Here is a 49,054-nt window from a genome sequence, read left to right as displayed (position 1 = left end):
ACACCCCCCCCCCCTCACCCCCCCCGCCCCTCCGGCGGACGCTCGCTCCCACCCCCGCCGGGGCGGCGCGCGGGGGCCCCCCCCCCCCCGTGGGGGGGGGCCCCGCCCACCGCCCGGGGCCATCACCTGCCCTTCGGACTGGCGGGATTCGGCGGTGGGACTTCCTTGCGGCTACTGCTACTTACTTCTTCGAGGTGTCGACACCGAGCGAGACGTAGTCGTAACGGCCGCTGTAGGCAGCGGACGAGTAGACGTTGGTCGCCCGCGAAGAGCGCCAGCTGATGTTCTTCTCGTAGATGAAGGGCATCCAGTACGCCTTGTCGACGATCTCGTGGGCCAGGTCGGTGTAGATCTCACCGGCCTTGTTCGCGTCCACGGTGCCGATCGCGTCGTCGAAGTACTTGTCGATCTTCGGCTCGTCGATCTGCGACTCGTTGTAGTTGCCGTTCTCGTTGATGAAACGGCTGTCGAACAGCGGCTGGGCGTAGCCCTGGCCGGTCGGGAAGTCAGGACCCCAGCCCGCCATCGTCATGCCGATGCCGCGCTTCTTCACCACCGAGGGAGAGCCGGTGATGCTGGAGGAGTCGGCGCCGTCGATCGCGTCGACCTCGGCCTTGATGCCGACCTTGGCCAGCTGCTCCTGGAGCGCCGTGGCGGCGTCCACCTCGCCCGGCTGGTTGTTACGGGCCGAGACCTTGGTCGAGAAGCCGCTCGGCTTGCCGCACTTCTTCAGCTCGGCCTTGGCCTTGGTGACGTCCGGCTTGCCCTTGCGCTCGAGGATGCCGTACGGGTCGTAGTCGTCGTTGCCCTTGATGGACTTCGGGAAGACGCTGGTGGCGATCTCACCGGCGGCGACCTCGCCGCCACGGGTCTTCTGCAGGCCCGCGAAGTCCGTGGCGTAGAAGACGGCCTTGCGGCAGGCCTCGTTGTCGAACGGCTTCGTCTTGGTCACCAGGGCGACGTAGCGGACGAAGTCCGTCTGCATGTTGTCGACATTGGCCTTGTGGTCCTGAATGGCGGTGGTACGACCCGACTGGGTCATGCCGGTGCCATTCATGTCGATGTCGTAGTCGCCTTCCATCAGGCGCTTGTCGTTCTCTTCGAGGTTCGCCGAGATGGTGACCGAGATCTTGTCCGGCAGGGCGGGACGGACCGGGTCGGACGACTTCTTCCAGTTCTTGTTGCGGACCAGCGTGATGCTCTTGCCGGCGCTGTAGTTCTGGAACTTGTACGGGCCGGAGGAGAACGGGCGCTGGGTGTACTTGGCGCCGGTGTCCTCGGACTGCTTGACCGGGGTGCCCGACGGCATCGCGAGCATCTGCTCGAAGTCGCCGTTCTTCTTGGGCAGCTTGAAGATGATGGTGTTGTCGTCCGGCGTCTCGATCGCCTTCAGACCCAGCTTGTCCTTCGACTTGTCCTCGTAGGGGCCCTTGTACTCGCCCTTGGGGTCAAGCGTGGACTTCAGGTAGCCGGGGCCACCGGTGATGACCTTGGTCGCCCAGATGCGCTCGATGCCGTACTTGATGTCCTTGGAGGTCAGCTTCGAGCCGTCCTCCCAGGTCAGACCATCACGCAGCTTGTACGTGTAGGTCTTGCCGTCGTCGCTGATCTTCGCCGTGGACTCGGCGAGGTCGGGGACGAGCTTGTTGGACGCGGCACCCGGCTTGGTGTCGTACGTGATCAGCGTGCGGGTGTAGTACCGCATGAAGTCCCACGTCATGCCGTAGTAGGCACGCTGCGGGTCGGCCGAGTCCAGGTCCTGCTTGGCGATGAACTTGAGCGTTCCGCCCTTCTTCGCCGACTTGTTCGCGACCTTGCCGATCGCCGCGTTGTAACCGGCGCCCTTGCTGTCGTCGTCGTCGCTGCCGCCGCCGCACGCCGTGGTGGTCACCAGCGCCGCCACGACGAGGGCCGCGCCTGCGGTCAACCGTCGTTTAGAGGAACCTGTGGGCATTTCTCGCATCCTCCGAGATTCGCGGTCCTTGGCGTTTGACTGCCTTAAGAACCATGGGAAGAGCCACCTGACGCTGCGGCAGGGGCAAGCCAGTTGGAGCTGTTTACCGAGTTCCCTTGGGGTCCAGGGCGTCGCGCAGCCCGTCACCGAAGAGGTTGAAGGCAAGCACGGTCACGAAGATCGCCAGGCCGGGGAAGACCATGAACATCGGGTCGTGCTCGTACGTCGCGAGCGCGTCCCGGAGCATGCCGCCCCAGGAGGCCGTCGGCGGACGCACACCCGCGCCGAGGAAGCTGAGGGCCGCTTCGGTGAGGATGTTGGTGGGGATCATGAGCGTGGCGTACACGGTGATCGGCGCGACCAGGTTCGGCAGCAACTCACGGAAGAGGATGTGCCGTTGACCGCCGCCGAGGCTGCGGGCCGCTTCCACGTACTCGCGTTCGCGCAGGGAGAGGGTCTGACCGCGGACGATACGGCCGACGTAGGGCCAGCCGAAGAAGCCGATCACCAGGATCAGTACGGCGATGCGTACGCCGCTGCCGGTCAGGCCGAGCAGGTCGTCGGGCAGGACCGAGACCAGGGAGATCACGAAGAGCAGCTGCGGGAAGGAGAGCAGCACGTCCATGACCCGGCTGATCAGCGCGTCGACCCAGCCGCCGAAGTAACCGGCGATGATGCCGAAGAAGGTGCCGAGCACCACGGCCACCACCGCGGCGAGGAAGGCCACGAGGAGCGAGATCCGGGCGCCGTAGACGACCCGGCTGAAGATGTCGCGGCCCTTGTTCGGCTCGACGCCGAAGAGGAAGTCCCAACTCATGCCGCCGAACGCGCCCTTGGGCAGGTTCGTCAGGTCTTCCAGCTCTTCCTGATGGAACTCGTTGGGCGGGTGGCCCAGCAGGGAGACGATCAGGGGAGCGAAGACGGCGACAAGAACCAGGACAATCACGGTGATGCCACCGGCCAGGGCGACCCTGTCCCGCTTCAGGCGGTTCCAGGCGATCTGCTTGAGGGACCGCCCCTCGACCTTCTTCACCCCTGCATCAACTGCGGGAGCGACGTCCGCCGTCGGGTCCGCGTCCGCAGGTGTGTCATGCAATGGTGCCGTCATCGTGGCAGGGACCCCTCTCAACCGGTGGTGACCGGCCCGCACTTGCCGCTGTAGCGACGTGATCAGTCCGTCGTACACAGGGGCGAAGCGCCCCACTTGCGGGAGTCTTCATCGGGGTTGCGATCTGTTACCAGCCTTGACGGGGAAAGGATGCTCAACCGTGATGCTGTTTGAGGTGTTCCGTTATCCGGACGCAGGTGAACGAGGGGCGAACACGGGGCAGTTGCGTCGCAAGGTGCCACGGGGGGCCATAGACCCCCTCAGCCATCAGAACGGGACATCCTGACGGTCAGGGCAGGTATACGAGCCGCGGTGGCCGGTTCAGGACCTTTCCGCGCAGGGGCGCGGCACCGGTTCAGTACTGCGCGGGGTAGCCGTAGCCGCCCGCGGGGGCCGGGGCGGGCTGGGCCTCGCGGTCGTAGAAGGGCCTGGCGTTGGCGCGCAGCCACAGGGCGACGGGGTCGTACCCGTCGGACATCGCGACCGTCGAGACGGGCAGCCCGTCGGGGACGGCGGCGATCGACTGCTGCATCATCGTGCGTACCCCGTCCACCGACGACGGCGACGTGTCGTACACATCGAGGCCGATGGCCAGATACGGCGCGCCGAGCGCGGGCTGCACCCAGGCGCGGCGCAGCGAGCGGACCGCGGGGGTGCGGTGGGCGTTCTGCGTGAGCAGGGCGTAGAACTGGGGGATCTCGATGGCCGGCTCGGTGAGCCGCAGCGGGCCCGCGGGCTGCAGGTCGAGGCCCGACGCGATGCGCCGCAGGTCGAGCCAGGGGATGCCGACGCCGCCGCCGGGGGCGTGCGGGTTGAGCCAGAGGCCGTAATGGTCGGGGTAGAGGGTGCGGGCGATGTCGAGCCCGCTCACCACCTCGTACGAGCGGTTCCAGCCACTGGCGGAGAGCTCCTGGGCGGAGGTCACGCACGGTGCGTAACCGAGACCTTCGACTTCCATGTTCCCGTACTGGGCGTCGGGGGATCCGGCCTGGCCGTGCCAGAGCAGCATCCACACCTGGTCGGCGGCGAGGGCCCGCAGGAGCGCCTCATAGGCGTCATAACGCCCGGGCGTCACCTGGCGCAGCATGTGCTCGACCTGCCCGGCCGCAGCCGTGCCCGACGCACTCACCCTTAACCGCCCCTTCGCGATGACCCGCTGACCCGGCGACCCGATGGCCCCGGGTCATGAAACCAGCTTAAGCGGCGATCCTGACACCGACTTGACGTACGGCACCCTCGCACGCGTACCTGCACAAGTCCTTACGCATGTCCGTGCTCGTGTCCCCGGGTCTGACCGAAGAAGGGCCTCACCCGCTCGCGCATCCAGTCACCGACCGGGTCCCGGGCCACGTCGAGCAGCACGAGGTTCACCGCCCAGGGCACCGGCACCGCGCCCAGGGCCCGGCCCACGGCTTCCATCGGCAGCTCGCGCGCGTCGCCCTCCCAGGAGCTCAGTTCGACGCCGACGAACAGCGTGGGGTCCTCGCCCTCGACGCTCGCCAGACAGCGGCGGGCGCTCAGGACGACCCCGGTGGCCTCGAACTCGCGGGCGGCGGCGGACAGGAAGTCCACCGGGTCCTCCTGCCAGTCCGGTTCGAAGAGGCGTACGCGGCCGCCGGTCGTCGGGCCGTCGAGCGGGGTGCGCCCGGACCGGCAGAGCTCGGCGACGGCGGGCGGCGGCAGCGGGACCCCGACGGTGCCGTCCGGGTTGACCGCGATGCCAAGCTGCGGGGGCAGGCCGCGCGCGAACTCCACGGCGGGTGCCACGGTGCAGCCCATGCGGCCGCCGGTGGCCTGCCGGAACTGCTGCTCGGAGCTGAAGACGGGGACGTAGGCCTGGCCCTCGATCTCCAGCGTGGGCAGATCGAGGGTGCCGCTCTCCGGCGCCCCGCCGTTCGGCAGCGGGACCCATACGTGGCTGCGGCCGAGCACCTCGACGATGCGGGCGCCCGCGGAGGCCTGCGGCGCCCCCGGCGTGCCCAGGGATGCCGCGAGCACCTCTTCGAGTTCGTTGCCCGGCCATCCCGCGTACGGATGGGGGTGCGCCTGCGCCGGAATGTCCATCTGTCTGTCCAACCCCTGCTCTGTCCCGCTCTGCCTGCGGCACGACCCTAACGCGGCGGGCGGCTCAGTCCTCGAAGCCGATCCCGCGCAGGACGTCCGCCGCCGTCCGGTCGAGCAGGATCGCGGAACCGCAGCCGCGCGGCAGATCGCCCCGCTCGGCGGCGCCGACCAGGCGGCCGATGGTCCTGCGGTGCCGCGCGAAGGCGTACCTCGACACGCCGCGCCCGCGCGAGAGCTGGCCCTCTATGGCAGTGGCCGGCTCCACGTCGAGCAGCAGCAGGTGCAGCGTCGTGCCGCGCCGCGCGGCCTCCCTGGCCAGCCAGCGGCGCACCCACGCCTGGGTGCCGCAGTCGTGCACCACGACGCCCTCGCCGGAGCGCAGGGCGGTGCGCAGGCCCGCGTAGTGCGCGAGGCGGACCAGGGGGCGGTAGACCGCGTACGGCAGCAGGTCCGGCATGCGCAGGGCCCAGCGGTCGCGGGTGTCCTGCGAGTCGATGCGGGGCCCCGCGACGGCTCTGCTCATCAGCGTGGACTTGCCGCTGCCCGGCAGACCGGAGACGACGATCAGGTCGCCCGCGCCGAACGTCAGCCGGTGCGGGCTGTGGCCCGTCCGCTGCCGCAGGTCGCGGACGACGGCCGCGGGCAGGGGGCCGCAGCTCTCCCTGGTGGGGGCGGCGGCCTGTTTGGGCAGGGCCACCCCCGTGCTGGTCGCGTAGACACTCGTCCTGCGCACCGTGATCGGCCTCCCCTAAGCGGTCACGTAACTGCTTCCCGCAGCTTCCCCGGCAAGTGTAAAGAGAAGGTAATGCGGCACAAGGGCATTACTCGATCGGCACTGCCCTGTGACAGGGGCGCGTGCAATGATGTGCGCGCAAACTCCATACAGGCCGTTTGAATCCGCGCGGGAGAGTTCCCGGACGCCGTCGAAAGACGCTCCGGGGCGCCGAAGGAGCAAGTCCCTCCCTTGAATCTCTCAGGCCCCGTACCGCGCGGGCGAGGCACATCTGAAAAGCGGGCCGCCCCGGCGGCTCCACCCAAGGTGCAAGTCATGACCCCCTTTACGGACGGTCGTGGTGAACCTCTCAGGTTCCGATGACAGATGGGGAGGATCGACCTCGCCCGTCATGCCCTGGGAGTTCCCCCTATGAGTACCGTCCCCCGTCTGACCGCCCTCGATGCCGTGCATCGTGCGCTCGGCGCGACCATGACCGACTTCGCGGGCTGGGACATGCCGCTGCGCTACGGCAGCGAGCGCGACGAGCACGTCGCCGTGCGCACCAAGGCCGGTCTCTTCGATCTCTCCCACATGGGCGAGATCACGGTCACGGGCCCCGAGGCCGTCGACTTCCTGAACTTCTCGCTGGTGGGCAACATCGGCTCCATCGGTGTCGGCCGCGCCCGCTACACGATGATCTGTGCCGAGGACGGCGGGATCCTGGACGACCTGATCGTCTACCGGCTCGGCGAGCCCGACGCCCCCGAGTACATGATCGTCGCCAATGCCTCGAACGCCCAGAACGTCCTGAACGAGCTGAGCAATCGCGCCGAGGAGTTCGACGTCGAGGTCCGCGACGACCGCGACGCGTACGCGCTGCTCGCCGTCCAGGGCCCCGAGTCCCCCGGCATCCTGAAGTCACTCACGGACGCGGACCTGGACGGCCTGAAGTACTACGCGGGCCTGCCCGGCACGGTCGCGGGCGTGCCCGCGCTGATCGCCCGCACGGGTTACACCGGCGAGGACGGCTTCGAGCTCTTCGTGGCCCCCGGTGACGCCGAGAAGCTCTGGGGCGCGCTGATGGAGGCGGGCACGCCCGTCGGCATGGTCCCGGCCGGGCTCTCCTGCCGCGACACGCTCCGCCTGGAGGCGGGCATGCCGCTGTACGGGCACGAGCTGACCGCCGGGCTGACGCCCTTCGACGCGGGCCTGGGCCGGGTCGTGAAGTTCGAGAAGACCTCGATGTCCGAGAACTTCGTGGGCCGCGCCGCGCTCGCGGCCGCCGCCGAGCGCGCCGAGACCGCTCCCCCGCGCAAGCTGGTGGGCCTGATCGCCGAAGGCCGCCGCATCCCGCGCGCGGGCTTCGCCGTGGTCGCCGACGGCAAGGTCATCGGCGAGGTCACCTCCGGCGCGCCGTCCCCGACGCTGGGCAAGCCGATCGCCATCGCGTACGTCGACGCGGCGCACGCGGCCCCCGGCGCCGCGTCTTCATCGGGTGTCGGCGTGGACATCCGTGGCACCCACGAGCCCTACGAGGTCGTGGCGCTGCCCTTCTACAAGCGCCAGAAGTGACACGTCCGGCCCTGTGGTAAGCCGGAAGTGACCCCACGCACATCATCCCCGTTCCGCAGCACCCACCCGCGTACAGGAGAATTCAGGTCATGAGCAACCCCCAGCAGCTGCGTTACAGCAAGGAGCACGAGTGGCTCTCGGCCGCCGAGGACGGTGTGGCGACGGTCGGTATCACGGAGCACGCCGCCAACGCGCTCGGTGACGTCGTCTTCGCCCAGCTCCCCGAGGTCGGTGACACGGTGACCGCGGGCGAGACGTGCGGCGAGCTGGAGTCGACCAAGTCGGTCAGCGACCTGTACTCGCCGGTGACCGGTGAGGTCGTCGAGTCGAACCAGGACGTCGTGGACGACCCCTCACTCGTCAACTCCGCCCCGTTCGAGGGTGGTTGGCTCTTCAAGGTGCGCGTCTCGGAGGAGCCGAAGGACCTGCTCTCCGCAGACGAGTACACCGAGTTCTCCGGCAGCTGAAGCCCCCCGAAGACCCCTAGGGACCACCTGATGTCGCTTCTCAACACCCCTCTCCACGAGCTGGACCCGGACGTCGCCGCCGCCGTCGACGCCGAGCTCCACCGTCAGCAGTCCACCCTGGAAATGATCGCTTCGGAGAACTTCGCTCCCGTCGCGGTCATGGAGGCCCAGGGCACGGTCCTCACCAACAAGTACGCCGAGGGCTACCCCGGCCGCCGCTACTACGGCGGCTGCGAGCACGTCGACGTCGCCGAGCAGATCGCGATCGACCGGCTCAAGGACCTGTTCGGCGCCGAGTACGCCAACGTCCAGCCGCACTCGGGCGCCTCCGCCAACCAGGCCGCCCTCTTCGCCATCGCCAAGCCCGGCGACACGATCCTCGGCCTTGACCTGGCGCACGGCGGCCACCTCACCCACGGCATGCGCCTGAACTTCTCCGGCAAGCAGTTCAACGTGGTCCCGTACCACGTCGACGAGGCCGGTCTGATCGACATGGCCGAGGTCGAGCGCCTGGCCAAGGAGAGCAGCCCCAAGGTCATCATCGCGGGCTGGTCCGCCTACCCGCGTCAGCTGGACTTCGCCGAGTTCCGCCGGATCGCCGACGAGGTCGGCGCGTACCTGTGGGTCGACATGGCGCACTTCGCCGGGCTCGTCGCCGCGGGGCTGCACCCCAACCCGGTGCCCTTCGCGGACGTGGTGACCTCCACCACGCACAAGACGCTGGGCGGCCCGCGCGGCGGCATCATCCTGGCCCGCAGCAAGGAGTTCGCCAAGAAGCTGAACTCCGCGGTCTTCCCGGGCTTCCAGGGCGGCCCCCTGGAGCACGTGATCGCGGCCAAGGCCGTCTCCTTCAAGGTCGCGGCCTCCGAGGAGTTCAAGGAGCGCCAGCAGCGCACCCTGGACGGCGCCCGCATCCTGGCCGAGCGCCTGGTACAGGACGACGCGAAGGCCGTCGGCGTCGACGTCCTGTCCGGCGGCACGGACGTGCACCTGGTCCTGGTGGACCTGCGCAACTCCGAGCTCGACGGGCAGCAGGCCGAGGACCGCCTCCACGAGGTCGGCATCACGGTCAACCGCAACGCGATCCCGAACGACCCGCGCCCCCCGATGGTCACCTCGGGCCTGCGGATCGGTACGCCCGCGCTCGCGACCCGCGGCTTCGACCAGGACGACTTCCGTGAGGTCGCCGACATCATCGCCGAGGCGCTGAAGCCGGGCTTCGACACGGAGTCCCTCAAGGCCCGCGTCTCCGCCTTGGCAGCGAAGCACCCGCTGTACCCCAACCTGTAGCAGTTTCGTACGCTTTCTGTCGTACGAATCTCCGGGGCACCGCGCACACTGGAACCGAACAGTGAGTGCGGTGCCCCGGCCCATGCCCCGCCCTTGAACCATCTGCACTACCCCGGCAGACAACGGCGTCTACCAACCACCATTGGAGTTTCTCGTGGCCCTCTCGGTCTTCGACCTGTTCTCGATCGGCATCGGCCCGTCCAGCTCCCACACGGTCGGTCCCATGCGCGCCGCCCGCATCTTCGCGAGCCGCCTCAAGAACGAGGGCCTGATGGCCCACACCACCTCCATACGGGCCGAGCTCTACGGCTCCCTCGGGGCTACGGGCCACGGCCACGGCACCCCGAAGGCGGTGCTCCTCGGCCTGGAGGGCGAGTCCCCGCGCTCGGTCGACGTCGAGTTCGCCGACGAACGCGTCGAGCAGATCAAGAGCACCGACCGCCTCAGCCTCCTCGGCATGCACGAGATCGACTTCGACTTCGACGAGGACCTGATCCTGCACCGCCGCAAGGCCCTGCCGTACCACGCCAACGGCATGACGATCTTCGCGTACGACCGTGAGGGCACCCTCCTCCTGGAGAAGACGTACTACTCCGTGGGCGGCGGCTTCGTGGTCGACGACGACGCGGTGGCCGGCGAGAACCCGATCGTGCCGGACGACACGGTCCTCAAGCACCCCTTCCGCACCGGCGACGAGCTGCTTCGCCTGGCCCGCGAGACGGGCCTGTCGATCTCCGCGCTGATGCTGGAGAACGAGAAGGCGTGGCGCACCGAGGAGGAGATCCGCGCGGGTCTGCTCGACATCTGGGGCGTCATGCAGTCCTGCGTCTCGCGCGGCATGTCCCGCGAGGGCATCCTGCCGGGCGGTCTCAAGGTCCGCCGCCGCGCCGCGCACTCCGCACGGCAGCTGCGCGCCGAGGGCGATCCGCTGGCCCGCGCCATGGAGTGGATCACGCTGTACGCGATGGCCGTGAACGAGGAGAACGCCGCGGGCGGCCGCGTCGTGACCGCCCCGACGAACGGCGCCGCGGGCATCATCCCGGCGGTCCTGCACTACTACATGAACTTCGTGGCCAACGGGTCCTCGCAGGAGGAGAGGGAAGACGGCGTGGTCCGCTTCCTGCTCGCGGCCGGTGCCATCGGCATGCTCTTCAAGGAGAACGCCTCCATCTCCGGCGCCGAGGTCGGCTGCCAGGGCGAGGTCGGCTCCGCCTGCTCGATGGCGGCGGGCGCCCTCGCCGAGGTGCTCGGCGGCAGCCCCGAGCAGGTCGAGAACGCCGCGGAGATCGGCATGGAGCACAACCTCGGCCTGACCTGCGACCCGGTCGGCGGCCTCGTCCAGATCCCGTGCATCGAGCGCAACGGCATGGCGGCGGTGAAGGCCGTGACCGCGGCGAAGATGGCGATGCGCGGCGACGGCAGCCACAAGGTGTCCCTCGACAAGGTCATCAAGACCATGAAGGACACGGGCGCCGACATGAGCGTGAAGTACAAGGAGACGGCGCGGGGCGGGCTCGCGGTGAACATCATCGAGTGCTGAAACGGTCGTCGGGTGCCGAGCCCGCGTCCCCGGCGTCACCCGGACGGCGGATACGCTGAGCCCCGTCAGCAGTGCACGAAGAAGGGGTGGATCCGGTGGCGGACATCGAGGAAGCGCGTAAGACGTTCGAGCAGTTCGACGCGGACGGCGACGGCTTCATCACAGCGGCGGAGTGGAAGTCGGCCATGGCCAAGATGGGGGACTTCTACGTCACCGAGACGGTGGCCGAGGCCGTGATCGGCGCGAAGGACACCGACAAGGACAAGCGTCTCTCCTTCGACGAGTTCTGGGCGAGCCTGAACAAGTAGCGGGATACGCGCGAGGGGCCCGGCACACATGCGTGCCGGGCCCCTCGCGCGTGCTCAGCGTGCGCGCCGCGCGGCCCGCACGCTCCACCGTCCCTCCGTGCGCGTGAGCCGCACCGGATGGTCGAAGCACTTGCTGATCTGGTCGCCGGTCAATACGTCGTCCACGGGTCCCGAGGCCAGCGCGCGCCCGTCGCGAAGGAGCAGCGCGTGCGTCGTACCGGCCGGGAGCTCCTCCAGGTGGTGCGTGACCAGGACCGTGGCGAGCTCGGGGTGGGTCTCGCGCAAGGTGTCGAGGCTGTCGAGGAGGCGTTCGCGGCCCGCGAGGTCGAGCCCGGTGGCGGGTTCGTCGAGCAGGACGAGCCGGGGCCTCGGCATCAGCGAGCGCGCGATCAGGGCCCGCCCGCGCTCGCCCTGGGAGAGCGTGGGCCAGCGCGCGTCCGTGCGGTGCGCGAGGCCGAGCATGGCGATCAGGCGGTCGGCCTGCTCCTCCTGCTCGGGCGTGGGGCGCCAGCGGGGCAGGATTTCCACGCTGTTGGTGAGCCCGGTCAGGACGACGTCGCGCACGCGCAGCGGCGAGCGGAGCGGATGGCGGGGGTTCACATGGCCTACGTAGGCGCGCAGTTCGCGCAGGTCGACGCTGCCCAGGCGGCGGCCGAGCACCTCCACCGTGCCGTGCGTGGGGTGGGTGACGGCGCCGCAGAGGCTGAGCAGGGTCGACTTGCCCGCGCCGTTCGCGCCGAGCAGCGCCCAGTGTTCGCCGGGGCGGACGGTGAGGGTGACCTCTTCGAGGATGGGGCGCCCTTCGCGGACGACGGTGACGTCGTCGGCGTGCAGGACGGGCGGCGCGGGGTGCGGGGCCGGGGTCTGCGGGTGCGGGGCCGAGGTCATCGGGCGGCTCCCGCGCGGTTCACTGCCGCGAGCACGGCCCGTACGGAAGCGGTCAGGACCGAGGTGTCCACGCCCGCGCCCCAGCGAACGACACCGCCCACCCTGCACTCCGCGTAGGCGACGGCCTCGCTGGTGCCGCCCTCCCCCGTGGCGTGTTCGGAGTAGTCGAGGATCTCGACGGCGATCCCGGCCGCGGCGAGCGCTTCGGTGAACGCGGACAGCGGTCCGTTGCCCACGCCCTCGAAGTCCCCGATGCGGTCGCCCACATGGAGCGTGCAGACGAAACGGTGGGCGCCGTCCGGGGCCCGGTCGGTGGTCCAGGAGCTCAGCTCCACGTCCCCGCCCTTCACGTCCCCGCCCTGCTCCCCCGGCGCGACATAGGCGGCGCGGAACAGCTCGTACAGCTCCTTGGCGCTCGCCTCCTGACCGCTGTCGTCGGTGGCCGCCTGCACCACGCGCGAGAACTCGGGCCGCAGGCGCCGCGGCAGGTCGATGCCGTGCCGGGTCTGCAGCAGATACGCCATGCCGCCCTTGCCCGACTGGGAGTTGACGCGGATGACGGCTTCGTAGCTGCGGCCGATGTCGGCGGGGTCGATCGGCAGGTACGGCACGTCCCACGGCGCCTCGCTCTCCGGGACCCCGAGCTCGGCCGCCCGGCGGGCGTGGTGGGCGAAGCCCTTGCTGATGGCGTCCTGGTGGGTGCCGGAGAAGGCGGTGTGGACGAGGTCGCCCGCGTAGGGGTGGCGGGGGTGCACGGGCAGCCGGTTGCAGTGCTCGACGACCTCGCGCACGGCGTCGATGTCGGAGAAGTCGACCATGGGGTCCACGCCCTGGGCGTACAGGTTCAGGGCGAGGGTCACCAGGTCGACGTTGCCCGTCCGCTCGCCGTTGCCGAAGAGGCAGCCCTCGACGCGCTGGGCCCCGGCCAGGACGGCCAGTTCGGCGCAGGCGACGCCGGTGCCGCGGTCGTTGTGGGGGTGCACGGAGAGGATGACGGAGTCGCGGCGGGCGAGGTGGCGGTGCAGGTACTCGATCTGGTCCGCGTACACGTTCGGGGTGGCGATCTCGACGGTCGCGGGGAGGTTGTGGGTGACGGGCCGGTCGGGGCTCGCGTCCCACAGCCGGGTCAGGCCGTCGCAGACTTCGAGTACGTAGTCGGGCTCGGTCAGGTTGAAGGTCTCCGGCGAGAACTGGTACCGGATGTCCGCGCCGGGCCGGGCGTCCGCCAGGCGGGCCATGCGGGTGGCGGCTTCGGTGACGACCTCGCGCACCTGCGCGCGCGACCGGCCGAGCACCACGTCGCGCCAGACCTGCGAGGTGGGGATGTAGAGGTGCACGACGGCGCGGGGCAGGCCCTCGATCGACTCGAAGGTGCGGTCGATCAGGTCCGGCTTGGCGGGCGTGAAGACGACGATGCTGACGTCGTCGGGGATGCCGCCGCTCGCGCTCAGCGCGGCGAGGTCGCGCACGAAGTCGAAGTCGGCGCGGCTGGCGGACGGATAGCCGACCTCGATCTCCTTGAACCCCATGGAGACGAGCAGATCGAAGAAGCGCCGCTTGCGGCCGGTGTCCATCGGCTCGGCGAGCGCCTGATTGCCGTCACGCAGGTCGACGGGGACCCAGAGGGGGGCGCGCTCGATACGGGCGGAGGGCCAGGTGCGGTCCTGTGCGGGGACGTGGACGCGGTCCTGGTAGGGGCGGTAGCGGTGGTGCGGCATGGGGCTGGGGCGCTGGGGATTCCACGGGTACGCGGGGGATGTCATCGCGGCCTCTCGGCTCGGTCGGTGAGGTGGCCGACCGGCAGCACGGCACCCCGCGGCGGGGTGCCGGTCGCTTCAGGCCCCGCCGCGGCAGCCGAGAAGAAGGAGACCGCAGAAGATCATGGCGCTAGACTAGCCACACCTCAGCTCCTCAGACAAGTACTCCTCAGACAAGTGGGCCCGCCCCGGCCCTCCCCCACCCCCTGAAAGGTCCCCGGATGCCGCTCGGCTCCCTGCGCCCCAGCCCCCTGGTCGAACAGGCCATCACGCGCCTGCGCGAGCAGATCGCCGGCGGCCACTGGCCCGTCGGCAGCAAACTCCCCGGCGAGACGACCCTGGCCAAGGAGCTCGGCATCGGCCGCTCCACCGTCCGCGAGGCCCTGCGCGCCCTCGCCGGGGCCGGGCTCGTCAAGGCCCGGCAGGGTGCGGGCGTCTTCGTCATCGCGACGCAGCCGGTGGCGGACTGGCCGACGCGGCTGCGGCGGGCGGCGGTGACGGACGTGTACGAGGTGCGGATGCTGGTGGAGGTGCAGGCCGCGCGGCTCGCCGCCCTGCGGCGCACCGAGGACGACATCACGGCGATGCGCGCCGCACTCGAAGGGCGCAGGGCCGCGTCTTCGGCGAGCGACGCCGCTTTCATCGACGCCGACATCGCCCTGCACGCGGCGGTCGTGGCGGCGGCCCGCAACCCCGTACTCACGGACCTGTTCGCGGAGTTCGCGCCCGTACTGCGCGAAGGCCTGCTCGGCCTCCTCGACCTAGTCGACGTCCGCACACAGGAGCCGAACCACGGCGGCGCCGCCCACGCGGCACTCGTAGCGGCCGTCGAGGCGATGGACGCGGAGGAGGCGGCACGCGTGGCACAGACCGAACTCCAGGAAACCCTCGGTCAACTGCTGTCCCGCACCTAGCAACAGGCGAGCGAGGCGGGGACTCCTGCTCGTCAGGGGAACTGGCCGACGACTGCTCAGCCGCGCACGCCCGTAGGTTCGGGCTCCATGCCCTTCTGATCGACGACCGCACGCTCCAGGACCGCGTCGCTTCCGTAGAGAACCTCGGGGTTGCCCGCCTTGCCCGGCTTGCCTCCCGGCTTGTGGTTCTTCGTCATGTAGCCGCGCGAGCCGAGGTATTCGAAGGACTTCTTGTCGAAGATCCACACCTCGCGCGTCGCCCACGACGACTCATCGAGGGTGATGCCGATGCCGTGGCGGCCCGCCGCGTCCACCGCGTCGGGCACCTCGGTCACACCGGGAAGCTTCGCGACGACCTTGTAGAACGCCGCGGCATTCTCCGACGGCATGATCGTCGAACCGAGCAGATCGCCGATCTTGTCGAAGACGGCCTGCGCCTTCGTCTCCTCCCCTTCGACCACCCGCGTCTCGGCGTACAGCTTCTTCAGCAGGGCGTCGGGGTCGGTGGGCAGCGAGGCGAGCCAGTTGTACGTGGGCCGGTCGGGCCCCTCCGGGATGGCTCCCGAGTCATCGGAACCGTCCACGGCGGACGCCTCGATGGGCACATCCTGGCCGGGCATCGACGCCCCCTTCCCGCTCTCACGGCTCATGCCGATGTTCGTGACGGGGGCGGGGTCCTGCGACATCCACATCTGCTGCTTGTACGGGGCACTGAGCTTCACCGGGCCGTCCAGCTCACCCTCGTTGCTCTGGACGACGCTCCGTATGTAGACGAACTGGCTGGCCTTCACCCGCGGAGTATCGGCCTTCAGGGAGGCGTTCGCGATCCGGCCGAGGGTGACGGCCGCACCGGCGGTGGCGCCCTTGCCCGCGCCCATGTCCCGGACGCCGTCGGCGTCGTCGGAGGGGATCGCGGCGATCAGGATCCCGGCGGCCGCGAGCGCGGCGGTGGCCGGCATCAGGACCGCGGGGCGCAGGAAGCGGCGGCGGGGCGATACGGCGGGGGCTGGGGCGGGGGCGGCAGCCTGCGGCGCCCGGCTCCGCTCCGTGTCGTGGCCGCGGTCGTGGCCGTGGCTGCGGTCGTGGCCGTGGCTGCGGTCGCGGTCGTGGTCGATCTGCTGCATCAGGACGTCCTTGTGGTGAAGGTGACGCCCCGGCGGAAGCTGCCATTCGTTTTCGTCCGACTCCGGCAGCAGGCGGGCCAGTTCGGCGGCCTCGGCCTCTCCCGGCGGCGGGGTGGCGGCGTTCATCGGAATTCCTCCCGCAGGGGCAGGGCCGCGAACGCGGCCTCACTCTCTACCTCTCCGCGACCCCGGAGCGGTTCCGTCACGTTCTTCACTTCCTCCGGACCGGCCCCGTCGGCCCCGTCCTCGCTGAGCCGCCGCAGCCGGGCGCGAGCCCGCGAGAGCCGCGACCGCACCGTGCCGACCGGAATACCGAGCGCCTCGGCGGCCTGCGCGTAGTCGAGCCCGGACCACACGCAGAGCACGAGCACCTCACGCTCCGGGCGGCGCAACTGCCGCAACGCGCCGTGCACCGCGGCGAGCCGCCGCGCATCGTCCAGCCGCCCCGCGGACTCCTCCGAGAAGTCGGCCACGTCGGGCGGGGGCGGCTGGCGGTGCAGAAAGGCGAGCCGTCTGCGCAGGCCGCGGTTGGCGTTCTGCGCCTTGTGCGTGGCGATGCCGAGCAGCCACGGCTTGAGCGAACCGCCGTCCGGTTCGAGCCGCTCCCGGGTACGCCAGGCCGCCAGGAAGGTCTCGGACATGACCTCCTCGGCGGTCGACCAGTTGCCGGTCAGCCGCAGCGCATGGTTGTAGACCGTCCGCGCATACGCCTCGTACAACTCCCCGAACGCCTCGCGCTCACCTGCCCGGATACGTGCATGGATGCCATCTCCCAGTTCAGTAGGCCTCACACCACGTATCTCTCCGCACCCGCAAACAAGTTCCTGTGCCCCGCGTCACACCCCGGGCGCCTCGCCGAAAGCGCACCCGTACAGGAATACCTCACCCGTTCCGGAGGTTGGCTCCGTTACGACACTGGCGAACGAACCCCGGAAGGGCGACGAGTCATGAAGATCGGCATCATCGGCGCGGGCAACATCGGCGGCAACCTCACCCGGCGCCTCACCGCCCTCGGCCACGACGTTTCCGTGGCGAACTCCAGGGGCCCGCACACGCTCACGGCCCTCGTCGAAGAGACCGGCGCGACGGCCGTGACGGTCGAAGAGGCCGCGCGGGGTGCCCAGGTCGTCGTCGTGACGATCCCCCTGAAGGCCGTACCGAACCTGCCGTCGGGCTTCCTCGACGGCGCGGCGGACGGCCTCGCCGTCATCGACACCGGCAACTACTACCCGCAGCAGCGCGACGGGAAGATCGCCGAGATCGAGGACGGCCTGACCGAGAGCCGCTGGACCGAGCAGCAGATCGGCCACCCGGTGATCAAGGCCTTCAACGGCACGTACTCCGGGGACATCCTCGACAAGCCGCAGCCCAAGGGCACACCCGGCCGCGTCGCGCTCCCGGTCTCCGGCGACGACGAGGCCGCCAAGAAGGTCGTACGCGACCTCATCGACGAAATCGGCTTCGACACCGTCGACAACGGCGGCCAGGACGACTCCTGGCGCCAGCAGCCGGGCACCCCGGTCTACGGCCTGGCGAAGGACACCGAAGCGGTCACCAAGGCCCTGTCCGAAGCGTCCCCGGAGCGCACGGCGGAGTGGCGCGCCTGAGACCGTGAGCGCGGGGCGCGCGCGGGACGGCTACGGCTATGGCTATGGCTATGGCTTGGCCCAGTCCCGCAGCGCTTCCTCGCTCGCGAAGTCCGCGACGTTCTTGTCCAGCGGGGTCGACGTGTACTGGTGGATACGCCACTTCGCCTTGATGCGCGGCTTGCCCGCCGTGACGTAATCGGCGATCCAGAGAGCGTCGCCCGCGTATGACGTGGTGTCGTGGTTCAACCAGAAATCGCGATTCGTGTACAGCATCACCTGGTGATTCGGGCGGAGGCGCTTCACCTCCTTGATGAAGCGGTCCTTTTCCGCGTTGCTCGCGCGGGTGTGTTCGCCCGTCCACTCCCAGTCCACCGCCAGCAAGTCCCCCGCCTTCTCGGGGGCCTTGCTGACGAAATACTCCGCCTGGGCCTTGATGTTCCCCGGCCACAGGAAGTGATAGAAGCCGACCACGCAGCCGCCGTCCCGCGCCCGCTTCACCTGTGCGGTCAGCCTTGGATTGACGTACGAACGGCCCTCTGTCGCCTTGATGATGACGAAAGATATGCCGTCCGTGTCGAAGGTGGACTGGTACGAGCTGACGTCGATGCCTTTGAGCACGGGCGGCCTCCTGGGCGGCGGGCAGTGGGGGGGGGAAGGCGGGTCGATCTACCCCTGTGGTGCCCGGTGGCCGTGATGGTCAACCGTTGTATTACTCAGCTGTATTACTCAGCGGAAGATGCCGGTGTGCCCGAGCGAGTAGCGGCCCGGCTGCGGGTACACCGCGAGGCCGTGCGGGCCGCCGCCGACGGGGATGCGGGCGGTCTGGACTCCGGTGCGGGTGTCGATGGCGTACACCTCGGAGTCGTAACGCCCCGAAAGCCAGAGGGTGTTGCCGTCCGCCGACACCCCGCCCATGTCGGGGCTGCCGCCCTGGGGAAGCTTCCATTTCTTGGTGAGTCTGTTCTTGGGGAAGTCGAAGACGGAGATGGTGCCCTCGCCCCGGTTGGACACGTACATCTCGCGTGAGTCGCGGCTGACGTAAAGACCGTGGGTGCCCTTGCCGGTGTGCAGGAGCTTCGGTTTGTCGAACTTGTCGCCGCTCAGGACCCACATGCCGTCGGCCATCATGTCGGCGACGTAGAAGGTCTTGCCGTCGGGCGAGATCTTCACGTCCTGCGGCATGGCGCCCTTGAAGGGCAGTTTCTGCTGGCCGACGACTTTCATCTTCTCCGTGTCGACCTTGAGGAGTTCGCCGGAGAACTCGCAGGAGACGATGAAGTAGCGGCCGTCCGCCGAGAAGTCGGCGTGGTTGACGCCGTAGCAGCTGACCGGTTCGGTCTTGACCTCCTTCATGGTGTGCGGGTCGCGGAAGACGAGTTCGCGGTCCATCGAGGCCATCACGATCGCGTACTTGCCGTTGGGCGTGAAGTAGAGGTTGTACGGGTCGTGCACGGGGACCGGCTTTCCCGCCTTGCCGGTCCTGGGGTCGATGGGTGTGAGCGAGTGGCCGCGGTTGTTGTTGACCCAGAGCGTCTTCATGTCCCAGGAGGGGACGACGTGCTGGGGCTGGATCCCGACGTCGATCGTGTCGATCACTTCGTACGTCTTGGGGTCGATGACCGAGACGGTGTTGGTGTTGGTGTTGGGGACGTAGATCCGGGAGGGGAAGTCCTTGACCACCGGCGAGAGCTTGCCGGGGCGGTCGGCCGCGTAGACGTCCTTGGGGTCGAGGACGGGCGGCATGCCGGGGAGGCCGGGCGGTGCCTTCGGTTTGGCGGTCTTCTGGATGCCTTGCGTGCCGAGGGCTTCGTTCGCGCGGTCGTCGCTACCGCTCCCGCAGCCGGCGAGCGCGGCGGCGACGACCGCGCCGACGGCGATGACCGCTCCGGTGCGCCGGGTGAGGTTCAGGTGCAGGGTCATCAGGTCAGCAGCTCCGTGGTCGTCACCGCGCGCAGGCCGCGGCGGTCGAGGTCTTCCAGGACGGCGGGGAGCGCGGCGACCGTGTCCGCGTACCCGAAGTGCAGGCTCACGACGGAGCCCGCGCGCACCTCTGAGGCGATCTTGCGGGTGACGGCCGGGGCGCCGGGCGAGGTGAAGTCGAGGGAGTCCACGTCGTACGAGAGGACGTGGGGGTAGCCCGCGCGGTGAGCGAGGCGGGCGACGAGGGGGGTCGCGGTCTCGGCGCGCGAGGGACGGAACCAGGTGCCGATGGAGCCGGTGAGGCGGCGCAGTCGGTCGGCGCAGCCGGTGATCTCCGCGTAGGCCTCGGCCTCGGGCAGTTCGTTGATCGTGACGTGGTGGTGGGTGTGGTTGCCGAGGTCGTGGCCGCCGTCGAGGATGCGGCGGGCGAGTCCGGGGTGTGCGTCGAGCCAGCTGCCGACGGCGAGGACGGTGATCTTGGCGCCGGCGTTCTCGGCGGTGGAGAGCAGGGCTCGCGCGGTGGCCGGGTCGCCCTGGCCGTGGAAGGTGAGGGCGACGCGGGGGCGGTCGCGGGGCCCGTGCGCGATCTGGTCGGGCAGGCCGGGGAAGCGGCCGGGTGCCGGGGCGGCGTGCGGCGCCTTGCGGGTCGGGGCGGGGCGGTCGCGTGCGGGGGCGGGGCCGGTGGTGCTGTCGTCGGCGCATCCGGCCAGCGCGCTCGCGACGGCCAGTCCGGCGCCCGCACGCAGGGCTCCGCGGCGGTCAGTCTCGATCACCCGACTATTTAATGGGAAAAGCGGGCAAAAGCCGCCGATTTCCCCGCGTACGGGCCCTGCGGGTCGAGGGCGCGGGGGTGGACGACCCCTGCATGACGCCTTACGGAACCCTTGCCACAGCCAGAACTTAACCAGCGTTTACCAGGCAGGTGTCCCAGCTCACCAAGGATTCACCTCTAAACTGTGACGGTTCGCACCACTATGCTCGGATATGAACTTTTGGATCGTCGGCGCCCGTCTGCCATAGTCGGACCCACGACCCCATTGACCCGGGCTCAGGTCGTCACCAGCGGCCGTGGACCACACCCCTTCGTCCACGGCGCTCCGCGAAAGCCCCCGCAACGCCACAACCGGCGACCGGGGGCTTTCGCGTATCAGCACGTCAGCGCATCAGCGCGTCACCTCATCAGCGGTCGGCGACCCGCATCTCGAACCAGGTCGTCTTGCCGCGCGGCAGCAGATCCACGCCCCACCGGTCGGAGAGCTTGTCGACGAGAAAGAGGCCGCGGCCGCTGAGGTCGAGTTCGTGCACGGGCATCAGGCAGGGCAGTCCGCGCGAGGGGTCGCGCACCTCGATCCTGATCCAGCCGCGCCGCCGCATCATCCGCAGCCCGAAGACGCGGGCGCCGGTGTGCCGCACGGCGTTGCCGACGAGTTCCGAAGTGAGCAGGACCGCGTCCTCGGTCAGCTTCGGGGAGAGCCCCCAGTGCCGGAGCACCACCACTTGGGCGAGCCGGCGCGCGATCGCGGCGGACTCCGGGCGCGACGGCAGCGGAACCTCCGCATCCGTCGGATTGCCGAACAACTCGAGCGCTTTCAGCGCGTGTTCGTCCTCGACCGCCGGCGACCAGCGGGCCGCGGTCGCACTCCCGTGTCGCCGCGGCTGTTCGATACCCTCCAGCCCCGCCATGCCCCCATCATGGCCGCACAGAGCGCCTCCCGGGGACGTTCCGTCGGAATAAGCCCCCCGGAACCATCCGTTCCGGGGGGCCGTGTAGGCATATGCCAGTGGCAGTTAAGACCCTCTCGCACCCCTGCTGACCTGCGATGACTACCCGCTTACGAGTGATCACTTACGGCCGCGGACGGGGCAGGCTTAAGGTTCTCTTAAGCCACGCATAAACCGCTCCTTCGGGGGACACTTTGGCTGACGTGCCCTCAACTGATCGCTTCGCAGAGGAATTTCAGAGGAACTTCGCCTTGCCGGGACCCTCCTCGACGAAGCTGCGCATGCCACGTTCACGGTCCTCGGTGGCGAACAGGCCGGCGAACCAGGTGCGTTCAATCGCGAGCCCGGTGTCGATGTCCGTCTCCAGGCCCGCGTCCACCGACTCCTTGGCGGCGCGCAGCGCGAGCGCGGGTCCCTGCGCGAGCCGCGCGGCCCACTGGTGCGCCTGCTCGTACACCTCGGCGGCGGGCACCACGCGGTCCACCAGGCCGATGGTGAGCGCCTCGTCGGCCTTGACCATGCGGCCGGTGAAGATGAGGTCCTTGGCCTTGGAGGGGCCGACCAGACGGGACAGGCGCTGGGTGCCGCCGGCGCCGGGGATCAGGCCGAGCAGGATCTCGGGCTGGCCGAGCTTGGCGTTGTCGGCGGCGATGCGGAAGTCGGCGCAGAGCGCGAGCTCGCAGCCGCCGCCAAGCGCGTAGCCGGTGACGGCGGCGACGACGGGCTTGGGGATGCGGGCGACGGCGGTGAAGGAGTCCTGGAGGGCACGGGACCGTACGACCATCGCCGCGTGGTCCATGGCCTGCATTTCCTTGATGTCCGCGCCCGCCGCGAACACCTTCTCGCCGCCGTAGATGATCACGGCACGGACGTCGTCGCGCCGGGTCGCCTCCTCGGCCAGCTCCTTGAGCCGGTCCTGGAGAGCGATGTCGAGCGCGTTCATCGGGGGGCGGTCGAGGCGGATCGTGCCGACGCCCTCGGCGACTTCGAGATGCACAGATGTCATGCGGGGCACGTTAGCCGTGCCTCGCATGACATCGACATGCGGCCGGGTCATGACCGCACGGGAAGGTCAGGCCTTCCACTTCTCCCAGGACATGTTCCAGCCGTTGTAGCCGTTCTCGGGCTGGATCGTCTTGTCCGCGGAGTTCTTCACGACCACGACGTCCCCGATGAGGGAGTTGCTGAAGAACCATCCGGCGGGCGTCTTCTTGCTGTAGCCGCCGCGCACGTCGCTCAGGCCTATGCAGCCGTGGCTGGCGTTCGTGTTGCCGAAGGCGCCGCCCGACCAGTAGTTGCCGTGGATGAACGTGCCGGACGTGGACAGGCGCATGGCGTGCGGGACGTCCTTGATGTCGTACTCGCCGCCGAAGCCGACGGTCTCGCCGTTCATGCGCGTGACCTGGAGCTTCTCGCTGATGACCATCTGGCCGTTGTACGTCGTCGTGCCGGGTGCGCCCGCGGTGATCGGGATCTTCTTGATCTGCTTGCCGTCCCGGACGACCTTCATCTGGTGCGACTTGGCGTCGACGGTGGAGACCTGGCTGCGGCCGATCTCGAACTTCAGGGTCTTGGCCTGCTTGCCGTAGACCCCGGGCCGGCCCTCGACGCCGTCGAGGTTGAGCTTGACGGTGACCTTCGTGCCCGCCTTCCAGTACTTCTCGGGGCGGAAGTCGATGCGGTCGTTGCCGAACCAGTGCGGCTCGACGTCGACGGCGGGTTCGGTCTTGACCTCGATGGCCTTCTCCACGGCCTCCGGGTCGGTGATGCCCCGCGTGAAGTGGACCGAGAACGGCATTCCGACGCCGACCTTCGAGCCGTCCTCCGGCGTGAACTGGCCGATGAAGGTGTTCTTCGGCGTCAGCGTCGTGAACGTCGTGTCCTTGGCGGACTCACGCCCCTCGGAGTCCTTCGCTATCGCGTGGACCTTGTACTTCGTGGAGGCCGCGAGGTGGTGCGCCGGCGTCCAGGCGGCGCCACCCGAGGTGATCTTGCCCGGCACCGCGTTGCCCTTGCTGTCCTTGACCTCGACCTTCGACAGCTTGCCCTTGTCGGCGGCTATCTTCAGGGCCCCGCTGGTGGCCACCGAGTCGGCGCCGTCCTTGGGCGCTATGGTCACCACCGCGGCCGACGGCGCGTTCTTGTCGGCCTTTTCCTTGCCGTCGCCGCCCGAGTCCGAGCCGCCTCCCCCGCCGCATGCCGTGACCAACAGCAGCGTCACACCCGATGCCACCGCAAAGAGGCCCTTGGCCCCCCGTCGCGGCGCGCGCCCCCGCGCGCCAACCGACGTCCCCGATATCGGTCGCCCGTTCAAGATGTGTCTCCCCTCGCACGGCCTGGTCAGGCCCGCACCCCAGTGCATCGGCGCGCACATACACGCGCCGCCGCTAGATAACCACACGCCATTGACCGATGACTCCTCGCCAATGTCACCGTTCAGTCCCAACTGCGCAGGTGGTGCGGGCGCTGCCTCAGCGCGGGTCCGTGGGCCCCGCTTCCGGCTTGCTGCCGGGCGGTGCCGTCCACTCCTTCCAATCCATGTTCCAGCCACTGAGCCCGTTGTCAGGAGCGACTTTCTTGTCATCGCTATTGACAACTTCCACCACATCGCCAATCAGGCTGCGGTCGAAGAACCACCCCGCCGGGGTCTCTGAGCTGCCGCCCTTCACGTCGCGCAGGCCCACGCAGCCGTGGCTGACATTGGTGTTGCCGGGGGCGTTCGGCGCCCAGTAGTTGCCGTGCAGGAAGGTGCCGGACGTCGTCAGACGCATCGCGTGCGGGACGTCGGGGATGTTGTACTCGCCGCCGAAGCCGACGGTCCGGCTGTTCATCCGGGTCACCTCCAGCATCTCGGTGACCACCATCTTCCCGTTGTACGTGGTGGTCCGCGGGGCGCCCGCGGTGATCGGGACCGTGGAGATCAGCTCGCCGTCGCGGCGTACTTCCATGGTCTTCGCGTCGGCGTCGACCAGGGAGGTCTGGCTGCGGCCGATCGTGAACGAGAAGCTCTTGTCCTGGAGGCCGTAGACGCCGGGGGCGGCCTCCACGTCGCGCAGGCGCAGGCCGACGGTGACCTTGGTGCCGGGCTTCCAGTACTTCTCGGGGCGGAAGTCCAGGCGGGTGTCGCCGAACCAGTGGGGTCGTACGTCGACTTCGGGGTTCGCGCTGACGGTGATGGCCCGCTGGACGGCCTCGCGGTTCTCGACCTCCCGGTTGAACTCCAGGGAGACGATCATGCCGGTGCCGACCGTGGAGCGGTTCTCCGGTCCCACGTAGGCGGTGAACCGCTCGTCGGGGACGTACGTCGTGAACGTCGTGTGCCGGGCCGAGCGGCGGCCGTGGCCGTCGAGGGCGACGGCGTCCACCGCGTACTTCGCGCCCAGTGCCAGCGGGCCCTCGTCGAGCGGCTTCCAGGTCATGCCGTCCTCGTCGATGCGGCCCGGCACCGGTGCCTCCTGTGCGTCCTGCACCCGGACGGCCTTCACCGATTCGAGGCGTCCGTCGGGCACCTCGACCCGGAGCCGCGCGTCGCCCTTGACCGCCTTGCTGCCGTCGTCGGGCGTCACCCGGATAGCGTCTTCGGGCGACCGCGGTTTGCCCATGATCCGGTCGATGCCGTCGCCGTCGGCGGTGCATCCGGCGGCTCCGGCGAGCAGTCCTGCCCATGTCATTACGGCGGCCAGCGCGGCCCCTGCGCGCCGAGCGCGCCTCGCTACCTGTTTCACGCCCGTCCCAACGACCGTCCCCCTCCTGGGGAAACGTGAGTGCGACGCACCCGGTGGGCAGAACAGTGGGGAGGACGGCACGGGCTCTTCGTTCCACGCGCGTCGTCCGGTCTGGTACGCCCCTGCCGCCGGGACGCGGCAGGGGTCGAGCCGCAGGAGGCGGATGGGTGTCCAGCGCAGCCGAACAGGAAGCACTCCGGGGTGGGCGGCGCGGGGCGGACGCGGCCGCCGTGAACGGTCGGGCGGCCGCCGTGAACGGGACGTCGGCGCAGGTGCGCGGCGCGCCGGGCGTACGCGCTCTGCCCGTGTGGCCGGGGGCGCCGACGCCGCTCGGCGCGCGGTTCAGAGTGGGGCCCGACGGCGTCGCGGGCACCAACTTCGCGTTGTGGGCGGGAGGTGCGGAGGCCGTCGAGCTCTGTCTGTTCGACGCCGACGCCGTCGAGACGCGCGCGCCGCTGACCGAGTTGACGCACGAGATCTGGCACGGCTTCGTGCCGGGCGTCCGTCCCGGCCAGCGTTACGGATATCGCGTGCACGGCCGCTGGGACCCGTGGACGGGCGCCCGCTGGAATCCGGCGAAGCTGCTCCTCGATCCGTACGCCCGTGCGGTGGACGGCGACTTCGCCACGTACGGCCTGCCGCCCGAGGTGTACGGACACGTGCGGGACTGGCCGCAGCAGCAGGTGGCCGACACGGTGCGCGACGACCGGGACTCGGCGGCGTACGTCCCCAAGGGTGTGGTCGTGCACGACGACGCGCCGGACGACGAGTGGGCGGACGACCGGCGCCCGAAGACGCCGTGGGCGGACTCGGTGATCTACGAGGTCCATGTGCGCGGCTTCACGAAGCTGCATCCGGGGATTCCCGAGGAGCTGCGCGGTACGTACGCGGGCCTCGCGCATCCCGCGGCGATCGACCATCTCGTACGGCTCGGTGTGACGGCGGTGGAGCTGCTTCCGGTGCACCAGTTCGCCCACGAGGACCACCTCCTCCAGAGGGGTCTGCGCAACTACTGGGGCTACAACTCGATCGGCTACTTCGCACCGCACGCGGCGTACGCGGCGTCCGGGACGAGGGGCGAGCAGGTCGGCGAGTTCAAGCGGATGGTGCGGGCGCTGCACGAGGCCGGGATCGAGGTGATCCTGGACGTGGTCTACAACCACACCGCGGAGGCGGGCGAGCTGGGCCCGACGTTCTCGCTCAAGGGCATCGACAACCGCGGTTACTACCGCCTTCAGCCCTCCGACGCGCGGCGGTACGCGGACTACACGGGCTGCGGGAACACGCTCCAGGTGGTGCAGCCGCACGTCCTTCGCCTGATCACGGACTCCTTGCGCTACTGGGTGACCGAGATGGGCGTGGACGGCTTCCGCTTCGATCTGGCGGCGGCGCTCGCGCGGTCGTTCCACGACGTCGACATGCTCTCCCCCTTCCTCGCGGTGATCGCGCAGGATCCGGTCCTGCGGCGCGTGAAGCTGATCGCCGAGCCGTGGGACGTGGGGTCCGGCGGCTATCAGGTGGGGGCCTTTCCTCCCCTCTGGACGGAGTGGAACGACCACTACCGCGACGCGGTACGGGACTTCTGGCGGGGCGCGCTGCCCGACGTACGGGATCTGGGTTACCGCCTCTCCGGGTCGAGCGACCTGTACGCGTGGGGCGGGCGGCGGCCGTACGCGTCGGTGAACTTCGTGACGGCGCACGACGGGTTCACGCTGCGGGACCTGGTGAGTTACGAGCGCAAGCACAACGAGGCCAACGGCGAGGGGAACAGGGACGGGACCAACGACAACCGGTCCTGGAACTGCGGTGTGGAGGGCGAGAGCGCCGACGAGCGGGTGACGGAGCTGCGGCGGCGGCAGCTGCGCAATCTCCTGACGACGCTGCTGCTCTCGACGGGGGTGCCGATGCTCGTCGCGGGGGACGAGATGGGGCGTACGCAGCGGGGCAGCAACAACGCGTACTGCCAGGACAACGAGGTCAGCTGGGTGGACTGGGGGCTGCTCGATGAGCCGGGGTGGCGGGCGCTGTGCGATCTGACGTCGCGTCTCATCGCGCTGCGGCACCGGCATCCCGTGCTGCGCAGGCGGGCGTTCTTCTCCGGCCGCGCTCAGTCGGCGAACGGCGACGGGCTGCGGGATCTGGCGTGGTTCACGGCGCGGGGCACGGAGATGACGGAGGGCGACTGGTACGCGCCGGCCGCGACGCTCGGCATGTATCTGTCGGGGCGCGACATACCCGGCCGTGACGCGCGGGGCGCGCCGGTCGTCGACGACAGTTTCCTGGCGATCCTGCACGCGGCGGACGGTGCGGGGAGTTTCGTGCTGCCGGGGGCGCCGTGGGCCCGGGCGTACGAGGTGGTGGTGGACACCTCCCTGGAGGAGCAGGGGGCGGCTCCGGGCACCGTGCTGCGGGCCGACTCGACGGTCACGACGGCCGCGCGCTCGGTGCTGCTGTTGCGGGTGCGGGAGGAGGCGGCAGGCGGGGGCGGCTGATACCGGCGGACAGTGGCCCGCATTGGTCCGTACCTGCCCATTGCCGCGCTCCGGGCCACGGGTCAAGCTCGGCCCATGGACCTGGAGTTGCGGCACCTGAAGACGATCCGGGCGATCGCCGACGCGGGCAGCCTGACGAAGGCGGCCACCGCGCTGGGGCTTGCGCAGCCCGCCCTGAGCGCGCAGCTGAAGCGGATCGAGCGCGCTCTCGGCGGGGAGCTTTTCGAGCGGGGGCGGCACGGGGTGCGGGCCACCGCGCTCGGGGAGTTCGTCCTGGCCCGCGCGCGTGTGGTGCTGCCCGCGGTCAGCGGGCTGCGGGAGGAGGCGCTGCGGTTCGGCCGGGAGTGGGCGGGCGGTACGGGGTTCCGGCTCGGCGCGACGCACGGGCCGCTGCTCGGGGGGCTCGTGGACCGGCTCGCCGCCGCGCAGCCGGGGGCCAGGGTGACCACCCACACCTCCTGGTCGGAGCGGGAGATCGCGTCCCGCACGGCCGACGGGCGGCTCGACTTCGCCCTGGTGGGGACGTGCGGGGCGAGTCCGCCGCCGGAGAGCGAGTCGCTCGTGTGGCGTGAGGTCGCCCGTGACCCGGTGTTCGTCATGCTGTCCACCGATCATCCGCTGGCCGCTTCCGCCGAGATCGACCTGGCCAGGCTCGCGGGCGAGGCGTGGACGGACGTGCCGGGCGACGGCTGCTTCGCGGACTGCTTCACCGCGGCGTGCGCCCGCGCGGGGTTCACGCCGTCGTCCGTGTACGAGACGGACGTGGCGTCCTGTGTCCATCTCGTCCAGGTGGGGCGGGCGGTGGGGCTGTGCAGGGCGACGTTCCCGCCGACGCCGGGCCTGGTGACGAGGCCGCTCTCCGGGACGCCGCTGTACTGGCGGCACCTGCTCGGCTGGCACCCGCAGTCCCCGGCCCGCGACACGGCCCCCACGGTCTTCGCCCAGACCCGCGCGGCCCACGCGGAGGCGGCGGCCCGCAGCAAGAGCTACACGGCTTGGCTGGCGGCACCGTCGCGGGGGCTGACCCGGGGCGCTTCTGACGGGTCTCCGCAGCTTCCATAACGTCGGGGGCGGGGGTCGGATGATGGCTGTTGGGGGGCTGTTGAGGCTTCTACGTTGTGGGCGATCCGCTTGCCCCTCGCAACCGAGGAGATGCCCCATGCCCCCCATCCATCACAGACGCGCCGCGGCCGCGTGTGCCGCGTTGGCCGCGGCGGGCGCTCTGGTGCTCGCGGGACTGCCCGGCACCGCGAACGCCCAGGCCGGTCCCGCTCATGTGCCCTCCCCCGCCGAGACCGCCGCCGTCGACAGGACTTCGCCCGAGGTCCTGAAGGCCATGCAGCGGGACCTCGGCCTCACGCCGGCGCAGGCCGAGGCCCGTCTGGTCAACGAGGCCGACGCCGGCGCCGTCGCGGGAGCCCTGCGCAACGCGGTCGGCCGTGACTTCGCGGGCGCCTGGGTGCAGGGCCGGACGTCGGAGCGGCTCACCGTGGCCACCACCGACGCCTCCGACGTGCCCGCGATCGAGGCGCGGGGCGCCCGGGCCGAGGTGGTGCGGAACTCCGTCGCGCGACTGGACGCCGCCAAGGCGCGGTTGGACCGCGCCGCGAAGAAGGCGAGTACGCGCGACGCTCCGGTCTGGTACGTCGACGTACGGTCCAACGCCGTCGTGGTGCGGGCCGTGCACTCCTCCGCGGCGAAGGCGCTGGTGTCCGCCGCGGGGGTCCCGTCCTCCCTCGTACGGATCGAGCGGACCACGGACCGGCCGCGTCCGCTGTACGACCTCGTGGGCGGCGAGGCGTACTACATGGGCGGCCGCTGCTCCATCGGCTTCCCCGTCACCAAGGGCACCCAGCAGGGCTTCGCCACGGCGGGCCACTGCGGGCGCGCGGGCACCGCGACCAGCGGCTACAACCAGGTGGCCCAGGGCACGTTCCAGGCGTCGATCTTCCCCGGCCGGGACATGGCCTGGGTCGCCGTCAACTCCCAGTGGACCGCCACCCCGTACGTGAAGGGCCAGGGCGGCCAGCGGATCGGCGTCGGGGGCTCCACGCAGTCCCCGGTGGGTGCGTCGATCTGCCGTTCCGGCTCCACTACGGGGTGGCACTGCGGCACGATCCAGCAGCACAACACCAGCGTCACGTACCCCGAGGGCACCATCAGCGGCGTGACGCGCACGACGGTCTGCGCGGAGCCCGGCGACTCGGGCGGCTCCTTCATATCCGGGAGCCAGGCGCAGGGCGTCACTTCGGGCGGGTCGGGCAACTGCTCCAGCGGCGGGACGACGTTCCACCAGCCGATCAATCCGCTGCTCCAGCAGTACGGCTTGACGCTGAAGACCACGGGTGGGGGCGACCCCGGTCCCGGCCCGGGCGAGCCGGAGCCCGGCGGCACGTGGGCTGCGGGGAAGGTCTACGCGGCTGGTGACTCCGTCACGTACGGCGGGGCGACTTACCGCTGCTTGCAGGGGCACCAGGCTCAGCCTGGCTGGGAGCCGCCCAATACGCCCGCGTTGTGGCAGCAGGCGTAGGGGCAGCGACTGCCCTCAGCTCAGAATGCCCCTGCTGTACGCCGTGGCCACCGCCGCCGCTCGGTCCTTGGCGCCCAGCTTGCCGTAGATGTGGGTGAGGTGCGTCTTGACCGTGGCCTCGCTGATGAAGAGTTCCGCGGCGATCGCACGGTTCGACGTGCCCTTGGCGACGAGCGCGAGCACCTCCCGTTCACGGGTGCTCAGCGGTTCGTTGCCGGGGGCACGCACGCGTGAGACGAGCCGGGATGCGACGGCGGGCGAGAGGACCGTGCGGCCCTGCGCCGCCGCGCGGACCGCGGTGAACAGTTCGTCGCGCGGCGCGTCCTTGAGGAGATAGCCCGTCGCGCCCGCCTCGATCGCGGGCAGCGTGTCGGAGTCCGTGTCGTACGTGGTGAGGACCAGGACCCTGGCGCGGGCGCCGCGGCGGCCCAGCTCCGCGATCGCGTCGACCCCGCCCCCGCCCGGCATGCGCAGGTCCATCAGGACGACGTCCGGGTCGAGGCGCTCCACCAGGGCGACGGCCTCGACGCCGTCGGCCGCCTCGCCGAGCACCTCGAAGCAGGGGTCGGACAGGAACATGCCGCGCAGGCCGTCCCGTACGACGGGGTGGTCGTCGACGATGAGCAGAGTGATCGGGTCAGCCATGGCGGACCAACGGTACGCGAGCCGAGAGCGCGGTGCCGTGCCCCGGTTCCGATTCGACGGTGAAGGAGCCCGCGATGCGCTCGGCGCGGGCCCGCATGCCGTCGAGCCCGAAGCCTCCGGAGCCGGTGCGCTCCACCGTGGCGAGCGGATCGAAGCCACGGCCGTCGTCGCGTACGTCCAGAGTCACCTCGTCGCCCATGAAGGACAGGGTGACGCCGAGGCGGGTCGCCCGGGCGTGCCGTGCGGTGTTGGACAGGGCCTCCTGGACGATGCGCAGGAGAGTCGCCTCGATCTCCTCGTGCAGTGGCTCGGCGGGCCCTGTGACGGTGAAGTCGGCGCGGACCCCGGTGCGTTCGGCCCACTCCGTGACCGTCTTCTTCAGCGCTTCGGGCAGCGCGTCGTGCTCAAGGGCCGTCGGGGAGAGGTTGTGCACGGAGCGGCGGGCCTCGCCCAGGCTGTGCCGGGCGAGGGCGGCGGCGCGGTCCAGGTGCTCGCGGGCCAGCTTCTCGTCGCGGGCGTTCGTGACGACCTGGAGCTGGGCGATGATGCCGGTCAGGCCCTGCGCGATGGTGTCGTGGATCTCGGCCGCGAGCCGCCGCCGCTCGTCGGCGACGCCCGCTTCCCTTGCCTGGACGAGGAGTTGGGCGTGCAGGGCGGCGTTCTCGTCCATGGCCTGCTGGAGGGCGGTGTTGGCGCGTTCCAGTTCGACGATGGTGGCGGCCGCGTCGCGGGCACGCTGGTCCTCCTGCACGGCCAGGTGGGCGAAGACGGCGAGCAGCGCGACGTTCACCGCGAGCAGACCGCCGAAGACCGCCCAGCCAAGGCCGTCCCGGGGCGGGAGCCCGCCCGACTGGGAGCCCGCCATGATGACGGCGGTGGCGAAGAGCCCGGGCTTGACCAGGCGCGGCGGCAGCAGCCGCTCGGCTCCGAAGTACCCGGCGACGGCGTAGAACGCGAAGAACGGGTTGATCCAGGTGAGGACGAAGGCGATCGCCCAGCGCAGCGCGTAGTAGAGCGTGCCCGCGGGCGAGGGCCCCGGCCGGGACCCGGCGAGGACGCCCCACCACGCCTGGACGGCGAGCGCCGCTACGACCAGCGCCCCCGACACGTACCACTCGCCGGGTCCCATGCCGACGACGCCGCTCGTGGCGACCGACATGAGGACGCCGAACCCGAGCAGGGTGTAGGGGCCCCAGCGGTAGAACGTGCCCCAGCGCTGTTCGATCATCTGCGTGGCGTCCGCCGTGCTCATGCTCACGTTCCCAGTGTCGGTCACCTGTCGCGCCGCCCGCCTGTCACTCCCACCGGAACCAGCGCGCTGCCCCCGCCGAGAGGGCCACCGCCCACACGACGAGCACGCCGAGGTGGGAGAAGGCGGGCCAGTCGCCGCCCGCCGCCTCACCCAGTGCCTGCGCGGCGGCGCCGAGCGGGGTGAGTTCCACGATGTGGGCGAGCGCGTCCGGCATCGCCTGCACCGGCAGCCAGACGCCCGCGCTGAACATCATGGGGAAGAAGACGGCGGAGCCGATCGCGGTCGCGGCCTTCGTGGTGCGCGCGAGCGCCGAGACCAGGGCGCCGAGGGCGAGCCCGCAGGCGATCGCGAGGAGCAGCGCGAGGGCGTAGCCGAAGGCCTGGCGCGGGAGAGCCACGTCGAAGACGAGGCGGCCCACGGTCAGGGAGAGCAGGGAGGAGAAGAGCGCGGCGGCTCCGTGGATGGCCATCTGCGCGCCGAGCACGGCGGAGGGGCGGACCGGCGTGGCCGACATGCGGCGCAGGATGCCGCGTTCGCGGTAGCCGGTGATCAGCGGCGGCATGGCCTGGAGGCCCGCCATGATCAGGGAGAGCAGGACCGTCACGGGGACGTACGCGTCGACGAGGCGGATGCCGCCGAGCGAGGCGTCGGTCTCCCGGAAGGAGGGGATGGAGCCGAGGATCACCAGGAGGACCGTGGGGAACACCATGATCCAGAAGAGGGCGCCGGGCTCGCGGCGGAAGATCCGCAGCTCGGCCTTGAACACGGCGGCCGAGGCCTTGCTCTTCGCGGTGTTCTTCGCGGTGGTGTGGGGTGCGGTGACGGCGGAGGTCATGCCGTGGCTCCCGTGAGGTCGAGGAAGGCGTCGTCCAGCGTGGCGTCGGAGACCCGGAGTTGGTGTGCGGTGATGTGGTGCCGGGCGAGCAGCGTGATGGCTGCGTTGACGGTCTCGTCGGTGCCGTTCAAGGTGTAGCGGCCGTCGCGGTGGTCGACGGAGGTGACCGCGGGCAGGGCCGCCAGGGCGTGCTCGTCCAGCGGTGCGGACGGCGTGAAGGACATGACGGTGGAGCTCGCGGCCCGGCTGATCAGGCCCGCCGGGGTGTCGAGGGCGGCGATCCGGCCCTTGTCGATGACCGCGATGCGGTCGCAGAGGCGCTGGGCCTCCTCCATGAAGTGGGTGACGAGCAGGACGGTGACGCCGCTGTCGCGTACGTCCTCGATGAGCTGCCAGGTGTCGCGGCGGGCGCGCGGGTCGAGCCCGGTGGTCAGCTCGTCGAGCACCACGACCCTCGGGTTGCCGATCAGTGCGAGGGCGATGAACAGGCGCTGCTTCTGGCCGCCGGAGAGCTTGCCGAAGCGGCTGTCCAGCTTGTCGGTCAGGCGCAGGCGTTCGGCGAGGGGGCGCCAGTCGGCGGGGTTCGGGTAGAACGCGGCGTACAGCTCCAGGGCCTCGCGCACGGTGAGCTTCGCCTGGAGCTCGCTCTCCTGGAGCTGGGCGCCGAGGATGCGGGTGACCTCGTCGTGGTCGGCGACGGGGTCGAGACCGGCGACGCGGACGGTGCCGGTGTCGGGCACGCGCAGGCCTTCGACGCATTCCACGGTGGTGGTCTTGCCGGCGCCGTTGGGGCCGAGGACGCCGAAGATCTCGCCCTCTTCGACGGCGAAGGAGACGCCGTCGACGACGGTCCGTCCGCCGTAGGCCTTGCGCAGGTCGTGCACTTCGATGATGGGCATGGTCCGAGCCTCGCCGGTGCACGGGGGCCGGGGCATCGCCCATCGCGCTCGAAGCGGCATCAGCCGATCGGATGATGGCGGGGTACGACTTCGCCGGTGGAGGCCGGTCCCGGCGCCGCGTGGGCCCGGTCGTAGGACCAGCGGACGAGCGGGGACGGGTCAAAACTCGGTGGGCTGTGTCAGTGGTCGTCCGTAGGCTCGCTCCTGATGCCGAAACCAGATGCACCGACCAAGGAACCTGCCGAAGGGCCCGCCGAGGGGCCTGCCCGGAAAGGGTCCGCGGCGCGGACGCTGCTCCGGCTGTGGCCGTATGTCCGTCCCGTGCGAACCCGCCTGTTCAGCGCGGCGTTTGTGGCCATCCTCGCTTCCTGTACGGGGCTTGTCTTCCCCCTCGTACTGAAGTGGATGGTGGACGGGCCGGTGGCGGACCGGGATCTCGGAGGGGTGTGGCTCGGGGCGCTGCTCCTGCTGCTCCTCGGTGTGGCGGAGGCGCTGCTCTTCGGTCTTCGGCGGTGGCTCGTGGCGCGGCCGCTCGCCTCGGTCGAGGCGGCGATGCGGGCGGATCTCTACCGCCATCTGCAGCGGCTTCCGGTGGCCTTCCACGACCGCTGGGCCTCGGGGCAGTTGCTGTCGCGCGGCACGACGGATCTGATGCTGCTGCGGATGTTCCTCGCCTTCCCGCTGACCTTCCTGATCGTGAACGGCACGACGATCGTGGTCGGCATGGCGATCCTGGTGGCGCAGGACTGGGCCCTCGGCCTCGTGCTCCTGACGCCGCTGGTTCCGCTGGTGATCGTCTGCGCGTACTACGAGGGCCGGTACATGGCCGTGGCACGGCGGGCGCAGGACCAGGTCGGCGATCTGACGACGGTCGTCGAGGAGAGCGTGCTCGGCATCCGCATCATCAAGGGCTTCGGCCGCCACCGCAGCCAGGCGCGCGCGTTCCGCGAGCTCTCGCACGAGCTGCGGGGCACGGAGCTGGCCAAGGCGCGGCTGCTCGCGGCGATCTACGCGGTGATCATGGCGCTGCCGGAGATCGCGATCGGTGCGGCGCTCGTCCTGGGGACGGTGCAGGTGGCGGACGGCGGCCTGTCCACGGGCACGCTGGTCGCTTTCCTCTCGACGGCGCTCGCGCTGCGCTGGCCGGTGGAGTCGATCGGGTTCCTGCTCGCGATGAGCCAGGAGTCGGCGACGGCCACGGAGCGGTACTTCGAGGTGATGGACGCGGAGCCGGAGTCCTCCTCTGATGCTTCCGGTGCTTCCGGTGCTTCCGGTACCTCCGGTGCTCCCGGTGCCTCTGGAGATGAGCCTTCCGGCGCTTCCGGCCTGCGCTTCCACGGGGTGGAGTTCCGCTACCCGGACGCGCCCGCCGACGCCCCGCCCGCGCTCGACCGGATCGACCTGCACGTCCGCCACGGCGAGACGCTCGCCCTCGTCGGCGCGACGGGCAGCGGCAAGACGACGCTGACGGCGCTCGTGCCCCGGCTGCACGAGGTGACCGGGGGCCGCATCACGCTGGACGGCGAGGACATCGCCCGGATGGAACGCGAGCGGCTGCGCACGCTGGTGGCCGTCGCCTTCGAGGAGCCGACGCTGTTCTCCGCGTCGGTGGGCGAGAACGTCCTGATGGGGGCCGGGGAGGGCGCGGGCGAGGCCGAGTTGGGGCGCGCCCTCGACGTCGCCCAGGCCGACTTCGCGCACGCGCTGCCGCAGGGCACCGCCACGCAGGTCGGCGAGCAGGGCCTGAGCCTCTCCGGCGGGCAGCGCCAGCGCCTCGCCCTGGCCCGCGCGGTGGTCGGCCGCCCGCGCTTCCTGGTCCTCGACGACCCGCTCTCGGCGCTCGACGTCCACACGGAGGCCCTGGTGGAGGCGGCCCTGCGCCGCGTCCTGCGGGACACGACGGCCCTGGTGGTGGCCCACCGCCCCTCCACGGTCCTCCTCGCGGACCGGGTGGCGCTGCTCTCCGACGGCCGGATCACCGCGGTGGGCACGCACCAGGAACTGCTGCGGGAGAACGCGGAGTACGCGTGGCTGATGTCGGGGACGGCGGGCTCCGGGTTTGCGGATGTACAGACTGAGGCGGGCTTCGTGTCCGCGGAGGGGAAGGACCTGCGATGAGCGCGTCCACACCGGCATCACGGACCACCGGGCCGGACGAGGAGGGCTCCCCCGCGCAGGATGCCGGCCGCCCCGCAGCGCCCTCCGATGCGGATGTCACCTCCGGCAAGGAATCGGGGCCCGAAACTCACGGCAAGGAGTCGGTGTCCGAACCCCCCGGCAAGGCGTCGGTGCCCGAACCCGCCGCCCCCGCCGACGACTTCGACCAGGACACCCTTCCCGCGCCCTCCGGCGCCACGTCCGCCCTGCTGCGGTCGCTGCTCTCGCCGCTGCGGAGGCGGGTCGTCGTCGCGACGGTGCTGCTGCTCCTGCAGCAGGCCGCCGTGCAGGGCGGGCCGTTGCTCGTTGCGTATGCCATCGACAGTGGTGTGCCCGCCGTCCGGGGCGGTGACTACGGACCGCTCGTGGCCGTCGGCATCGGCTATCTGCTCTGCGCGGCCGCGTCCGGCGGATTCCAGTACGCGTTCATCGTGGCCTCCGCCCGCGTCAACCAGGACGTACTGCTCGATCTGCGCGGCCGCATCTTCCGGCACGCGCAGGCCCTCAGCGTGGACTTCCACGAGCGGTACACATCGGGGCGGCTCATCTCCCGGTCCACCACCGACGTGGAGTCCCTGCGGGAACTGCTCAGCGAGGGGCTTCAGGAGCTGATCACGGTCATCCTGTCCTTCGTCTACATCTCGGTGATGCTGCTCTGGCTCGACCTGAGCCTCGGCGCCGTGGCCGTCGCGTCGTTCGTGCCGCTCTACCTCCTCGTGCGCCGCTACCAGCGCCGCGCAGGCCCCCTCTTCGGCAAGCGGTCCACCGCGATCGCCTCCGTCATCGTGAAGTTCGCCGAGACGATGAACGGCATCCGCCCCGTCCGCGCGTTCCGCCGCGAGCGGGCGAACGAGGAGGAGTTCGGCAAGCTCAACCGCCATCACGAGCGGGCCAACGGCGACGCCATGCTGGAGATGGCCCGTTACGTGGTCGGCTCGCGGCTCGTCGCCAACACGGCCGTCGCCGGCATCGTCCTGTGGGGCGCCTACCGCGTCACCGAGGACACCCTCGCCCTCGGCGTCCTCGCCGCGGCCGTGCTGTATCTGCGGCGCCTGTACGACCCGATCGACCGGCTCGGGATGTTCCTGAACTCCTACCAGTCCGCCGCCGCGTCCCTGGAGAAGGTCGCCGGGCTGCTCGCCCAGACCCCCTCCGTGCCCGAGCCGCACCCCGACCGCACCAGGCCGCTGCCCGCCCTCGCCTCCGAACACCCCGGCCGCGAGGTCGACTTCGACGGCGTGCGGTTCGCCTACCGGACCGGCGGCGAGGTCCTGCCCCGCTTCGACCTGACGCTGCCCGCCGGGCAGACCGTCGCCGTGGTCGGCTCCACCGGCGCCGGCAAGTCCACGCTCGCCAAGCTCCTCGCCCGCTTCTACGACCCGACGGAGGGCAGGGTCCTGCTCGACGGCGTCGACCTGCGGGATCTCGCCAACGCCGAGCTCCGGCGCGGGGTCGTCATGGTGACCCAGGAGGCCTTCCTCTTCTCCGGGACCGTCGCCGAGAACATCGCCATCGGCCGCCCGGACGCCACCCGCGAGGACGTCGAGCAGGCGGCGAAAGCCATCGGCGCGCACGACTTCATCGCGTCCCTGCCGGACGGCTACGACACCGACGTACGCAAGAGGGGCGGCCGTATCTCCGCAGGCCAGCGCCAGCTCGTCGCGTTCGCGCGGGCGCTGCTCGCCGATCCGGCGGTGCTGATCCTCGACGAGGCGACCAGCTCGCTCGACATCCCCGGCGAGCGGGCCGTGCAGCGCGCCATGCACACGGTCCTGCGCGGCCGGACCGCGGTCGTGATCGCCCACCGGCTCTCCACGGTGGAGATCGCCGACCGGGTGCTCGTGATGGAGCACGGCCGCGTCGTGGAGGACGGCACTCCGGCCGAACTCATCGCGGGCAGCGGCTCGTTCGCGGATCTGCACCGCGCGTGGCGCGACAGCGTGGTGGGCTAAGCGCGCCCTCGCCACGTCCTTGCCGCGCCCTCGCCGCACTCTCGCCGCGTCCGCCCGTCCGCGCCCGCCCTCGCCCGCTCAAGGAAAGGGGCCGGAATCAGCCACACCGCCCCGCGTGCCCGGTGAGGGGCTCCCGTCGAACAATCGGGAGCCCCTGACCTTGAGCGACCCCTCCGTATATCGAACGTGAGCGACCGGGCAGCGGACCATTTCCGGCCAACTCTTGACGCACTCCTGACAAACAGAGCGCGCCGGTGCCACTCTTCCCCTCGATTCCCGGCACCACCGTGTTGCACCAGTGCTCCACCGTGTTCCCAGCTCCACGTTCTGCCTTGTTCTGCCCGGACGGCACGACCGCGCCGCCCGGTCCCCCTGGCCGCGCACCCCGCGGCCACGCAGAAGGAGTCCGTGTTGAGAAGCACCTCTCACAGACCTGCCTCCCACAGACGCGCCACCGCAGCGGGCGCCCTGACCGCAGTCGCCGCCCTTGTCGCGGTGGCCTTCCAGACGGGCCCGGCATCCGCCGACGACCCCGCGATATCCCGGGCCAAGGCCTCGGCCTCGGCCAAAATAGGCAAGGCCGACCCCGGCTCCCTGCCCGTGAAGCTCTCTCCCGCCCAGCGTGCGGCGCTCCTCGAGGACGCCAACGCCACGAAGGCGGACACGGCCAAGGACCTGGGGCTCGGCGCCAAGGAGAAGCTCGTCGTACGTGACGTCACCAAGGACGCCGACGGCACGACGCACACCCGCTACGAGCGCACCTACGACGGCATGCCCGTCCTGGGCGGCGACCTGGTGGTCGACGAGGCGAAGTCCGGCAAGACCGAGGGCGTCACCAAGGCCGCGAAGGCCCAGCTCAAGGGCGTCGACACCGCTGCCGACGTGAAGGCCGCGACCGCCGAGAAGCAGGCGCTCGGCGCGGCGAAGGCCGAGGGCTCGAAGAAGACCGACGCGGACCGCGCGCCGCGCAAGGTCGTCTGGATGGCCAAGGGCGAGCCGACGCTCGCGTACGAGACGGTGGTCGGCGGGCTTCAGCACGACGGCACGCCGAACGAGCTGCACGTCATCACGGACGCGGCCACCGGCAAGAAGCTCTTCCAGTGGCAGGGCGTCGAGAACGGCACGGGCAACACGCAGTACAGCGGTCAGGTCACCGTGGGCAGTGCTCAGTCGGGGTCGAACTACACCCTGACCGACACCGGTCGCGGCAGCCACAAGACGTACAACCTCAACCGCGGCACGTCGGGCACCGGCACGCTCTTCTCGGGCCCGGACGACGTGTGGGGCAACGGCCAGGCGTCCAACGCGGAGACCGCGGGCGCGGACGCCGCCTACGGCGCCCAGCTCACGTGGGACTACTACAAGAACGTGCACGGCCGCTCCGGCATCCGGGGTGACGGCGTCGGCGCGTACTCGCGGGTCCACTACGGCAACAACTACGTCAACGCGTTCTGGCAGGACTCCTGCTTCTGCATGACGTACGGCGACGGCACCGGCAACTCCAAGCCGCTGACGTCGATCGACGTGGCGGCCCACGAGATGACGCACGGCGTCACCGCGGCCACCGGCAACATGACGTACAGCGGCGAGTCCGGCGGCCTGAACGAGGCGACGTCCGACATCTTCGCGGCGGCCGTGGAGTTCCACGCCAACAACGCGCAGGACAAGGGCGACTACCTCGTCGGCGAGAAGATCGACATCAACGGCGACGGCACCCCGCTGCGCTACATGGACAAGCCCAGCAAGGACGGCGCGTCCAAGGACTCCTGGTACTCGGGCATCGGCAACGTCGACGTGCACTACTCGTCCGGCGTCGCCAACCACTTCTATTACCTCCTGAGCGAGGGCAGCGGCGCCAAGGTGATCAACGGCGTCTCGTACGACTCGCCCACCTCGGACGGTCTGCCTGTGGCCGGAATTGGTCGTGACAAGGCGTCGCTCATCTGGTTCAAGGCGCTGACGACGAAGTTCACCACGACCACCAACTACGCGGCGGCCCGCACCGGGACCCTCGCGGTGGCCGGCGAGCTGTACGGCACCACCAGCGCCGAGTACAAGGCGGTGGGCGATGCCTGGGCCGCGGTCAACGTCGGCACGCGCGGCGGCCCCGGCGGCGGCACCGACTTCGAGAACACGACCGATGTCGCCATCCCGGACCGGGGCGCGGCCGTCACCTCGTCGATCAACGTCACCGGCCGCACGGGCAACGCGCCCGCCGCGCTGAAGGTCGGCGTCGACATCGTCCACACCTGGCGCGGTGACCTGGTCATCGACCTGGTGGCCCCGGACGGGTCGACGTACCGCCTGAAGAACTCCAGTGCGGGCGACTCGGCGGACAACGTCGTGGAGACCTACACGGTCAACGCCTCGTCCGAGGTGGCCAACGGCACCTGGAAGCTGAAGGTCCAGGACGTGGCCGCGCAGGATACCGGCCGCATCAACAGCTGGAAGCTCACCTTCCCGTAAACCGGTAGATACAGACAAAGCCGGTAGGTCAACGCACCGACTTGCGCCGCTCCGGGTGGATCAACTCCCCGGAGCGGCGCAGCCATGTGCGGGACAGGCGCGTAACACGCCGTTCGCATTGCGTACATGGACCATCGCTCAACGGACGATTTCCGGCCAACCTGCGGCCAGGTACCTGACATGCACCTGGCTCAACTGACACTCTTCCCTCGCACGACACAACAGAACATCTGTACACCGCACCGCATCTTTCAGCCCGGACAGCTCCCCAACGCCGCCCGGGCCCCCCACAGAAGGAGCATGCGTGACCCCCCACATATCCCGGAAGCGCTCGACGCTGGCCATCGCCACCGCTGTTGCCGCCGGAGCACTGCTCGCCGGCACTCTGGCCACCGGAGCCTCCGCGCAGCCCGACCAGGCAGCGGCGCCCGCCGGATCGCAGATCGCACTCTCCTCCACCGCCCGCGCCGGCCTGCTCCAGGACGCGAACGCGGAGAAGGCTGCCACCGCCGAGAAGATCGGCCTCGGCGCGAAGGAAAAGCTCGTCGTCCGCGATGTCGTCAAGGACCGTGACGGCACCACGCACACCCGCTACGAGCGCACCTACGACGGTCTTCCCGTCCTCGGCGGCGACCTCGTCGTCCACGCCGCCAAGAGCGGCAAGGTCAAGAGCGTGACCAAGGCGGCCAAGGCCACCATCAAGGTCGCCTCCACCTCCGCGAAGGTCGGCGCCAAGTCGGCGGCGAAGTCCGCCGAGTCGACCGCCGCGAAGTCCGGCGACACCAAGAAGGCCGACGCGCAGGCCCCGCGCAAGGTCATCTGGGCCGCGTCCGGCAAGCCGGTCCTCGCCCACGAGACCGTCGTCACCGGCGTCCAGAAGGACGGCACGCCCAGCAAGCTGCACGTCATCACCGACGCGGCCACGGGCAAGAAGCTCTACCAGTACCAGGCCATCGAGAACGGCGCCGGCCACAGCCAGTACAGCGGCGACGTCGAGATCGGCTCCAAGAAGGGCTCGAACGGCTTCGACCTGACCGACGACTCGCGCGGCGGCCACTCGACGTTCAACCTCGACCACGCCCAGAGCGGCGAGGGCAAGCTCGTCACGGACGACGACGACACGTGGGGCACCGGCAAGGCCGACGACCCGCAGACCGCCGCCGTCGACGCCGCCTACGGAGCCCAGTTGACCTGGGACTACTACAAGACCGTGCACGGTCGCGAGGGCATCAAGGGCGACGGCAAGGGCGCGACATCGCGCGTCCACTACGGCAACTCGTACGTCAACGCCTTCTGGGACGACAGCTGCTTCTGCATGACGTACGGCGACGGCGAGGGCGACAAGGCGCCCCTGACGTCGATCGACGTGGCGGCCCACGAGATGTCGCACGGCGTCACCGCGGCCACCGCCAACCTGGAGTACAGCGGCGAGTCGGGCGGCCTGAACGAGGCCACCTCCGACATCTTCGGCGCCTCCGTCGAGTTCAACGCCAAGAACAAGGAAGACGTCGGCGACTACCTCATCGGCGAAGAGATCGACATCAACGGCGACGGATCGCCGCTGCGCTACATGGACAAGCCCTCCAAGGACGGCCAGTCCCTGGACAACTGGAGCGCGGACGCGGGCAACGTCGACGTGCACTACTCCTCGGGCATCGCCAACCACTTCTTCTACCTGCTGTCCGAGGGCAGCGGCGCGAAGGAGATCAACGGCGTCAAGTACGACTCCCCGACCGCCGACGGCTCCAAGGTCGAGGGCATCGGGCGCGACAAGGCCGAGAAGATCTGGTTCAAGGCCCTGACGTCGTACTTCACGACGACGACGGACTACAAGGCGGCCCGTGAGGGCACCTTGAAGGCCGCGACGGACCTGTACGGCGCGGACTCCGCCGAGGCCAAGGGCGTCGCCGCGGCCTGGACCGGCGTCAACGTCAAGTAGTACATCCCAGAACGCCGGGCGAGCCGAGGTCCTTCGGCCCGCCCGGCGTTCTGGTGTCCGGGTATCCGCCCTACCGCAGCAGCACCCCCGCGGCCTCACCCGTCCCCTCGGACGGCACCGCCACCAGGCCCAGTTCCGCGCCGCTGGCCAGCAGACGGTGCGCGGGCAGAATCCGCACCGTGTAGCCGAAAGGCCCCGTCCGGTCCAGGGCGAGAGGGCCCTCGTAGAGGCGGCGGCCTTCCGCGTCGGGGCCGCCCACGGCCTTCAGCGGCAGCGGCTTCGCGTCGGCGATGACGTCCTCGGGGTCCACGCGGCCCGCGATCGTCTGCACCTCCACGTCGTCCGGGGTCAGCTCGCCGAGCCGCACGCGCACCCGCAACGAGAGCGTGGCGCCGAGTTCCGCGGTGGCGCCGGTCGCCGACGCCTCGACATGGTCGACCGCCACCTGCGGCCAGGCATCACGCACCCGCGTCTTCCACGAGGCCAGCTCCACGGCGGCGTCCGCGCCCAGCGTGCGGTGCGCCCGCGCGGCGGGCACGTACAGCTCCTCCACGTAGTCACGCACCATCCGCCCCGCGAGCACCTTGGGCCCGAGCCGGGTCAGTGTCCGCCGGACCATCTCGATCCACCGGTCGGGCAGTCCTCCCGGCCCCTGCTCGTAGAAGCGGGGCGTGATCCTGCGTTCGAGCAGGTCGTACAGGGCCGCGGCTTCGAGGTCGTCCCTGCGGTCGTCGTCCGTGGCCTCCCCGTCCGCCGTGGGAATCGCCCACCCGAAGTCCGGCTCGAACCACTCGTCCCACCAGCCGTCGAGGACCGAGAGATTGAGGCAGCCGTTCAACGCGGCCTTCATCCCGCTCGTCCCGCAGGCCTCGAGCGGACGGAGGGGGTTGTTCAGCCAGACGTCGCAACCGGGATAGAGCTTCTGCGCCATCGCCATGCCGTAGTCCGGCAGGAACACGATGCGGCCCCGCACCCGCGGATCGTCCGTGAAGCGCACGAGCTCCTGGATGAGCCGCTTACCCCCGTCGTCCGCCGGATGGGCCTTTCCGGCCACGACGATCTGGATCGGCCGCTCCTCGTGCGTAAGGAGCTCCATCAGACGGTCCCTGTCCCGCAGCATCAGCGTCAGACGCTTGTACGAGGGAACGCGGCGCGCGAAGCCGATCGTCAGGACGTCAGGGTGGAGCACGTCCTCGATCCACCCCAACTCGGCGCTTGCTGCGCCCCGTTGGCGCCACGACGCGTACAGCCGCTGCCTGACCTCCGTGACCAGCTGACCGCGCAGTTCACGCCGCAGCTCCCAGATGTCGGCGTCCTGGATCTCGGCGACCGCGTCCCACCGCTCCGAGCCGCCCACGGACAGCGCGTCCTCGGTCCGCTGGGCGCCGATCTGGCGGGCGCCGAGGCGGAACACCTCCGGGGCCACCCAGGTCGGGGCGTGCACGCCGTTCGTGACGGAGGAGATCGGCACCTCCTCGGCGTCGAATCCCGGCCACAGGCCCGCGAACATCTCGCGGCTCACCTTGCCGTGCAGGGTGGAGACGCCGTTGGCACAGCGCCCGAGCCGCAGGCCCATCACCGCCATGTTGAAGCGGTTGGGCTCGCCGCCGGGGTAGGTCTCCATGCCGAGGCGCAGTATGCGTTCGACGTCGATGCGGGGCAGTTCGGCGTGCGGTCCGAAGTGCCGGGCGACCAGCTCGCGGTCGAAGCGGTCGATTCCGGCGGGTACGGGGGTATGGGTGGTGAAGACGGTTCCGGCCCGTACCGCTTCGAGTGCCGCGTCGAAGTCAAGGCCCTGACCGGCGAGTTCGTGGATGCGCTCCAGGCCGAGGAAGCCCGCGTGGCCTTCGTTCGTGTGGAAGACCTCGGGCTCGGGGTGCCCGGTCAGCCGGCAGTACGTCCTTATGGCGCGGATGCCGCCGATGCCGAGCAGCATCTCCTGGAGCAGCCGGTGTTCGCTGCCGCCGCCGTAGAGCCGGTCGGTCACCTCGGCGGCACCGGTGTCGTTCTCCTCGACGTCCGAGTCGAGCATGAGCAGCGGCACGCGTCCGACCGTGGCCTGCCAGACGTGCGCGCGCAGGGAGCGGCCGCCGGGCAGCGCGATCTCGACCAGGCTGGGGGTGCCGTCCGCCTCGCGCAGGAGGGAGAGGGGCAGCTCGTTCGGGTCGAGTACGGGGTAGGTCTCCTGCTGCCAGCCGTCGCGGGAGAGCGACTGGTGGAAGTAGCCGTGCCGGTAGAGCAGGCCGACCCCGATGAGCGGCAGCCCGAGGTCGCTCGCCGCTTTCAGGTGGTCGCCGGCGAGGATGCCGAGCCCGCCCGAGTACTGCGGCAGGGCGTCGGTGATGCCGAACTCCGGCGAGAAGTAGGCGACGGCGCTGGGTAGTTCGCTGCCGCGCTCGGCCGACTGTTCCTGATACCAGCGGGCCCCGGTGACGTACTCCCGGAGTCCGTCCGCGGCCTCGGCGAGGCGGTGCAGGAAGACGTCGTCCGCGGCGAGCTGGGCAAGGCGCGCGGGCGGCACGCTGCCGAGCAGCCGCACGGGGTCGCCGCCCGAAGCGGCCCACTGGCCGGGGTCGACGGACTTGAACAGTTCACGGGTGCCGGTGTGCCAGGACCAGCGCAGGTTGCGGGCTAGCTCCGAGAGCGGGGCGAGTGGGTCGGGCAGGGCGGGTCGTACGGTGAATCGACGGATGGCCTTCATCACGGTGCACCTCTGACAGGGTGTCTGACGGGGCGTATGACGGGGGCGTTCGTAGGTCTCGTATCGACGTGTCGCCCCGACGTTAGCGTTGCACCGCCCCTGTCACCACGGCGCACAGGGCGCACGTTCCGGGTCAGGGGTAACGTGACCCGCTGGTACGGGAGTTGACAGGGATCCCTATGGGGTGGTCGCCGCGACGATCGCCGCCGTGTCCCAGTAGAACGGCCGCACCTGCGAGATCCGTCCGTCCCGCACCGTGATGGTCTGGAGGATCGGAAAGGCGAGTTCACGCCCTGTGGCACGGGCCCGCGCGCGGACATGGGTGTGGACCACCGCCGTCCGGCCCGTGGCCAGGAACTCCTGCTTCCCGATCTCGAAGGTCTCCCAGGTCTCGCTCATGGCGAGGAAGAACCGGGTCAACCCGTCGTGACCGCGCCAGGTGCCGCCGTACGGCAGGGCCCGCGCCTGGTGCAGCACGACGTCGGGGGCGAAACAGGGGGCGAGCAGGTCGAACGTGGCCCTGCCGGGGCCGCCCGCCGCGAGGTAGCGGGACTCCGCCTCGTACATGGCGGTGAGGACGGCCGTCGTGTCCGGCGCGGCTTGGGAAGTCATGCCGTCAGCGTCCCGGATCCGGCGGTCCGCGTCCGGCGGGAAACGGACGCCGACCTGCGACGGTCACGGGGTGGCCGCGCAACCGGCGGAGGAATCCCGAACCCGTCCGAAAATCGGCGCAACCCTCACAGCACCCGCACCGGCGGTATGGCCGATTCCCCCACGTCGTGTGGTCTTGTAGGCCCTCACGCCGCACGAGAGGCTGCCAAGTGGCGCTCGTGGAGGACACGGGGATTCCGGCACGTATCGGTCCAACTCCACGGGCGACACATCAAGTTGGGGAGGGAAAACAGCGTATGACTCTGTCGCGAACGAAGCGTCTGCGGTGGGCCGGAGCCGTCACCGCCGCCACCACGGCCGTGGTTCTTTCGGCCATCACGCTGCCCGCACACGCCGCTCCCGCCGACGCCCCGCTGGGCGAGATACTCGGCGCCGGGGAACCCGGTTCCGTCAGCGGGAGTTACATCGTCACGCTCAAGGGCGGGACGCAGGCCCCGTCGGACGCGGGCCAGGACGTCGCATCGAAGTACGGGGCGAAAATACGCCACACCTACAGCACCGCACTCAACGGCTATGCGGTGAGAGTGGGTTCGGACCAGGCGAAGAAGCTCGCGGGTGACTCGCGGGTCGCCTCCGTCGTCCAGGACAGCACCGTGTCCCTGGACCACACCCAGAAGAGTCCGCCTTCCTGGGGCCTTGACCGCATCGACCAGAAGAATCTGCCGCTGGACAAGTCCTACACCTGGCCAAAGACGGCGGGGAAGGGCGTGACCGCGTACGTCATCGATACCGGAGTCCGCACCACTCACGAGGACTTCGGCGGCCGGGCGAGCAGCGGCTGGGACTTCATCGACAACGACGCCACGGCGCAGGACGGCAACGGCCACGGCACGCATGTGTCCGCGACCGTGGCGGGCAAGAGCCACGGCGTCGCCAAGGGGGCGAAGGTCGTGGGCGTGCGGGTGCTCGACGACGCGGGGTCGGGGACGACCGCCCAGGTCATCGCGGGCATCGACTGGGTGACCAAGAACGCCGAGAAGCCCGCGGTCGCCAACCTCAGCCTCGGCGGCACGGCCAACGCCCAACTGGACGCCGCCGTGCGCAACTCGATCGCCTCCGGCGTCACCTACACGGTCGCCGCGGGCAACGACGGGCTCCCGGCGGTCCTGTTCTCACCGGCCCGCGTGAAGGAGGCCGTCACGGTCGGCGCGACCGACGTGAAGGACGCCAAGGCGAGCTTCTCCAACTGGGGCGGCAGCCTGGACCTGTTCGCGCCGGGCGTCGACATCACCTCCGCGTGGAACACGAACGACGCCGCCACGGACACCATCTCGGGCACGTCGATGGCCTCGCCGCACGCGGCGGGCGCGGCGGCGCTCTACCTCGCCGACCACCCCTCGGCGACTCCGGCCGAAGTGAGCAAGGCACTGGCGGGGCAGGCAGCCACGGGCAAGGTGACCGGCGCCGGACTCGGCTCACCGAACAAGTTGCTGCAGGTCAACAACCCATAGGGCGCGACGCCGCCACGACGCGTCACACGACCGGCCCCGCCGCACACGGCGGGGCCGGTTCTCTGTGCGTGGCGGCGGCCTTGCTTCACGGGCCGCGGCGTCGCACCCTCGGATACGACGCGGCCTTGTATGGGGCCTTACGCACCAGTAGTTAACAAAGCGCCGGATTGCCCACCCGAAATTGGTGGGAAGGCTCCCCCGGAACGCAATCGGCTCAGTACGGTCAGTCACGGCTCGGTACGGCCAACAAGCGCGGTACAGCAGCAGAACCCCTCCACACCCCCGTATCCGCCCCACTCATGTAACGCGGACAGGAGCGGTCATGCCCTCAACTCGCCCGTCGGCTTCGCCCTCGGGAAAGCCCTCCACAAGGGTGCCCACCTCACCGGCACCACAGCACGACCCGCACCACCGGCAACAACCGCACGACGCGCACGATCCGCAGGACACCCAGGACCCGCCTCCACGAACGCCCCGGCCGGAACCTGTCACCGGCCGCATACCCGTCCTCGACGTGGCACCCCTCGTCCACGGCGGGCGAAGGCCCGCCAAAGCCGTGGTGGGCGAGACCTTCCAGGTCACGGCCACCGTCTTCCGCGAAGGCCACGAGGCGGTCGCCGCCAATGTCGTCCTGCGCGACCCGCGGGGCCGCCCCGGACCATGGACGCCGATGCGTGAACTCGCCCCCGGCACGGACCGGTGGGGCGCGGACGTCACCGCGGACGCCGAGGGGGACTGGACGTACTCCATCGAGGCGTGGGGCGATCCCGTCACCCAGTGGCGGCACCACGCGCACATCAAGATCCCGGCGGGCATCGACACCGAACTCGTCCTGGAGGAAGGCGCCCGCCTGCACGAACGCGCGGCCGCCGACGCCCCGGTGAGCAAGGGCCGCCGCGCCACACTCCGCCGCGCCGCCGAGGCCCTGCGCGACACGGACCGCCCCGTCGCGGCCCGCCTCGCCGCCGCGCTCACACCGGAGGTGGACGCGGTACTCGCCGAACACCCCCTGCGCGAACTCGTCACGGACTCACCGCGGTTGCCGCTTCTCGTGGAGCGTCCGCGGGCGTTGTTCGGGTCGTGGTACGAGTTCTTCCCGCGTTCGGAGGGCGCGATCGTCGAGGAGGGCCGGCCGCCACGCTCCGGCACCCTGCGCACCGCCTCCGAGCGGCTCCCGGCGATCGCCGCGATGGGCTTCGACGTGGTCTACCTGCCGCCGATCCACCCCATCGGCAGCACTTTCCGCAAGGGTCCGAACAACTCCCTGTCCCCCGGCCCGCACGACGTGGGGGTGCCCTGGGCGATCGGCTCCCCCGAGGGCGGCCACGACGCGATCCACCCGGACCTGGGCACCCTGGAGGACTTCGACGCCTTCGTGCACCGCGCCACCGGCCTGGGCCTGGAGATCGCCCTGGACTTCGCCCTGCAGTGCTCCCCCGACCACCCCTGGGTGGACAAGCACCCCGAGTGGTTCGCCCACCGCGCCGACGGCTCCATCGCCTACGCGGAGAACCCGCCCAAGAAGTACCAGGACATCTACCCGCTGGCCTTCGACCGCGACATGCCGGGCCTGGTCGCCGAGACCCTGCGCCTGCTGCGGTTCTGGATGGGCCACGGCGTGCGCATCTTCCGCGTCGACAACCCGCACACCAAACCCGTCGTCTTCTGGGAGCAGGTCCTGGGCGACATCAACCGCACCGACCCCGACGTCATCTTCCTGGCCGAGGCCTTCACCCGCCCCGCCATGATGCGCACCCTGGCCGCGATCGGCTTCCAGCAGTCCTACACCTACTTCACCTGGCGCAACGACAAGAGTGAACTGACGGACTACTCGCGTGAGTTGGCGGGCGAGACCGCCCACTATCTTCGGCCGAACTTCTTCGTGAACACGCCGGACATCCTGCACGCCTACCTCCAGAACGGCGGACGTCCGGCCTTCGAGGCGCGCGCCGTGCTCGCCGCGACCCTCTCGCCGACCTGGGGCGTCTACAGCGGATACGAACTGTGCGAGAACGCCCCGGCGCGGTCCGGCAGCGAGGAGTATCTGAACTCGGAGAAGTATCAACTGCGGCCGCGTGACTGGGAGTCGGCGCAGCGCACGGGCTCCACCATCGCGCCCCTCATCACCACGCTCAACCGCGTACGGCGCGCGAGCCCCGCCCTGCGGCAACTGCGTGACCTGCACTTCCACACCACCGATCAGGATGCGGTGATCGCCTACTCGAAAACGGCCCGGGACAAGGACGGATCGAACACGGTTCTGGTGGTCGTGAACCTCGACGCCCACCACACCCGGGAAGCGACGGTGTCGTTGGACATGCCGGCGCTCGGCCTGGACTGGCATGCGAGCGTGCCGGTGCGCGACGAGCTCACCGGCCACACCTACCACTGGGGCAGGACCAACTA

38 protein-coding genes and 1 riboswitch are annotated in these 49,054 nt (G+C 70.4%); of the genes, 16 read left to right on the top strand and 22 right to left on the bottom strand.

The genetic code is table 11. The features are described from left to right. Positions 1 to 181: 181 nt before the first annotated feature. From ABZ906_RS45475 to ABZ906_RS45455, 5 genes are all read right to left on the bottom strand, one after another. Positions 182 to 1,954 carry an ABC transporter substrate-binding protein gene (locus ABZ906_RS45475; RefSeq protein WP_361192867.1) on the bottom strand — a complete coding sequence of 591 codons (1,773 nt, stop codon included), beginning with the start codon at positions 1,952 to 1,954 and terminating at the stop codon, positions 182 to 184. A gap of 103 nt (positions 1,955 to 2,057) precedes the next feature. Further along, complete coding sequence (locus ABZ906_RS45470) at positions 2,058 to 3,062, bottom strand: ABC transporter permease (protein ID WP_361192864.1); 1,005 nt, start codon at positions 3,060 to 3,062, stop codon at positions 2,058 to 2,060. Positions 3,063 to 3,417: 355 nt separating this feature from the next. Further along, on the bottom strand, positions 3,418 to 4,191 hold the full coding sequence (locus ABZ906_RS45465; RefSeq protein ID WP_361393160.1) for an enhanced serine sensitivity protein SseB C-terminal domain-containing protein: 774 nt from the start codon (positions 4,189 to 4,191) through the stop codon (positions 3,418 to 3,420). 131 nt (positions 4,192 to 4,322) lie between these two features. Then, the gene (locus ABZ906_RS45460) at positions 4,323 to 5,126 is read right to left on the bottom strand and encodes an enhanced serine sensitivity protein SseB (protein WP_361393158.1); all 804 of its coding nucleotides are present in this window, start codon (positions 5,124 to 5,126) and stop codon (positions 4,323 to 4,325) included. Between the two features lie 64 nt (positions 5,127 to 5,190). Beyond that, complete coding sequence (locus tag ABZ906_RS45455) at positions 5,191 to 5,865, bottom strand: AAA family ATPase (RefSeq protein ID WP_361193330.1); 675 nt, start codon at positions 5,863 to 5,865, stop codon at positions 5,191 to 5,193. A 153-nt stretch (positions 5,866 to 6,018) separates the two neighbouring features. Then, a riboswitch (glycine riboswitch) is annotated at positions 6,019 to 6,124 on the top strand. 146 nt (positions 6,125 to 6,270) lie between these two features. Here ABZ906_RS45455 and gcvT point away from each other — a divergent pair. The 5 genes from gcvT to ABZ906_RS45430 all read left to right on the top strand — a co-directional run bounded on the left by gcvT (position 6,271) and on the right by ABZ906_RS45430 (position 11,018). Further along, positions 6,271 to 7,413 (top strand): glycine cleavage system aminomethyltransferase GcvT, encoded by a 1,143-nt coding sequence (gcvT, locus tag ABZ906_RS45450; protein WP_361393156.1) that lies wholly within the window; start codon positions 6,271 to 6,273, stop codon positions 7,411 to 7,413. A gap of 89 nt (positions 7,414 to 7,502) precedes the next feature. Next, positions 7,503 to 7,880 carry a glycine cleavage system protein GcvH gene (gcvH, locus tag ABZ906_RS45445; protein ID WP_361192852.1) on the top strand — a complete coding sequence of 126 codons (378 nt, stop codon included), beginning with the start codon at positions 7,503 to 7,505 and terminating at the stop codon, positions 7,878 to 7,880. Between the two features lie 30 nt (positions 7,881 to 7,910). Beyond that, positions 7,911 to 9,170 (top strand): serine hydroxymethyltransferase, encoded by a 1,260-nt coding sequence (gene glyA / locus ABZ906_RS45440; protein ID WP_361192849.1) that lies wholly within the window; start codon positions 7,911 to 7,913, stop codon positions 9,168 to 9,170. 154 nt (positions 9,171 to 9,324) lie between these two features. Beyond that, on the top strand, positions 9,325 to 10,710 hold the full coding sequence (locus tag ABZ906_RS45435; RefSeq protein ID WP_361193328.1) for an L-serine ammonia-lyase: 1,386 nt from the start codon (positions 9,325 to 9,327) through the stop codon (positions 10,708 to 10,710). A gap of 95 nt (positions 10,711 to 10,805) precedes the next feature. Continuing rightward, complete coding sequence (locus tag ABZ906_RS45430; RefSeq protein ID WP_361192846.1) at positions 10,806 to 11,018, top strand: EF-hand domain-containing protein; 213 nt, start codon at positions 10,806 to 10,808, stop codon at positions 11,016 to 11,018. Positions 11,019 to 11,072: 54 nt separating this feature from the next. Here the strand turns inward: ABZ906_RS45430 and ABZ906_RS45425 are convergent, their stop codons facing one another. Beyond that, positions 11,073 to 11,906 (bottom strand): ATP-binding cassette domain-containing protein, encoded by an 834-nt coding sequence (locus ABZ906_RS45425; protein ID WP_361393154.1) that lies wholly within the window; start codon positions 11,904 to 11,906, stop codon positions 11,073 to 11,075. Next, positions 11,903 to 13,669, bottom strand: a complete 1,767-nt coding sequence (leuA, locus tag ABZ906_RS45420; RefSeq protein WP_361393152.1) for a 2-isopropylmalate synthase — start codon at positions 13,667 to 13,669, stop codon at positions 11,903 to 11,905. Before leuA ends, ABZ906_RS45425 begins: the two co-directional genes overlap by 4 nt. 215 nt (positions 13,670 to 13,884) lie before the next feature. Between leuA and ABZ906_RS45415 the strand changes: the two genes are divergently transcribed. After that, the gene (locus ABZ906_RS45415) at positions 13,885 to 14,577 is read left to right on the top strand and encodes an FCD domain-containing protein (protein WP_361393150.1); all 693 of its coding nucleotides are present in this window, start codon (positions 13,885 to 13,887) and stop codon (positions 14,575 to 14,577) included. A 56-nt stretch (positions 14,578 to 14,633) separates the two neighbouring features. On the opposite strand, the gene ABZ906_RS45410 is transcribed toward ABZ906_RS45415, so the two are convergent. Both ABZ906_RS45410 and ABZ906_RS45405 read right to left on the bottom strand, forming a co-directional pair. Further along, positions 14,634 to 15,827 (bottom strand): CU044_5270 family protein, encoded by a 1,194-nt coding sequence (locus tag ABZ906_RS45410; RefSeq protein WP_361393149.1) that lies wholly within the window; start codon positions 15,825 to 15,827, stop codon positions 14,634 to 14,636. Beyond that, positions 15,824 to 16,465 (bottom strand): RNA polymerase sigma factor, encoded by a 642-nt coding sequence (locus ABZ906_RS45405; RefSeq protein ID WP_361393164.1) that lies wholly within the window; start codon positions 16,463 to 16,465, stop codon positions 15,824 to 15,826. The genes ABZ906_RS45410 and ABZ906_RS45405 overlap by 4 nt, the downstream gene beginning before the upstream one ends. Between ABZ906_RS45405 and ABZ906_RS45400 the strand changes: the two genes are divergently transcribed. Then, positions 16,385 to 17,308, top strand: coding sequence for an NAD(P)-binding domain-containing protein (locus ABZ906_RS45400; protein ID WP_361393147.1), 924 nt, complete (start codon positions 16,385 to 16,387; stop codon positions 17,306 to 17,308). The two genes, ABZ906_RS45405 and ABZ906_RS45400, sit on opposite strands and share 81 nt — an antisense overlap. 48 nt (positions 17,309 to 17,356) lie before the next feature. Here the strand turns inward: ABZ906_RS45400 and ABZ906_RS45395 are convergent, their stop codons facing one another. The 7 genes from ABZ906_RS45395 to ABZ906_RS45365 all read right to left on the bottom strand — a co-directional run bounded on the left by ABZ906_RS45395 (position 17,357) and on the right by ABZ906_RS45365 (position 24,603). Next, positions 17,357 to 17,908, bottom strand: coding sequence for a glycoside hydrolase family 25 protein (locus ABZ906_RS45395; RefSeq protein ID WP_361393145.1), 552 nt, complete (start codon positions 17,906 to 17,908; stop codon positions 17,357 to 17,359). Between the two features lie 108 nt (positions 17,909 to 18,016). Continuing rightward, the gene (locus ABZ906_RS45390) at positions 18,017 to 19,210 is read right to left on the bottom strand and encodes a PQQ-binding-like beta-propeller repeat protein (RefSeq protein WP_361393143.1); all 1,194 of its coding nucleotides are present in this window, start codon (positions 19,208 to 19,210) and stop codon (positions 18,017 to 18,019) included. Next, positions 19,210 to 19,983 carry a polysaccharide deacetylase family protein gene (locus ABZ906_RS45385; protein WP_361393141.1) on the bottom strand — a complete coding sequence of 258 codons (774 nt, stop codon included), beginning with the start codon at positions 19,981 to 19,983 and terminating at the stop codon, positions 19,210 to 19,212. The genes ABZ906_RS45390 and ABZ906_RS45385 overlap by 1 nt, the downstream gene beginning before the upstream one ends. Positions 19,984 to 20,389: 406 nt before the next feature. Continuing rightward, complete coding sequence (locus ABZ906_RS45380; protein WP_361193323.1) at positions 20,390 to 20,998, bottom strand: ATP-binding protein; 609 nt, start codon at positions 20,996 to 20,998, stop codon at positions 20,390 to 20,392. 169 nt (positions 20,999 to 21,167) lie between these two features. Then, a complete protein-coding gene (locus ABZ906_RS45375) occupies positions 21,168 to 21,938 on the bottom strand; it encodes an enoyl-CoA hydratase-related protein (protein WP_361192823.1) in 771 nt (256 codons plus the stop codon). 66 nt (positions 21,939 to 22,004) lie between these two features. After that, positions 22,005 to 23,246: an Ig-like domain-containing protein gene (locus tag ABZ906_RS45370; RefSeq protein WP_361192822.1), complete on the bottom strand. Its 1,242-nt coding sequence runs from the start codon at positions 23,244 to 23,246 to the stop codon at positions 22,005 to 22,007. Positions 23,247 to 23,403: 157 nt separating this feature from the next. Then, complete coding sequence (locus ABZ906_RS45365) at positions 23,404 to 24,603, bottom strand: Ig-like domain-containing protein (protein WP_361393139.1); 1,200 nt, start codon at positions 24,601 to 24,603, stop codon at positions 23,404 to 23,406. Positions 24,604 to 24,824: 221 nt separating this feature from the next. Between ABZ906_RS45365 and glgX the strand changes: the two genes are divergently transcribed. The 3 genes from glgX to ABZ906_RS45350 all read left to right on the top strand — a co-directional run bounded on the left by glgX (position 24,825) and on the right by ABZ906_RS45350 (position 29,679). Beyond that, the gene (gene glgX, locus ABZ906_RS45360; RefSeq protein ID WP_361393137.1) at positions 24,825 to 27,149 is read left to right on the top strand and encodes a glycogen debranching protein GlgX; all 2,325 of its coding nucleotides are present in this window, start codon (positions 24,825 to 24,827) and stop codon (positions 27,147 to 27,149) included. A gap of 75 nt (positions 27,150 to 27,224) precedes the next feature. Beyond that, positions 27,225 to 28,211 (top strand): LysR family transcriptional regulator, encoded by a 987-nt coding sequence (locus ABZ906_RS45355; protein ID WP_361393135.1) that lies wholly within the window; start codon positions 27,225 to 27,227, stop codon positions 28,209 to 28,211. A 97-nt stretch (positions 28,212 to 28,308) separates the two neighbouring features. Next, entirely contained in the window at positions 28,309 to 29,679 is a 1,371-nt protein-coding gene (locus ABZ906_RS45350; protein WP_361393134.1) for a carbohydrate-binding protein, read from the top strand. A gap of 15 nt (positions 29,680 to 29,694) precedes the next feature. On the opposite strand, the gene ABZ906_RS45345 is transcribed toward ABZ906_RS45350, so the two are convergent. The 4 genes from ABZ906_RS45345 to ABZ906_RS45330 are packed head-to-tail and all read right to left on the bottom strand — an operon-like array spanning position 29,695 to position 33,310. Continuing rightward, the gene (locus ABZ906_RS45345) at positions 29,695 to 30,324 is read right to left on the bottom strand and encodes a response regulator transcription factor (protein ID WP_361192810.1); all 630 of its coding nucleotides are present in this window, start codon (positions 30,322 to 30,324) and stop codon (positions 29,695 to 29,697) included. Continuing rightward, a complete protein-coding gene (locus ABZ906_RS45340) occupies positions 30,317 to 31,576 on the bottom strand; it encodes a sensor histidine kinase (protein WP_361393162.1) in 1,260 nt (419 codons plus the stop codon). The genes ABZ906_RS45345 and ABZ906_RS45340 overlap by 8 nt, the downstream gene beginning before the upstream one ends. Before the next feature lie 43 nt (positions 31,577 to 31,619). Continuing rightward, positions 31,620 to 32,411 (bottom strand): ABC transporter permease, encoded by a 792-nt coding sequence (locus ABZ906_RS45335; RefSeq protein WP_361393132.1) that lies wholly within the window; start codon positions 32,409 to 32,411, stop codon positions 31,620 to 31,622. Next, complete coding sequence (locus tag ABZ906_RS45330; RefSeq protein WP_361192804.1) at positions 32,408 to 33,310, bottom strand: ABC transporter ATP-binding protein; 903 nt, start codon at positions 33,308 to 33,310, stop codon at positions 32,408 to 32,410. Before ABZ906_RS45330 ends, ABZ906_RS45335 begins: the two co-directional genes overlap by 4 nt. Positions 33,311 to 33,517: 207 nt before the next feature. On the opposite strand from ABZ906_RS45330, the gene ABZ906_RS45325 reads away from it, so the two are divergent. From ABZ906_RS45325 to ABZ906_RS45310, 4 genes are all read left to right on the top strand, one after another. Next, positions 33,518 to 35,428: an ABC transporter ATP-binding protein gene (locus tag ABZ906_RS45325; RefSeq protein WP_361393131.1), complete on the top strand. Its 1,911-nt coding sequence runs from the start codon at positions 33,518 to 33,520 to the stop codon at positions 35,426 to 35,428. Then, positions 35,425 to 37,419: an ABC transporter ATP-binding protein gene (locus tag ABZ906_RS45320; RefSeq protein WP_361393129.1), complete on the top strand. Its 1,995-nt coding sequence runs from the start codon at positions 35,425 to 35,427 to the stop codon at positions 37,417 to 37,419. Before ABZ906_RS45325 ends, ABZ906_RS45320 begins: the two co-directional genes overlap by 4 nt. A 411-nt stretch (positions 37,420 to 37,830) precedes the next feature. Continuing rightward, positions 37,831 to 39,885: a M4 family metallopeptidase gene (locus ABZ906_RS45315; protein WP_361393127.1), complete on the top strand. Its 2,055-nt coding sequence runs from the start codon at positions 37,831 to 37,833 to the stop codon at positions 39,883 to 39,885. 304 nt (positions 39,886 to 40,189) lie between these two features. Further along, positions 40,190 to 41,824 carry a M4 family metallopeptidase gene (locus tag ABZ906_RS45310; RefSeq protein WP_361393125.1) on the top strand — a complete coding sequence of 545 codons (1,635 nt, stop codon included), beginning with the start codon at positions 40,190 to 40,192 and terminating at the stop codon, positions 41,822 to 41,824. A 70-nt stretch (positions 41,825 to 41,894) separates the two neighbouring features. On the opposite strand, the gene glgP is transcribed toward ABZ906_RS45310, so the two are convergent. Both glgP and ABZ906_RS45300 read right to left on the bottom strand, forming a co-directional pair. Beyond that, the gene (glgP, locus tag ABZ906_RS45305; protein ID WP_361393123.1) at positions 41,895 to 44,525 is read right to left on the bottom strand and encodes an alpha-glucan family phosphorylase; all 2,631 of its coding nucleotides are present in this window, start codon (positions 44,523 to 44,525) and stop codon (positions 41,895 to 41,897) included. Between the two features lie 177 nt (positions 44,526 to 44,702). Further along, positions 44,703 to 45,137, bottom strand: a complete 435-nt coding sequence (locus ABZ906_RS45300) for a nuclear transport factor 2 family protein (protein ID WP_361393121.1) — start codon at positions 45,135 to 45,137, stop codon at positions 44,703 to 44,705. Between the two features lie 296 nt (positions 45,138 to 45,433). On the opposite strand from ABZ906_RS45300, the gene ABZ906_RS45295 reads away from it, so the two are divergent. Together ABZ906_RS45295 and ABZ906_RS45290 are read left to right on the top strand one after the other, a co-directional pair. Further along, complete coding sequence (locus ABZ906_RS45295; protein WP_361393120.1) at positions 45,434 to 46,648, top strand: S8 family peptidase; 1,215 nt, start codon at positions 45,434 to 45,436, stop codon at positions 46,646 to 46,648. A gap of 322 nt (positions 46,649 to 46,970) precedes the next feature. Continuing rightward, the coding region (locus ABZ906_RS45290) for an alpha-1,4-glucan--maltose-1-phosphate maltosyltransferase (RefSeq protein ID WP_361393118.1) at positions 46,971 to 49,054 on the top strand (2,084 nt) is incomplete at its 3' end.

The organism is Streptomyces sp. NPDC046925, from assembly GCF_040644915.1.
Classification (GTDB): Bacteria; Actinomycetota; Actinomycetes; order Streptomycetales; family Streptomycetaceae; genus Streptomyces.
The sequence above is the reverse complement of the archived record's forward strand: the minus strand, read 5'-3'. Positions and strand labels throughout refer to the sequence as shown.

Bases quoted from the DNA above. Each gene is read 5' to 3' on its own strand.
- ABZ906_RS45475 (WP_361192867.1), bottom strand. From the start codon at position 1,954: ATGCCCACAGGTTCCTCTAAACGACGGTTGACCGCAGGCGCGGCCCTC.
- ABZ906_RS45470 (WP_361192864.1), bottom strand. From the start codon at position 3,062: ATGACGGCACCATTGCATGACACACCTGCGGACGCGGACCCGACGGCG.
- ABZ906_RS45460 (WP_361393158.1), bottom strand. From the start codon at position 5,126: ATGGACATTCCGGCGCAGGCGCACCCCCATCCGTACGCGGGATGGCCG.
- gcvT (WP_361393156.1), top strand. From the start codon at position 6,271: ATGAGTACCGTCCCCCGTCTGACCGCCCTCGATGCCGTGCATCGTGCG.
- gcvH (WP_361192852.1), top strand. From the start codon at position 7,503: ATGAGCAACCCCCAGCAGCTGCGTTACAGCAAGGAGCACGAGTGGCTC.
- glyA (WP_361192849.1), top strand. From the start codon at position 7,911: ATGTCGCTTCTCAACACCCCTCTCCACGAGCTGGACCCGGACGTCGCC.
- ABZ906_RS45425 (WP_361393154.1), bottom strand. From the start codon at position 11,906: ATGACCTCGGCCCCGCACCCGCAGACCCCGGCCCCGCACCCCGCGCCG.
- leuA (WP_361393152.1), bottom strand. From the start codon at position 13,669: ATGACATCCCCCGCGTACCCGTGGAATCCCCAGCGCCCCAGCCCCATG.
- ABZ906_RS45415 (WP_361393150.1), top strand. From the start codon at position 13,885: ATGCCGCTCGGCTCCCTGCGCCCCAGCCCCCTGGTCGAACAGGCCATC.
- ABZ906_RS45410 (WP_361393149.1), bottom strand. From the start codon at position 15,827: ATGAACGCCGCCACCCCGCCGCCGGGAGAGGCCGAGGCCGCCGAACTG.
- ABZ906_RS45400 (WP_361393147.1), top strand. From the start codon at position 16,385: ATGGTTGTAGACCGTCCGCGCATACGCCTCGTACAACTCCCCGAACGC.
- ABZ906_RS45390 (WP_361393143.1), bottom strand. From the start codon at position 19,210: ATGACCCTGCACCTGAACCTCACCCGGCGCACCGGAGCGGTCATCGCC.
- ABZ906_RS45375 (WP_361192823.1), bottom strand. From the start codon at position 21,938: ATGACATCTGTGCATCTCGAAGTCGCCGAGGGCGTCGGCACGATCCGC.
- ABZ906_RS45365 (WP_361393139.1), bottom strand. From the start codon at position 24,603: ATGACATGGGCAGGACTGCTCGCCGGAGCCGCCGGATGCACCGCCGAC.
- ABZ906_RS45355 (WP_361393135.1), top strand. From the start codon at position 27,225: ATGGACCTGGAGTTGCGGCACCTGAAGACGATCCGGGCGATCGCCGAC.
- ABZ906_RS45350 (WP_361393134.1), top strand. From the start codon at position 28,309: ATGCCCCCCATCCATCACAGACGCGCCGCGGCCGCGTGTGCCGCGTTG.
- ABZ906_RS45345 (WP_361192810.1), bottom strand. From the start codon at position 30,324: ATGGCTGACCCGATCACTCTGCTCATCGTCGACGACCACCCCGTCGTA.
- ABZ906_RS45340 (WP_361393162.1), bottom strand. From the start codon at position 31,576: ATGAGCACGGCGGACGCCACGCAGATGATCGAACAGCGCTGGGGCACG.
- ABZ906_RS45335 (WP_361393132.1), bottom strand. From the start codon at position 32,411: ATGACCTCCGCCGTCACCGCACCCCACACCACCGCGAAGAACACCGCG.
- ABZ906_RS45330 (WP_361192804.1), bottom strand. From the start codon at position 33,310: ATGCCCATCATCGAAGTGCACGACCTGCGCAAGGCCTACGGCGGACGG.
- ABZ906_RS45325 (WP_361393131.1), top strand. From the start codon at position 33,518: ATGCCGAAACCAGATGCACCGACCAAGGAACCTGCCGAAGGGCCCGCC.
- ABZ906_RS45320 (WP_361393129.1), top strand. From the start codon at position 35,425: ATGAGCGCGTCCACACCGGCATCACGGACCACCGGGCCGGACGAGGAG.
- glgP (WP_361393123.1), bottom strand. From the start codon at position 44,525: ATGAAGGCCATCCGTCGATTCACCGTACGACCCGCCCTGCCCGACCCA.
- ABZ906_RS45300 (WP_361393121.1), bottom strand. From the start codon at position 45,137: ATGACTTCCCAAGCCGCGCCGGACACGACGGCCGTCCTCACCGCCATG.
- ABZ906_RS45295 (WP_361393120.1), top strand. From the start codon at position 45,434: ATGACTCTGTCGCGAACGAAGCGTCTGCGGTGGGCCGGAGCCGTCACC.